General features: G+C 51.2%; 52 protein-coding genes and 1 rRNA gene (1 of these 53 running past the window's edge). 51 read left to right on the top strand and 2 right to left on the bottom strand.

All coding sequences use genetic code 11. The features are described 5' to 3' along the window. The 4 genes from gltA to H1S01_RS10260 form a co-directional block, all read left to right on the top strand. A protein-coding gene (gene gltA, locus H1S01_RS10275; RefSeq protein WP_188040261.1) for an NADPH-dependent glutamate synthase crosses the window boundary here: on the top strand, window positions 1–821 show its 3' portion. 589 nt of this gene lie to the left of the window's left edge; the window shows 821 of its 1,410 coding nt (coding positions 590–1,410); its start codon lies off the left edge, out of view; the stop codon is at window positions 819–821. Between the two features lie 80 nt (window positions 822–901). Then, the gene (xseA, locus tag H1S01_RS10270; protein WP_188040258.1) at window positions 902–2,275 is read left to right on the top strand and encodes an exodeoxyribonuclease VII large subunit; all 1,374 of its coding nucleotides are present in this window, start codon (window positions 902–904) and stop codon (window positions 2,273–2,275) included. After that, complete coding sequence (gene xseB, locus H1S01_RS10265; RefSeq protein ID WP_170291854.1) at window positions 2,245–2,535, top strand: exodeoxyribonuclease VII small subunit; 291 nt, start codon at window positions 2,245–2,247, stop codon at window positions 2,533–2,535. The genes xseA and xseB overlap by 31 nt, the downstream gene beginning before the upstream one ends. Window positions 2,536–2,539: 4 nt before the next feature. After that, window positions 2,540–3,430, top strand: coding sequence for a polyprenyl synthetase family protein (locus H1S01_RS10260; RefSeq protein ID WP_341479078.1), 891 nt, complete (start codon window positions 2,540–2,542; stop codon window positions 3,428–3,430). Window positions 3,431–3,516: 86 nt separating this feature from the next. Here the strand turns inward: H1S01_RS10260 and H1S01_RS10255 are convergent, their stop codons facing one another. Next, the gene (locus H1S01_RS10255; RefSeq protein WP_188040256.1) at window positions 3,517–5,553 is read right to left on the bottom strand and encodes an FHA domain-containing protein; all 2,037 of its coding nucleotides are present in this window, start codon (window positions 5,551–5,553) and stop codon (window positions 3,517–3,519) included. Between the two features lie 214 nt (window positions 5,554–5,767). Between H1S01_RS10255 and dxs the strand changes: the two genes are divergently transcribed. The 17 genes from dxs to spoIIM all read left to right on the top strand — a co-directional run bounded on the left by dxs (window position 5,768) and on the right by spoIIM (window position 24,529). Further along, the gene (gene dxs / locus H1S01_RS10250) at window positions 5,768–7,696 is read left to right on the top strand and encodes a 1-deoxy-D-xylulose-5-phosphate synthase (protein ID WP_188040254.1); all 1,929 of its coding nucleotides are present in this window, start codon (window positions 5,768–5,770) and stop codon (window positions 7,694–7,696) included. Then, window positions 7,697–8,530 (top strand): TlyA family RNA methyltransferase, encoded by an 834-nt coding sequence (locus H1S01_RS10245; protein WP_188040252.1) that lies wholly within the window; start codon window positions 7,697–7,699, stop codon window positions 8,528–8,530. A 25-nt stretch (window positions 8,531–8,555) separates the two neighbouring features. Beyond that, window positions 8,556–9,182, top strand: a complete 627-nt coding sequence (locus H1S01_RS10240) for a hypothetical protein (RefSeq protein ID WP_188040250.1) — start codon at window positions 8,556–8,558, stop codon at window positions 9,180–9,182. 14 nt (window positions 9,183–9,196) lie between these two features. Beyond that, window positions 9,197–10,048 (top strand): NAD(+)/NADH kinase, encoded by an 852-nt coding sequence (locus H1S01_RS10235; RefSeq protein ID WP_188040248.1) that lies wholly within the window; start codon window positions 9,197–9,199, stop codon window positions 10,046–10,048. Window positions 10,049–10,051: 3 nt separating this feature from the next. Next, window positions 10,052–10,756, top strand: coding sequence for an MnmM family RNA methyltransferase (locus tag H1S01_RS10230; protein ID WP_188040246.1), 705 nt, complete (start codon window positions 10,052–10,054; stop codon window positions 10,754–10,756). A 1-nt stretch (window position 10,757) separates the two neighbouring features. Beyond that, window positions 10,758–11,225 (top strand): arginine repressor, encoded by a 468-nt coding sequence (gene argR, locus H1S01_RS10225; RefSeq protein WP_155476422.1) that lies wholly within the window; start codon window positions 10,758–10,760, stop codon window positions 11,223–11,225. Between the two features lie 12 nt (window positions 11,226–11,237). Then, window positions 11,238–12,926, top strand: coding sequence for a DNA repair protein RecN (gene recN / locus H1S01_RS10220; protein WP_188040244.1), 1,689 nt, complete (start codon window positions 11,238–11,240; stop codon window positions 12,924–12,926). Window positions 12,927–13,474: 548 nt separating this feature from the next. Further along, window positions 13,475–14,902: a SpoIVB peptidase gene (gene spoIVB, locus H1S01_RS10215; RefSeq protein WP_188040242.1), complete on the top strand. Its 1,428-nt coding sequence runs from the start codon at window positions 13,475–13,477 to the stop codon at window positions 14,900–14,902. A 175-nt stretch (window positions 14,903–15,077) separates the two neighbouring features. Further along, window positions 15,078–15,869 carry a sporulation transcription factor Spo0A gene (gene spo0A, locus H1S01_RS10210; RefSeq protein ID WP_188040240.1) on the top strand — a complete coding sequence of 264 codons (792 nt, stop codon included), beginning with the start codon at window positions 15,078–15,080 and terminating at the stop codon, window positions 15,867–15,869. Window positions 15,870–16,331: 462 nt separating this feature from the next. Further along, window positions 16,332–18,023, top strand: coding sequence for a methyl-accepting chemotaxis protein (locus H1S01_RS10205; RefSeq protein WP_188040238.1), 1,692 nt, complete (start codon window positions 16,332–16,334; stop codon window positions 18,021–18,023). A 101-nt stretch (window positions 18,024–18,124) separates the two neighbouring features. Beyond that, a complete protein-coding gene (locus tag H1S01_RS10200) occupies window positions 18,125–18,685 on the top strand; it encodes a hypothetical protein (protein WP_188040236.1) in 561 nt (186 codons plus the stop codon). A 132-nt stretch (window positions 18,686–18,817) separates the two neighbouring features. Then, the gene (locus H1S01_RS10195) at window positions 18,818–20,431 is read left to right on the top strand and encodes an HD domain-containing phosphohydrolase (RefSeq protein ID WP_188040234.1); all 1,614 of its coding nucleotides are present in this window, start codon (window positions 18,818–18,820) and stop codon (window positions 20,429–20,431) included. After that, window positions 20,428–21,558: a M20/M25/M40 family metallo-hydrolase gene (locus H1S01_RS10190; protein ID WP_188040232.1), complete on the top strand. Its 1,131-nt coding sequence runs from the start codon at window positions 20,428–20,430 to the stop codon at window positions 21,556–21,558. Before H1S01_RS10195 ends, H1S01_RS10190 begins: the two co-directional genes overlap by 4 nt. A 36-nt stretch (window positions 21,559–21,594) precedes the next feature. Further along, window positions 21,595–22,143: an NUDIX domain-containing protein gene (locus tag H1S01_RS10185; protein ID WP_188040229.1), complete on the top strand. Its 549-nt coding sequence runs from the start codon at window positions 21,595–21,597 to the stop codon at window positions 22,141–22,143. Next, a complete protein-coding gene (locus H1S01_RS10180; protein WP_188040227.1) occupies window positions 22,143–23,351 on the top strand; it encodes an endonuclease Q family protein in 1,209 nt (402 codons plus the stop codon). Before H1S01_RS10185 ends, H1S01_RS10180 begins: the two co-directional genes overlap by 1 nt. Before the next feature lie 102 nt (window positions 23,352–23,453). Continuing rightward, window positions 23,454–23,672, top strand: a complete 219-nt coding sequence (locus H1S01_RS10175; protein WP_188040226.1) for a hypothetical protein — start codon at window positions 23,454–23,456, stop codon at window positions 23,670–23,672. Window positions 23,673–23,908: 236 nt separating this feature from the next. Next, window positions 23,909–24,529 (top strand): stage II sporulation protein M, encoded by a 621-nt coding sequence (spoIIM, locus tag H1S01_RS10170; RefSeq protein WP_243237209.1) that lies wholly within the window; start codon window positions 23,909–23,911, stop codon window positions 24,527–24,529. 122 nt (window positions 24,530–24,651) lie between these two features. Here the strand turns inward: spoIIM and H1S01_RS10165 are convergent, their stop codons facing one another. Further along, window positions 24,652–24,873, bottom strand: coding sequence for a hypothetical protein (locus H1S01_RS10165; RefSeq protein ID WP_188040223.1), 222 nt, complete (start codon window positions 24,871–24,873; stop codon window positions 24,652–24,654). A 145-nt stretch (window positions 24,874–25,018) separates the two neighbouring features. Between H1S01_RS10165 and H1S01_RS10160 the strand changes: the two genes are divergently transcribed. The 30 genes from H1S01_RS10160 to H1S01_RS10015 all read left to right on the top strand — a co-directional run. Beyond that, on the top strand, window positions 25,019–25,252 hold the full coding sequence (locus H1S01_RS10160) for a hypothetical protein (RefSeq protein ID WP_188040222.1): 234 nt from the start codon (window positions 25,019–25,021) through the stop codon (window positions 25,250–25,252). Beyond that, window positions 25,249–26,583 (top strand): FAD-binding protein, encoded by a 1,335-nt coding sequence (locus tag H1S01_RS10155; protein WP_188040221.1) that lies wholly within the window; start codon window positions 25,249–25,251, stop codon window positions 26,581–26,583. The genes H1S01_RS10160 and H1S01_RS10155 overlap by 4 nt, the downstream gene beginning before the upstream one ends. After that, window positions 26,580–27,308: an SDR family NAD(P)-dependent oxidoreductase gene (locus H1S01_RS10150; RefSeq protein WP_188040220.1), complete on the top strand. Its 729-nt coding sequence runs from the start codon at window positions 26,580–26,582 to the stop codon at window positions 27,306–27,308. Before H1S01_RS10155 ends, H1S01_RS10150 begins: the two co-directional genes overlap by 4 nt. Window positions 27,309–27,438: 130 nt before the next feature. Further along, window positions 27,439–28,422 carry a site-specific tyrosine recombinase XerD gene (gene xerD, locus H1S01_RS10145; RefSeq protein WP_243237196.1) on the top strand — a complete coding sequence of 328 codons (984 nt, stop codon included), beginning with the start codon at window positions 27,439–27,441 and terminating at the stop codon, window positions 28,420–28,422. A gap of 15 nt (window positions 28,423–28,437) precedes the next feature. Further along, window positions 28,438–29,601 (top strand): phosphopentomutase, encoded by a 1,164-nt coding sequence (locus H1S01_RS10140; protein WP_188040219.1) that lies wholly within the window; start codon window positions 28,438–28,440, stop codon window positions 29,599–29,601. Window positions 29,602–29,615: 14 nt separating this feature from the next. Continuing rightward, window positions 29,616–30,956 carry a pyrimidine-nucleoside phosphorylase gene (locus tag H1S01_RS10135; RefSeq protein WP_188040217.1) on the top strand — a complete coding sequence of 447 codons (1,341 nt, stop codon included), beginning with the start codon at window positions 29,616–29,618 and terminating at the stop codon, window positions 30,954–30,956. After that, window positions 30,953–31,441 carry a pyridoxamine 5'-phosphate oxidase family protein gene (locus H1S01_RS10130; protein ID WP_188040215.1) on the top strand — a complete coding sequence of 163 codons (489 nt, stop codon included), beginning with the start codon at window positions 30,953–30,955 and terminating at the stop codon, window positions 31,439–31,441. Before H1S01_RS10135 ends, H1S01_RS10130 begins: the two co-directional genes overlap by 4 nt. 178 nt (window positions 31,442–31,619) lie before the next feature. Continuing rightward, on the top strand, window positions 31,620–32,765 hold the full coding sequence (locus H1S01_RS10125) for a D-alanyl-D-alanine carboxypeptidase family protein (RefSeq protein ID WP_423751925.1): 1,146 nt from the start codon (window positions 31,620–31,622) through the stop codon (window positions 32,763–32,765). Between the two features lie 208 nt (window positions 32,766–32,973). Beyond that, window positions 32,974–33,327, top strand: a complete 354-nt coding sequence (gene spoIIAA, locus H1S01_RS10120; protein ID WP_188040211.1) for an anti-sigma F factor antagonist — start codon at window positions 32,974–32,976, stop codon at window positions 33,325–33,327. After that, window positions 33,324–33,764, top strand: a complete 441-nt coding sequence (gene spoIIAB / locus H1S01_RS10115) for an anti-sigma F factor (RefSeq protein WP_188040209.1) — start codon at window positions 33,324–33,326, stop codon at window positions 33,762–33,764. Before spoIIAA ends, spoIIAB begins: the two co-directional genes overlap by 4 nt. Before the next feature lie 10 nt (window positions 33,765–33,774). Further along, window positions 33,775–34,584 (top strand): RNA polymerase sporulation sigma factor SigF, encoded by an 810-nt coding sequence (gene sigF, locus H1S01_RS10110; RefSeq protein ID WP_188040207.1) that lies wholly within the window; start codon window positions 33,775–33,777, stop codon window positions 34,582–34,584. Between the two features lie 472 nt (window positions 34,585–35,056). Then, window positions 35,057–35,635 carry a stage V sporulation protein SpoVABEA gene (gene spoVAEA, locus H1S01_RS10105; protein ID WP_188040205.1) on the top strand — a complete coding sequence of 193 codons (579 nt, stop codon included), beginning with the start codon at window positions 35,057–35,059 and terminating at the stop codon, window positions 35,633–35,635. A 10-nt stretch (window positions 35,636–35,645) separates the two neighbouring features. Further along, complete coding sequence (locus H1S01_RS10100; protein ID WP_188040203.1) at window positions 35,646–37,442, top strand: spore germination protein; 1,797 nt, start codon at window positions 35,646–35,648, stop codon at window positions 37,440–37,442. Further along, window positions 37,439–38,533 carry an acyl-CoA dehydratase activase-related protein gene (locus H1S01_RS10095; protein ID WP_341479077.1) on the top strand — a complete coding sequence of 365 codons (1,095 nt, stop codon included), beginning with the start codon at window positions 37,439–37,441 and terminating at the stop codon, window positions 38,531–38,533. Before H1S01_RS10100 ends, H1S01_RS10095 begins: the two co-directional genes overlap by 4 nt. 49 nt (window positions 38,534–38,582) lie before the next feature. Beyond that, window positions 38,583–39,686, top strand: a complete 1,104-nt coding sequence (locus tag H1S01_RS10090; protein ID WP_188040201.1) for a CoA protein activase — start codon at window positions 38,583–38,585, stop codon at window positions 39,684–39,686. A gap of 84 nt (window positions 39,687–39,770) precedes the next feature. Next, window positions 39,771–40,790: an acyl-CoA dehydratase activase gene (locus H1S01_RS10085; protein ID WP_188040199.1), complete on the top strand. Its 1,020-nt coding sequence runs from the start codon at window positions 39,771–39,773 to the stop codon at window positions 40,788–40,790. Window positions 40,791–40,945: 155 nt separating this feature from the next. Continuing rightward, the gene (locus H1S01_RS10080) at window positions 40,946–41,965 is read left to right on the top strand and encodes a CotS family spore coat protein (RefSeq protein ID WP_188040197.1); all 1,020 of its coding nucleotides are present in this window, start codon (window positions 40,946–40,948) and stop codon (window positions 41,963–41,965) included. Between the two features lie 43 nt (window positions 41,966–42,008). Next, the gene (locus H1S01_RS10075; RefSeq protein ID WP_243237206.1) at window positions 42,009–43,628 is read left to right on the top strand and encodes a phosphotransferase; all 1,620 of its coding nucleotides are present in this window, start codon (window positions 42,009–42,011) and stop codon (window positions 43,626–43,628) included. Window positions 43,629–43,764: 136 nt separating this feature from the next. Beyond that, the gene (locus tag H1S01_RS10070; RefSeq protein WP_188040194.1) at window positions 43,765–44,169 is read left to right on the top strand and encodes a winged helix-turn-helix domain-containing protein; all 405 of its coding nucleotides are present in this window, start codon (window positions 43,765–43,767) and stop codon (window positions 44,167–44,169) included. Window positions 44,170–44,266: 97 nt separating this feature from the next. Then, complete coding sequence (locus tag H1S01_RS10065; protein WP_188040413.1) at window positions 44,267–44,965, top strand: ABC transporter permease; 699 nt, start codon at window positions 44,267–44,269, stop codon at window positions 44,963–44,965. Continuing rightward, window positions 44,965–45,819, top strand: a complete 855-nt coding sequence (locus H1S01_RS10060; protein WP_188040193.1) for an ABC transporter ATP-binding protein — start codon at window positions 44,965–44,967, stop codon at window positions 45,817–45,819. The genes H1S01_RS10065 and H1S01_RS10060 overlap by 1 nt, the downstream gene beginning before the upstream one ends. Before the next feature lie 149 nt (window positions 45,820–45,968). Continuing rightward, complete coding sequence (locus tag H1S01_RS10055; protein WP_188040412.1) at window positions 45,969–46,826, top strand: ABC transporter substrate-binding protein; 858 nt, start codon at window positions 45,969–45,971, stop codon at window positions 46,824–46,826. Window positions 46,827–47,039: 213 nt separating this feature from the next. Further along, a complete protein-coding gene (locus tag H1S01_RS10050) occupies window positions 47,040–48,050 on the top strand; it encodes a CotS family spore coat protein (RefSeq protein ID WP_188040192.1) in 1,011 nt (336 codons plus the stop codon). 138 nt (window positions 48,051–48,188) lie between these two features. Next, window positions 48,189–49,304: a glycosyltransferase gene (locus tag H1S01_RS22320; RefSeq protein WP_188040191.1), complete on the top strand. Its 1,116-nt coding sequence runs from the start codon at window positions 48,189–48,191 to the stop codon at window positions 49,302–49,304. Between the two features lie 49 nt (window positions 49,305–49,353). Then, window positions 49,354–52,833, top strand: a complete 3,480-nt coding sequence (locus H1S01_RS10040) for a LysM peptidoglycan-binding domain-containing protein (RefSeq protein ID WP_188040190.1) — start codon at window positions 49,354–49,356, stop codon at window positions 52,831–52,833. A gap of 21 nt (window positions 52,834–52,854) precedes the next feature. Next, window positions 52,855–53,859, top strand: a complete 1,005-nt coding sequence (locus H1S01_RS10035) for a MerR family transcriptional regulator (protein ID WP_188040189.1) — start codon at window positions 52,855–52,857, stop codon at window positions 53,857–53,859. 61 nt (window positions 53,860–53,920) lie between these two features. Continuing rightward, a complete protein-coding gene (locus H1S01_RS10030; protein WP_188040188.1) occupies window positions 53,921–54,700 on the top strand; it encodes a threonine/serine exporter family protein in 780 nt (259 codons plus the stop codon). A 2-nt stretch (window positions 54,701–54,702) separates the two neighbouring features. After that, complete coding sequence (locus tag H1S01_RS10025) at window positions 54,703–55,155, top strand: threonine/serine exporter family protein (RefSeq protein ID WP_188040187.1); 453 nt, start codon at window positions 54,703–54,705, stop codon at window positions 55,153–55,155. Between the two features lie 164 nt (window positions 55,156–55,319). Next, complete coding sequence (locus H1S01_RS10020; protein ID WP_188040184.1) at window positions 55,320–56,813, top strand: acetyl-CoA hydrolase/transferase family protein; 1,494 nt, start codon at window positions 55,320–55,322, stop codon at window positions 56,811–56,813. Between the two features lie 516 nt (window positions 56,814–57,329). Further along, window positions 57,330–57,671 (top strand): 16S ribosomal RNA (locus H1S01_RS10015); the annotation flags it as partial.

Below are 57,671 nucleotides of genomic sequence, written 5' to 3'. Positions count from 1 at the left end.
AGATCGATAACCTGCGTAAGCTCGGTGTAGAGATGCAGTTTAACTCCGTCGTAGGAAAAGCGACCAATGTCCATGAACTGTTAGCGAACGGTTATGAAGCTGTTTTCTTGGGCACAGGCGCCGGTTTGCCCAATTTCATGGGTATTCCTGGGGAAAATTTGTGTGGTGTCTTTTCGGCCAATGAATTTTTGACCCGGACGAACCTGATGAAGGGCTACTGTTTCCCGGAATACCAGACGCCTGTCAAGGTGGGTCGCAAGGTTGCCGTACTTGGTGCCGGCAACGTGGCCATGGATGCCGCGAGGACAGCCTTGCGACTTGGCGCAGAGGAAGTTCACATCATCTATCGTCGCTCGGAGAAAGAGATGCCCGCCCGGGCCGAAGAGATTGAACATGCCCATGAAGAAGGAGTTCAGTTTCAACTGCTCACGAGCCCTGTGGAGATCATCGGTGATGAGAACGGCTGGGTGAAAGCGATGAAGTGTGTTCGCTTTGAATTGGGTGAACCGGACGCCTCGGGCCGCCGCTCCCCCGTGGCGATTCCTGGCTCGGAATACATCATGGATATCGATACAGTCATTGTCTCGATCGGTACCGGCCCCAACCCCTTGGCAACGAAGTCTGTCCCTGATCTGGAACTGAACCGCAAAGGAAATATCGTAGCTGATGAAGATGGTCGTACATCGATTCCCGGTGTGTTCGCCGGCGGCGATATCGTCACGGGTGCAGCAACGGTCATCTTGGCCATGGGAGCCGGTAAAAAGTCAGCTCGGGCTATCGACGAATACGTGATGGCAAAAACGGCGGAAAAGGCAATCTAATATCCACTACAGTCAAAGCGGTACCGGAGGGAATGGTGAGTTCTCGTTACGGGCCGCTTTGCGATACAAGGGGGCCGGCAATGGATAAAATCTGGTCCGTAACTCAACTCAATCAATATATCCAAGGACTCTTAGAGAATGCACCCTTGTTGTCGGCCGTATGGATACAAGGGGAAATCTCTAACTATAAGCATCACACGTCTGGACATATGTACTTTACTCTAAAAGATAAGGAAAGTACGGTCCGGGCGGTGATGTTTCGCGGCAAAAACCGCTTTCTCTCCTTCCGCCCGGAAAACGGATTGAATGTGATCATCCGCGGCCAGGTGTCTGTATATGCACGAGACGGCAACTATCAAATCTATGTCGATGAGATGGAGCCGGCCGGGCTGGGAGGCATCTTCCTCGCTCTGGAGCAAACGAAACGGCGCTTGGAGGCCGATGGGCTTTTTGCACGAGATCGCAAACGTCCCCTTCCCCCTTTGCCTCGCAAAGTGGGCATCGTGACAGCTCCGACAGGTGCGGCTATCCGCGATCTTTTCTCAGTCATTCAACGGCGCTTCCCGGCGATGAATATCCTCTTCTCTCCTGCCATTGTGCAAGGAGAGGAGGCGGTCCCCAGCCTCCTCCGGGCACTGCAGAGACTCGAAGGACAACCGGATGTGGATGTGGTCATCATCGGCCGGGGCGGCGGCTCTCGTGAAGATCTCTGGGCCTTCAACGATGAAGCTCTCTGCCGCGCGATCGCTGCGTTTCCCGTTCCGGTTATCTCGGCGGTAGGCCATGAGTCTGATGTTTCACTCAGCGATCTAGTGGCCGATGTCCGCGCTGCTACGCCCTCGGCCGCTGCTGAACTGGCGGTACCGCTCTATGCCGCCTTGCAAGACAGAGTCAATGAATTAACGATACAACTGCAACGGTCGATGATCGCACGGCTGGAGCGAGCCCGGCGAAATGTGGCTTCGCTGGAAAACCGGCCTTCCTTGTCCCAGCCGCTTCACCGTCTCCGTGTTCCTCGCCAGCGAGTCGATCAGTTCGAGGAGCGATTGCGCAGAGTCCTATCGCCGGCTCGGCTATCGATGATGCGCGGCCGCGTCACAGACCTAGAGAAGCGGCTCCGTACGATGGGAGCGCCTCAGCGGCTGCTGCCGCGGCGGCAGCGCCTGGAAGAACTGCAACGTCAACTGGTGATGATCGCCCAAAAGGGACTTCAGGAAAAACGGAAAGAGTTGGCTTTGCAAGCGAGCCTCATGGACGCGCTTAGCCCGCTCGCTGTCTTGGATCGCGGCTTTTCCCTCTGCATGGATCAAGATGGACGAGTCGTCCGTGACGCGAAAGAGATCGCGCCGGGAGACACTGTGGATATCGTCTTACATCGCGGCGAGCTGGCCTGCCGCGTGGAAGAAAGAAGGGAGAATCGTCGGTGGCAAATCAAAAGGGAAAGCCTGGACTAGCTTACGAAGCAGCGATTGCTCGCTTGGAAGAAGTGGTGCGGGCCTTGGAAACGGGCGAAGTCCCCTTGGATGATTCCTTAAAACTGTTTCAGGAAGGCATTGGCCTGGTCCGTCACTGTCACCTTCAGTTGGATGCCTATGAGGCAAAAGTACAAAAGCTCATAGAGTCACCGAAGGGTGTAACGATCATCGAAGAACCGGCTCAGCCGTCTGCCGAAACCACCGTCGCAGGCCTATTCGTATTGGAGGAGGGGGAATAAAGCTGTGAATCTCAAAGCCGAAATGAAGCTGATGATTCAACAGGTAGACGAGGCGCTCGGACGTTACCTTCCATCGGAAGAGACGTACCCAGCTGTCATCCATAAAGCGATGCGCTACAGCATTTTCGCGGGCGGTAAACGCCTTCGCCCGATCCTGGTACTGGCCGGTTGCCGAGCCGTCGGCGGCGATGAAGAAAAGGTGCTGTCGGCCGCTTGCGCCTTAGAGATGATCCACACCTACTCGTTGATCCACGATGACCTACCGGCTATGGATGATGACGACCTGCGGCGGGGTATGCCGACGAATCACAAAGTCTTCGGAGAAGCTACCGCTGTCCTGGCTGGCGATGCCTTGTTGACAAGAGCTTTCGGTCTCGTCGCGGAGGAAGCCCTCCGGGAAGGCCATGAGCCGGCCCGGGTCCTGCAAGTGATCGCCGAACTCGCGGAAGCCTCCGGAACGATGGGCATGATTGGCGGACAAGTTGTCGATATGGAGTCGGAAAACCGGCAGATCGATTTATCGACCATGGAGTACATACATCGTCACAAAACAGGGGCTCTGATCCGTTCATCCCTGCGCATCGGCGCCATCTTAGGCGGCGGCACTGATGAAGAGATTCGTGCCTTATCGGAATACGGCGATTATCTGGGACTCGCCTTTCAGATCACCGACGACTTGCTCGACATCCAAGGAGATCAAGAGAAGATCGGCAAACCGGTAGGTAGCGACGAAAAGAACAACAAAGCAACCTACCCCTCTCTCCTCGGTATTGAAAAAGCCCAGGAAGAGGCCTGCCGGGTCGTTCAAGCGGCCCAAGAGAGCCTCCAGATGTTTGAAGAAAAAGCGGACATATTGCGCGAGCTGGCCAAGTTTTTACTGGTGCGAGAAAATTAGAATTAAAAAAAGCCCTATGAAGCATGCGAATGCTTCATAGGGCTTTTTCCATTTGATCAAGGTCTTTTGAAGATTATTGCGCCTGTTTATTCTTCATCAGTCAAACGAAGCACAAACCCATTTTGCTTCCCGAGGAACACCTTATCGCCATCCTTTAAGGGGAGAGACCCGACAAGTTTCTCTCCATCAGGGGAGTTGATAAAGGTTCCGTTGGTCGACATTTTATCGGTGACGATGATCGAATTGTGATCGAAAGGATCGGGACCGATAAAGAGATGCTGCTTGGAGATGACCGGGTCTTTTAAGGCGATCTGGCAGGCAGAGGGATCTCGTCCAATCAAGAGACCTTTTTTAGGGATGACGTATTTACGTCCGGTTAACATGCCCGAAAAAAATTCGATGACCGGGATGACAGCATTCTGTTGCTTTATCGATGCAGCAGGGGAGGGGATTTTCTCTGGTCCTTTCCCGTTAGAGTCATCAGTGGCAGCCGAATCTGTGAACGCCCTTGAATCGCTCCTATCAACGGAAGCATCCAAAATGGATCCAGAAACGCTTCTATCCATACCAATAGATGGTAATTCTGAAGCGGAATCGACCATATTATTATCTATAGGCGATTCATTGGTGGGAGAGTTTTTTTCTTCTTTCGAAATTAAGAATGAAATGGGTGATGAAGAAGCCTTCTTTTCTGAAGTCGATGAAGTGATATCTTCAGAATTGCTGGGAACGGTTCCTTTAGTGGAAGATTGCTTCCGTCGGCCTTTTTTGTACCTGATCCAGAGATAGGCACCCCCAGCGGCAACTATGAGCAGGGTGATCACACTATGCAGGATGAAGTCAGGCCAATAGATCCGGTCTTCACCGTTTTCCAGGCGAGCTTTCGCATCGGCTAACAAGGCTTTTGCCGGGCCGTGGTGGGGAAACATATCGAGGACATCATCGAGAATGGAAATGGCTTTTGACGTATACCCTTGGTTATACATGGAGAGGGCTTTGGCATAGACCGACGTGGTGTCAGAGGCCTTGTTCGATTGACCTGCTTTCTGCAGGGCCTCCAGCACAGCCTGGCTGTTGACCATGGGGTACAAGCCGGTCCCTTTAGCCGTTTTCCCAGCTAATCCGACGATACGACCATCACCGGTGACGACAGGTCCGCTGGCAGCGGCAGGCGCCAATGTCGCTTCGATATCCAGCAAAGAACCATAGGCTTCTTTTCCTTTTCCTGTCTTCGACGAGACGATGGTGCCGGGATTTTCAGCGACTTCTGTAACTGTTCCTGGTGTCAATAAGGCCGTTGGATCGGCATTGCCCGGGAAGCCGATAACTGTGGCCGCTTTGGACGAGTCCGATTCGCCGGCGGGACTCAGCAACATGGACGGCATTTTCTCGGCTTGAATTTTTACGACTGCCACTTCTTGGAGTGCGTCAAACTCTCGGTTGCTCGGGTAAGATGTTACCGGAACGGGCTGTTCCACTTCGGTAGGTTCTTCTGCAGGAGTAGGAACAGGAGAAACACCCTCATCTTGCCGGGGTTCAACGCCTTCTTCTTTCACTGTTTTTGCGGTAGAAGCCTTTGGACGATAGGAAACTACTGGTGCGTTGTTGAGGACAACTTCCTGCGGCGGGCTTCCTGCCCAAAGCAGTTGAAAATCATACTTTTGTCCATCTGACAAGAGCACCTGCTGGTACGTTTTGACTTCCTCCATCAGGGTCGTATTCTGGGCGATACCCAATCGTTCTGACTCGGAAAGGCGGCGTCCCACTTGCTTTTGCACTTCATCGAAAAAACGGTCCGCGAGAGCTTGCCGGATGCTGGTCTGATCCTTTTTCAGCAGATCGACGATGCGCGATGAAGTGATGATCACTCCGTCTGGATTGACGACTAAGCCGGAAGCAACCCCGCCGACGGCGACAGGCCAGGCTCGGTCAGAGAAGCGGAAAGTGGCTGTGGCTCCCGCTTGGACTTCAACAACAGCCGGCTTAGTGACATCGACGACGGAAACGTCGGAGGGGAACGATTCCCCTGCGTGAGCAATCTCTGGGTACCCCATTTGACATAAAAGGACAAATGCCAACATGATACCCATGATTTGCCGGAATAACCTTGACGACGTATGCAATTTATACTAACCTCCTGTCCCAAACGGTCACTCGTTTCGACACGAACTGCCCGATATCCTCCACTGACGGACTGGAAAAACGTTCAACATTCTTTGAAGGGCAGAATTTTTCATGATATAATCATGGACAGGTATGATGAAACGGGTGACGGTCATTCACAGTAGGGATGGCGTCCAAAAGGACAAAAAGTTCGGAGAGAAGGTGGCCGTTAACATGCCCCAGATTCTTAGCCAAATTCACAAACCTGCTGACTTACACAAGCTGACCTCAGCGGAGTTAGAGCAGTTATCCAAAGAAATTCGCGAGGTTATTATCGAGACCACATCGAACAACGGGGGTCATCTGGCACCAAACCTGGGTGTCGTCGAATTGACGCTGGCCCTACATCTGGTCTTTAAGACGCCAAAGGATAAAATCGTCTGGGACGTGGGACACCAATCCTATGTACACAAGCTCTTAACAGGTCGCTACAAGGAATTTTCCACTCTCCGACGGCACCGGGGCCTTGCTGGCTTTCCAAAGCGCTCTGAGAGCAAACACGATGTTTTTAATACGGGACACAGTTCTACATCGATCTCGGCCGCGCTGGGGTTTGCCTGCGCGCGCGATCTCCAAAAAGAAGACAGTTCTGTGATCGCTGTCATCGGCGATGGTGCGTTGACCGGCGGGATGGCCCTTGAAGCATTAAACCATGCCGGACATGTGCAGACCGATCTGATCGTGGTTCTTAATGATAACGAAAAATCGATCGCCGATAACGTCGGTGCCATGTCTACATACCTGACACGCATCCGCACCGATCCGAGATATTTCCGCAACAAAGAAGAGATGGAAGATGTGTTAAAACGCATTCCTTCCATCGGGCCTCACGTCCTAAAGGTGCTCGAAAAGATGAAAGACGGCCTGAAGAACTTGATGGTGCCTGGTGTGCTTTTCGAAGAACTAGGTTACTCCTATCTAGGGCCGATTGACGGTCATAACCTGCAGGAACTGCGAGCCGTCTTGGCTAATGCCCGCCGGCTGAAAGGTCCTGTGCTTGTTCATGTGTTGACGAAAAAAGGGAAAGGATACGGGCCGGCCGAATCCAATCCGAGCCTCTTTCACGGGGTGGGCCCCTTTGACCGGGCTACCGGCAAAGTGCACAAGAGTGAGGGTCCCCCGAGCTATACGCAAGTCTTCAGTGAGACACTGCTGAGATTGGCCCGGCAGGATGAACGCATCTTGGCCATCACTGCCGCCATGCCTGATGGTACCGGCGTAGGTGCTTTTGCCCGGAATTTCCCTTCCCGTTTTATCGATGTTGGGATCGCCGAACAGCACGCCGTGACCATGTCATCGGCGATGGCGCTGCAGGGATTTAAGCCTGTCGTCGCCATTTACTCTACCTTTTTACAACGTGCTTATGATCAGGTCTTCCACGATGCTTGCTTGCACAAGGCACCAGTCGTCTTTGCGATCGATCGCGGCGGTATGGTGGGCGATGACGGTGAAACCCATCATGGTGTATTCGATATGTCCTATTTACGGCATATTCCCGAATTGGTACACATGTCTCCGAAAGACGAAAACGAGCTTCAGCACATGCTCTACACGGCCGTCGAATATAATGGACCCATCGCCATCCGCTATCCCCGGGGCGCTGGTGTCGGCGTCTCCCTGGACAAGGAACTGACCCTCCTGCCCATCGGGAAAGGAGAAGTGCTTCGTCAGGGCACCGATGTGGCCATCATTGCCATCGGCAACATGGTCAGAATTGCTGAAGAGGCGGCGAACCAACTGGAGGAGCAGGGCATCCGTGCTGCCGTAGTGAACGCCCGTTTTGTCAAACCCTTGGATGAAGAGCTGATTCTCAAGCTAGCCCGAGATATCGGGAAGATCATCACCATAGAAGAGCACATTCTGGCCGGTGGATTCGGCAGCGCCATTTTAGAACTCTTCGAAGCCAAGAATGTCGATTGCAAAGTTAAGCGGATCGGCATACCTGACGAATTCGTTCAACATGGTTCGATTTCGATTCTCCGGGAAACCTATGGACTGACAGTGGACAACCTGGCTCGTACGGCTCGAGAGATGCTGGATGGTGCCTCCTTGAGCCGAAAAAGAGGACCTATGAAAATCGTTTTCCCTGGAGAATTACGATAGATGGCAGAAAAAAAGCGGCTCGATACACTGCTCGTGGACAAGGGCCTCATGCCGACGCGGGAAAAAGCCCGCGCAGCCGTCCTGGCCGGTCTGATCCAAGTGGATGGACGGCGGGTTGATAAGGCAGGCACCATGCTCCCGGAAGGCGTACCGATTACAGTTACAGGCGACGCTTGTCCTTACGTGAGTCGTGGCGGATTCAAACTAGCCAAAGCGATCGAGTCTTTTCAACTCGATCTTAGGGGATACACCGTTCTCGATGTGGGTGCCTCTACAGGAGGCTTCACGGATGTAGCCTTGAAAAACGGCGCTGCTAAGGTGATCGCCGTCGACGTGGGCTACGGACAACTGGCCTGGTCCCTGCGCAACGACCCCCGGGTTCGCTGTCTCGAACGGACGAACATTCGTTATTTGACGGCAGAACAGTTGGGAGAAAAAGCCCAGGCTGCGACGATAGATGTGGCCTTCATTTCGCTTGAAAAGGTACTGCCGGCCGTTGCCGAATTGATAGAGGAACCCGGGTATGTGATGGCCTTGATCAAGCCCCAGTTTGAAGCCGGCAAAGAGAAGGTCGGTAAAAAAGGGGTAGTTCGGGACCCAAAGGTGCACCAGGAAGTGATTGAACGGCTCGTCGAATGGACGCGAGAACGGCAATGGTCTATATTAGGCCTTGACTTCTCACCGATTACAGGACCTGAAGGCAACATCGAATACCTGCTTTTGTTGCAAAAGCCGGGAATCGAACCGGAGAGACCGATCCTCTTTTCCGATCACCTCAAAACTACCGAGGAAATCGCCGATATTGTAAACAAAGCCCATGAAGCGGTGCGATAAGGAACAATAAGTACAAATTTCGGTTTTGGCTGCCACTGAAAAAGAGGGGACAAAACCGCCAGAAAATGGACCCGACGGGGTCCTTTCTTTTTCGTGGTTTCTTGTCGATTCGGAGATTTCAGCAGGACAAGATCCGGTCGGTGTAGAAAATGAACAGTTACCGGTGATATCCCTTTTGATGATGGAGGTTGCCGTGCCGGAAACGTTACATATGGATTTGCCACAGCTTGCGATGCTGCTGTTCATCGCCTTAATCGCAGGTGCGATCGTCTTCTCCTTCCTGCGACGACTCTACGTCCAGTGGATCACCTATTGGCGAATGCGAGCCGGCCGAGTAGGGGAACAGCAAGCGGCCAAGCTATTAAAACAAGAAGGTTATTCTGTGATCAAAGCTCAACCAGCGGGGCGGATGACTATGCGTGTCGACGGCCGACCGGTGGAGATCTCTGTTCGTGCCGACTATCTCGTCACAGGAAAAGGCAAAACCTTTATTGCAGAGGTTAAGACAGGCGACCGAGCACCCCGGCCCACCCATGGAGACACGCGTCGACAACTCCTCGAATACTCTTTGGTGTATCAGGTAGACGGAGTACTGCTCGTCGATATGGCGGCGAAAAAGATCCACCGAATCGAGTTCGAATATGCTTCGTAAAGGAGGCTGAGCCTGTGCCTACCGTAGGAGTGGTCCTGAACGACGAAAAACCGCAAGCCCAAGAAGTAGCCGCAGAAATGGCCGCATGGTTGTCTGACAGGAACATAGCTATGGGAATTCCCTTGACGAAGGTGACCGAACTGGTGCAGTCCCCTTCCGAAGAACTGCGTTCCCGTTTACGTCAGCTCGACTGGGTCGTGGTCCTAGGGGGAGATGGAACACTTCTCAATACGGCACGCCTGGTGGCCCATTACGGCATACCCGTCTTGGGTGTCAACTTGGGACGTCTCGGCTTTTTGACAGAAATCGAGATTGGCGATCTCTTTCCTGCCTTGCAGCGCTTGATTGCCGGCGATTACCGGATTGAAGAGCGAATGATGCTAGAAGCTGTGTTAGTTCATCAAGACAAGTTCAGTGATCCCGTCTACGCCCTGAACGATGTCGTCATCACCAAAGGGGATCACCCGCGCATGATCCAGTTGGAAGCGACCGTCGGGAACGAAGTCGTGGGCAACTATGCTGCCGATGGACTCATCGTGGCTTCGCCGACGGGATCGACAGCCTATAACCTCTCCGCAGGGGGACCGATCGTTTCGCCGGAAATACATGCCATGATTTTGACGCCCATCTGTCCCCATGCGATGGACGCTCGCCCGCTCGTCGTTCCGCAAGATGAAACGATTCGACTAACCGTGACCAACGCCCATGGTCATGCCGTGGTGACCGTGGACGGTCAGCCCGGATTGCCTATGCTATGCGGAGATCAGGTGCTCGTCAAAAAAGCGCCCGTCACTTGCCGGCTCATCCGTCTGGCCGACCGGAGCTTCTTTCGAATATTACGTGAAAAAATGAGGCAGGGGAGGTAAACTGTGAACTCCCTCACATCAGCCGTGACTTGGTCCCGGCGTTTCTTAACAGAGATAGTCCAACCTGGCGACTTTGTCATCGACGGAACAGCCGGAAACGGACAGGATACATTATTTCTCGCGGAACAGGTTTTACCGGGGGGGAAAGTTTGGGCCTTTGATATCCAGCAAAAGGCGATTGACGCCACAGCCGCCCGGCTGAAGCAGTCCGGCTACGAGGCAGCCCTCTGGTTAACCAGCTCGGAAAGCGATGATGCAGAACTACATCCCCTAAACCAACTGGCACAAGCCATGGAACCTACGGCAGAGCATGGGGGCCTTTCATCGTCGGATATTTGCCTGTTTCGATGCGATCACAGCCGGCTGGCTGCCTTGCTCAAAGCGAAGGAGCATCCTCCCCTAAAAGGTGCCATCTTTAATCTAGGCTACCTTCCTGGAGGCGATCACGCAGTGGTGACGCAAGCGGAGACAACGGTGGCTGCGCTAGAGGCTCTCGCAGAGGAATTGGCTTTTGGGGGAAGAATCGTCGTTGTAGTCTATGTAGGCCATGAAGGAGCCGAAGGGGAGGCTGCCGCCGTCGGCAGTTGGTGGAGAAACTTGTCTCCGAAAGCTTGGGATACCGTCTCTATCCAATACCCGAACCGGACCGGACGACCGCCTTATGTGCTGGTCGCGGAAAAAAAGCCACTCAAAGGCGGGTGTCGCTAACTTGAAGAGTAAACGTCATCGAGCTATCCTTGACGTCATCAACAGTGAGATCATCAGCACGCAGGAAGAATTAGCCCAACGGCTGCGTGATCGAGGGATAGAAGTTACCCAGGCGACCGTTTCTCGAGACATCAAAGAACTGGGACTGTTCAAAGTCCCTGTCAGTAAAGATGAATCTCGTTACGCGGCCCCGGGAGAATCGGCCCCTCATCCTGTTCCCGATCGTTTGCGACGTCTGCTTCGAGATACGGTGACCCATGTCGATTACAGCCTTAACATCGTCGTCGTCCGTACCCTTCCCGGTCATGCCCATGCTGTTGCGGCTGCGATCGATCACAGTCAGTGGACCGAAATCATCGGCACCGTAGCCGGTGACGACACCATCTTCATCGTCGTCAAACCAGTAGAAGCTGTGGAAGGACTCGTCGATAAAATTACAGGCTGGCTCAATGAAGAAGAGGAGCGGTAAGGGGGGAAGCTTATGCTGGAAAGACTTCGAGTGGAAAACTTCGCGCTCATTGAGGAAGCGGAGTTAGAACTGTCTCCCGGGATGAACCTGCTGACCGGGGAGACCGGTGCCGGAAAATCCTTGATCATCGATGCTGTCGGTTTGCTCATCGGTGGACGTTCGATGCCTGATGTGGTTCGCAGCGGTGCTGAGAAAGCTCGGATCGAAGGACTTTTCCGGATCGATGAGAGGGAGAGCGATCTTTGCCGGGAAGTGGCGGAACTCGGCGTCGATGTGGACGATGACGAAAGCCTCTTATTGACGCGGGAAATCACCAAAACAGGCAAGAGCGTCTGCCGAATCAACGGACGCAGTGTGCCCTTATCGCTCTTTCGAGAAGTGGGAGGACGCCTTGTGGACCTGCAGGGGCAGCATGAGCAGCAATCCCTGATGAACCCGCGCAAACACCGGCTTCTGTTGGATCGGCTGTCCGGCGTCGATGGGGAAAAAATTCTCCGTGCCGTCGAAGGGGCCTACCGAGCCTTGGAAGAGGTCGAGGAGGAACTGAAACGGCTTCAAAAAGATGAGCGGGATCGCATCCAGCGCCAGGACATGCTCGCCTTCCAAGTCGAAGAGATCGACTCGGCAGCCCTTGTGGACGGTGAAGAGGATGAGTTGGAGCAGGAGCGAAAGCGGCTGCAAAACATGGAAAAACTGATGGCTCAGGCCAACGGCGCTTATGAGTCTCTTTTCGGGGGACAGGGAGCCGGAGTCTTGGACTTGCTCGATAAAGCCCGAACAGCCATCGAAGAAGCGGCTGCCTTCGATAAGGCTTTAGCCGAATTGTCGCAAAATCTGGAAGCCGCCTATTATCAGGTGGAAGATGTGGCGCAGCGGATGCGAGACTACCGGGAGGATTTGGAGTTTCAACCGGGACGGCTCGAAGAAGTGGACGACCGCCTCGATCTTTTGCGCCGGATGAAGCGAAAATATGGTGGTTCTATCGTAGAAATCCTGGCTTATCTGGAACAAGCCCGGCAGGAATTAAAAGAGTTGGAGAACCGGGACGAGCGGATGGCCGCGTTGATGGCTTTACGGGAACAGCGGCAGAAGAAATATGCCGAGGAGGCCCAAAAGCTATCGTCCTTACGTCAAAAGATGGCCAAGCAGTTGGAAAAGTCCATCGATAAGGAACTGGCCTTCCTTGGCATGAACCGAGCAAAATTAGAGGTGCGCTTAGATCCTCGCACAGAACCCTCTGCTGCAGGCGCTGAAGACGTGGAGTTTTTGTTTACGCCAAACCCTGGCGAACCGCCCAAGCCATTAGCGAAGATTGCTTCCGGCGGCGAAATGGGACGTATACTCTTAGCCTTCAAGACTCTTCTGGCTAAAGTGGAAGGGATACCTTCCCTAATTTTCGACGAAATCGATGCCGGTATCGGTGGACAAGCTCTGCAGGCTGTGGCCCAAAAGATGGCTCAAGTGGCGGAAGATGTGCAGGTCATCTGCGTGACCCATGCGCCCCAACTGGCAGCCTATGCGGACAACCATTTCTTGATTCAAAAGGTTCTACGAGGTCAGCGAACCATCACCAAAATCGTCAATCTTGACGAAAGCGCTCGCGTCAAAGAATTGGCCCGCATGCTCGGCGGTGACGGAGCGAGCCAACTTACCCACAGCCATGCCGAGGAAATGTTTGCCCGGGCGAAGAAAAGCTCGTAAACCGGAAGAGGCAATCTAGAGATGGTGACTTTTCCCTGAACAATTACGTTATTAATGATACATAGCGGGTTCATCAGGGTGTGACGCCCCGCTCGCTTAAGGCTACATGGCTGTCCGCTCTGTTGCTCCGCGAGCGCAGCAAATCTCTGGATTTTTCTGCATGTAAACCGTGGCGCGCTTTTCCGCTTCACAACTTTCGCTCACGACGCCACTCCGCCCAAAAGGCTTACTTTGTCATTACAACCGGGATTTGTCTTTAACTGATTAATCCTGTTATTAATAAGGCAAGTTTTCCACCGAGTGGTTCTGATTCTTAAATGATGGTTTTGGAAAGATGGCTGGATTATCGTTTAGAAATTCCCAGTATAAAAAGCGACCCTGCATGAAATAGCGGGGTCGCTTTATTCATTGGCTGCCCTATTGGCTCGACTGGCAGGGCTTTTCGGGATAACCACGGGTTAGCGGGATATGGCGCCTCGCTCGGGAAAAGCTAGAGACGCCCCGTTAAATGACCGTTCCCGAGCTAAGCTTGACCAAGGAGGTGGCGAATGTCTACAGAACGTGTAAAACACGTCCTGGGAATATTGTTGGCTCTGCTGTTGGTTACGGGCAGCCTGACCGATGAAGCCTTAAGCCTCTGGTTCTCGCCTTCTCAATTGCGGACGACCGTAGGAGAAGATATCCCGATTCAACGGATGTTTTCCCAAAATGTCTTGCGCCATGTGACCATGGATGTTCAGCGATCGGCCGTTCCTAACATTCATCCCTCCTCACAAGCACTTTCCGATGAAGCGGTGAACCAATTTACCGCCGTATCACCTGCGAATGCCACAGAGGAACCAGGAAGGCTGAATCTGACCTTGCGGTTTCTTGGTCTTATCCCATTGAAAAACATCGTAGTCGATGTCCTCCCGCCGATGCAGCTTCTTCCCGGAGGTCACTCCATCGGAGTCATGCTTCACTCGCAAGGGGTCATCGTGGTCGGGCAGGCGCCCATCATCGATGAACAGGGACAGAAGCATTACCCCGGAAAAGATGCTGGGATTCAAGTGGGCGATACCATCTTTAAGGTAAGCGGACAAGCGGTGAAAAGTGATGCCGAATTGGCCAGGATAATCGATGAAGCGGGACAGAGCGGAAAAAAGGTGGACATGGAACTGTCTCGAAATGGCCAAATGTACCAAACAACGGTAGAACCCGTACGCTGCGGAGAAACGAAACGACATCGCATCGGCTTATACGTTCGGGACCGGGCATCCGGGGTAGGTACGTTGACCTTCTTTGAACCGCAGTCAAAAACCTATGGAGCGCTAGGACATGTCATCAATGATGCCGATACGAACCAGCGCATCGATGTAGCTGACGGCAAAATCGTCCCCGCTCTAGTCAAATCGATCCAACAGGGAAAACGAGGTTCCCCTGGTGAGAAAGTAGGAACCTTTCAGGAAGACAACCCCGCTTATACGGGCAACATCCAGCACAACACCACGGTGGGCATCTTTGGACGCTTAGAAGGGAGTTTAGAGAACCCGCACTATCCGAATGTACTTCCAATCGCCTTGTCGGCACAAGTCGAAGAAGGACCCGCTGAAATCATCACCGTCGTTGAGGGAGATAAGCTGGAGCGCTTTCAGATCGTCATCGATCGGATTATGCCTCATCGCACCGATGGCAAAGGCCTCGTCATCCGTGTGACCGACCCTCGTCTGCTTAACATTACCGGCGGAATCATCCAGGGTATGAGCGGCAGTCCAATTATCCAAAATGGAAAAATCGTTGGAGCCGTGACTCATGTTTTTATCAATAGCCCGTCTACAGGCTATGGTGTATTGATAGAGAAAATGCTGGAGGAAGCCGGACTCTGGAAAGCCGGGATGCAACAAGTGGGGACTTTGCCCTTTTGGCAAAGTCCTTATTTTTTGTCGGTTCGTCCTTTAAAGTGTATTCAATCGACGGATATAAAATTCTGCGCATAATTGTGGTACATTAACAATTAGAATTAACAAAGAACAGCAAGTGACAGCATTTGTGGAAAAATTTGTCACATCTAAGCGCTTTTTTACGAACGATTTTCCAAGGATTGAAGAAGGATATCCATAGGCCTTGTCGAAAAGCTATGTGCAGTGAAAATGCTGGGAGGCGGAACAGAAAATGTTAAATAACATTCGAGTGATTGTTGCTGATGATAACAAAGAATTCTGTGATATTCTTCGAGACTACATAAGTCAACAAGAAGACATGGAATTAGTCGGAGTAGCGAATAACGGACAAGATGCGATTAAACTGATCCAACAGGAAGAGCCCGATCTGATTATTCTCGATATTATCATGCCCCATTTGGATGGCATCGGCGTTTTGGAGTGTATGATCGGACTGAACCTCCAACATCGCCCGCGGACCATCATCTTAACCGCTTTTGGTCAGGAGTCGATGACCCAGCGGGCCGTTCAATTGGGGGCTGATTATTACATTCTTAAACCCTTTGATTTGGAGATCCTAGGGAACCGCATTCGCCAGCTCGTCACCGGAAGCAGCAACAATACCCCCGTCGTCACTCCGCCTCCTGTGATTGCACCTCCTTCGCGTCCTCGAAACATGGATGTGGAGGTAACCAATATCATCCATCAAATGGGCGTTCCAGCACATATTAAAGGCTATCAGTATTTGCGTGACGCCATTCTCATGGTGATCAGTGAAGTCAGCCTGCTCGGCGCTGTAACAAAAGAGTTATACCCCATGATTGCAACAAAGTATATGACAACTCCCTCTCGGGTGGAGCGGGCGATTCGCCATGCCATAGAGTTAGCCTGGGATCGCGGAAATGTCGAGATGATGTCCAAGTTCTTCGGTTATACGATCAACTTAGAGCGGGGAAAACCCACTAACAGCGAGTTCATCGCGATGGTCGCTGATAAGCTTCGATTGGGTCAGAAAGTGGGCTAATTTCGAAGAACAGATTAGGATTGTTTGGACTTTTCCGTAATTTGTTTTTTGTATTTCTACTGTGTCTGTTTAATTCTTCGGTTTTATATGCTCCGTAATCCTTGTTAGCTCTAAAAAACGTTAAGGCCACAGCAAAGGCCTTTAAAACTTAAACTTTAATATAGATGAAAATACACCCTGCTTTTACAGTTGGGTGTATTTGCTTTTTATAGAACAATCTCTAACATGACAGCGATAAACGGATATAAATAAAATTCTTCCGCGATCCCTATTGCTTCCATTGGAATTCAAAGAAAATAAAGCATGAAATTAGATGATTGATAAGAAGTCTTACTTTGTATTAAGATTTTTTATTTTCTTTGGAAGGAGAACCTTAAACGAATGGCGAATAAAAGCTGTACAAATTATCGATAAAACCTTTGGTGGTGCCAAGAGGGAAGCAGCAGTGAGGGAGGTCGACCTATGGGATTTTACAATCGACTAAAACTGGCGCCTAAATTCATTCTTGGAGTCGTTCCGCTGTTGGTAATCATGGCCGTCGCGATTACCTGGTTGCCCGACTTATTTGTGACCATTGCGGAACAAAACAGGATCCAAGAATCGAAAATGATAGCCGAAAAACAGGCAGATGTACAGACTTTTTTGGCTAAACACGTAACGGGACAACGCCCGGAAGACCCTGTTTTTACCATCAAGTATACTTCAGACAAGTATCGCAACCCGAAAGACGCGCCTGATGCTTGGGAAAAGCAGATGATTGAACGGATTTCAAAGGATATGAACTTGGATCATTATTCCGAAGTGCTCGGTTCCAACGGTTACCGTGTATTGCGTTTTGCAAAGCCCCTCTACATCCAGCAAGCATGTCTTCCCTGTCATGGCGAGCCAAAGGGCCAGTTGGATCCTCTCGGTCATGAAAAAGAAGGCTACAAAGTCGGTGAACTCCGGGGAGCGATCAGTGTAACGGCTCAACTGGAAGGATTGTCGAAAGAGAAAGTGGCCATGATTAACCTATCCGTCACACTCGTTGTGCTCCTGTTGACGGTTATGGTTATATACATGATGGTTCGAAAATATGTCAGCACGCCCCTCGATGGCATTGTCAACGTAGTCAAGGGATTGGCTCAAGGGGATTTGACAACCCGAGTCAGCGAACATAACCAATCCGATGAAATTGGAGAATTGACGCGCTGGTTTAACCAGATGATTGAAGAGCAGTCGAACCTAGTCGGTACGGTTCGCCGGGCTGCCGACGAGTTAGTTCACTCGTCACAACAAGTGGCAGCCACTAGTGATCAGGTATCCATAGCTGCATCGGAAGTCGCCAGCAATATCCAGCATGTCGCCAGGGACGCTTCTATCGGGAACGAATCCATCATGGAAGCCACGAAAGTACTCCACGATTTTTCAAATCTAATTCAAAAGGCTAAAGAGCAGGCCCTGTCAGCAGCCGACAATTCGAAGGTGACAGAGCAAGCGGCTGGAGAAGGCAAAAGAACCATCGCAGAAACGGTCGTACGGATGGAAAAAATCAAAGAAAAAGCGGCCGAAACAGAGGACCATATCTCTACGCTAAGTGAATACTCCCAACAGATCGGTTTAATCACAGACACGATCACCAGCTTAGCCAACCAGACCAACTTACTCGCCCTCAACGCGGCCATTGAAGCGGCACGTGCCGGTGAAGCTGGCCGGGGATTTGCAGTTGTTGCTGAAGAGGTTCGAAAATTAGCGGAGCAATCGAACCAAGGCGCCACCGAGGTAGCCGCATTAGTCCGGAAAATCGCCGAAAGCACAGCCGCCGCCGTCTTGGCCATGCAGCATAGCCGCTCAGAGGTTGAACAGGGCGTAGTGGTTGTCAACAAAGCAGGAGACGTCTTGGAGAAAATTCTTTCCGCCGTCAACAAGACAGTTCGGGATATCGAAGAAATCGGACGGGTGACCGAAGAAGAGGTCCATACTTCTGGTAAAATCCTCGAACTGATTCAAGAAATCGCTCGGATCATGGAAAATACGGCTGCGAACGCCCAGGAAGTAGCTGCCTCGACAGAGCAAACGTCAGCTTCAATGGATACTATCGCTCATAGCGCCGAAGAGTCTAACGCTATGGTGACAGAGTTGAAGAAAACCGTAGACGTCTTTAAGATCCTTTAATCAGGTCCTGCGTATCACCGGGAGTTTAGACTCCCGGTTTGTTTTTTTCCTGCTATAATAAGAACTAGTTTAATAATTGACACTGGTGGGAGTGAAACCCATTGAACAAAGGACTTATCGGGGCAATCTGTACGGTAGCCATCGTCCTCGCCGGTTGCGCTGTCACGTCTAAATCAGCCTCTATTCCACAAGAACCGGTGACGACGACCTCCGAAGTATCAACGTCCTCAAGCCAAGAGGGCCCTGCTGATCCGAAAGATGACAGCAAGGAATCGGTTAGTGCCGATCCGAACCTCCGTATTCAAGACGGATATTGGTTTATGCAGCAAATTGTTGATCAAATCAATGACCGTGTGGAGAAAGATGTCAATCGCTATGGACATTTAGAAACGTCCCAATGGTTTTCTGACGTGATTTTACCGCAAGTCCAATTGCTGAAAGAACAAATGAGCAATGAGCATGATCCGAAAGAGGATAAGGAACTGCGACGAATGGTGGAAGTGCAATTGGACCGATTGGAGTTTTCCATTCGCGATTTCTCATCGGCGTTCGCCCAGAAGAGCGACGACGGGTATGCGGAAGCCATGGAGAACTTCCAAAAGATCAAGGAAAATCAAAGCAAGATCGGACAAAAACTCGCTACGATCCAGAACAGACGATAATGGCGAAAAGATAATCTGATGGTCCCTAAAAGGAAAAATCGTCTCTAACGGCGAAGGTCATTGTTAGAACGAGCGCTGCCGCGGTTAAAATCCACACCACGTGGTGACCGTAAGAGGCAGGAGGAAAAATATATGAACTTCTTCAATCCAGGATACCAAGTTTTCGCGTTATTTCGAACCATTGCAGTTATTGCTATGGTGATTTGGAGTTGTTTTCAACCAGACGTCGTCATCCCCCAATCCTTAACCGGTGGAATTACTTTTTTGATCCTCTATAGTGCATGCTTAACGTTACTGCTTTTTGCAAAAAGACACCTAGTGAAACAGATCTATCTGTGTGCTTTCGTCCTTGATTTGTGTTTTCTAGCTGAAATCGTCTCCTTGACAGGAGGCGTTCATAGCGAATTTTATCTCGGTTACATACTTATCAATGTCCTGTACAGCACTCATTTTGGCCTGCAAAGAGGTCTGTTTTGGGCGTTCCTATCGTTAATTTTGTATCTGATAATCAACATACCCCTGCCGGAAGGTTTTTATTGGGGCGATTTAGCTTTACGAGGAGTTACACTGCTAGTGACCTCAGCGGCGGCGGGGTATCTGTCGGATACTGTGAAAAAGACGGGGAAAGAATTGGAACGTAAAGCCGGCGAATTATCGGCCTTAACGGAAGTCTTACACACGGTGAACTCAAGCCTCGAACTCCCCCAGGTCTTATCATCGATCGTAGAGTTATCAGCCTCTGTCATGAAGGTGAAGGCTTGTACTGTTCACATTTTCGAAGAGGAGACCGGATTGCTCCGGCCTGTGGCCGAACTCGGTTTCCCCTCACTGCGGGGACAACTGCTCCCTATGGAAAAGTGCTTCATGGGAAAAGCGGTCGACACAAGAAATCCCATCGTATACATAGTGAAATCAGAACTTGATGAATCCTGCGGCGATCTCTTAATCAAAGAAGGATTTTGCTGTGCCCTTTCGGTCCCCCTGATCAGTCGAAGCCGCACCCTGGGTGTATTGACCGTATTCGCCGATGAACCGCACGCATTCTCTGACGACGAAGTTCAGTTGATGGACATCTTGGCCAACCAGGTCGGTAACGCTATCGAAAACGCCACTTTATACAAGCGACAACAAGATCTTCACTTGGCTATCGTGCAGGCTTTTGTTGCGGCCATCGACGCGAAAGACTCTTATACACGAGGCCATTCGGAGTATGTTCACCGCTACGTAACGCGAATGCTTGAGCGTTTAGAGATCTCAGCGGAGAGAGCACAGCAAATCGCCACAGCAGCGATTTTACATGATATCGGAAAGATTGGCATCAACAGCAACATCTTGCAGAAACCGGGTGCGCTGACAGAAGAAGAATACGCAGAAATCAAAATGCATGTGACCATCGGTGAGCAAATTATTTCTCAAGTAGCCCATTTCCGTGAGTTGGCTCCGGTTGTCGGTGCCCACCACGAGTGGTATAACGGAAAGGGTTACCCCGAAGGGCTGAAAGGGGAGGAAATTCCTTTAGGCGCGCGGATCATCGCTGTGGCCGACTGTTTTGAAGCGATGACAGCGAACCGGGTGTACCGAAAAGCGTTGCCCAAAGAAGTGGCTATCGCCGAAATCATCCGTTGTAGCGGTGTACAGTTTGATCCGCAAATCGTAAAAATCTTTGTCCAGTTGTATGAAGAAGGACTGCTTGACGAGATGAGCATACAGACCCTAACCGAAAAAAGGGAGGATGCGGGAGCTTGATCGATCGACAAAGAATCATTGAAGAATTCATCGAATTATGTACGATCTCTTCGCCCGGTGGTGGCGAACGTCAGATCGCTGATCGGTTGACAGCGACACTGACACAGATGGGCTTTCAAGTCGAAGAAGACGACGCCGGTACGAAAATCCCCGGTAATGCCGGCAACCTCTATGGCCGCCTTGAGGGGAATGGTTCCGATGGAGCGGTATTTTTCAGCGCCCACATGGATACAGTCGTCCCTTGTGATAAGGTAACGCCCGTCGTCCGTAATGGAGCCATCTATTCTGACGGAACGTCCATCTTAGGAGCTGATGACAAAGCCGGCATTGTAGCTATTTTGGAAGCATTGCGGGTATTGCTCGCTACGGGAGAGAAACGGCCGACCATCGAAGTGATTTTTTCCGTACAGGAAGAAGGAGGCCTTAAAGGGGCTAAAGTCTTTGATATCGGGCGTCTTCAGTCCAAAATGGGCTATGTGCTCGATGCCTCCGGAGAACCAGGCACGATCATCACCAGCGCACCTTTCCAAAACCATGTCGAAGCCGTACTATATGGGCGGACTGCCCATGCTGGTATCTGTCCGGAAGAAGGTGTCAGCGCCATAAAAATTGCTTCTCGTGCTGTTCACCGGATGCGCTTAGGCCGCATCGACAAGGAGACGACCGCGAATATCGGAACGATCAACGGCGGTTCAGCGACAAATATTGTTCCAGAGCGGGTCGTCATCACCGGTGAGGCCCGTAGTTTGCGGGAAGAGAAGTTGGAAGAACAGACGAGACATATGGTGGAGTGCTTCCAACAGGCAGCGAAGGACTTGGGAGGAGGGGCCGAAGTCACGGTGAACCAGGTATACCCCGGCTTTATCTTGACGGAAAAAGACCCTGTCGTCGCTCTAGCGGTAAAAGCAGCCCAAAATCTTGGCTTTACACCGCAACTGGTGCCCATAGGAGGAGGATCTGACGCGAATATCTATAACGGTGCCGGTCTACCTACGGCGAATCTGGCAATAGCCATGGAAAAAGTCCATACCAAAGAAGAATTCATCACGATAGATGACCTGGAACGAAACAGCCGCTATGTTATTGAGATTATTCGACAGTTCGCGAAGAAACCTTCCCTTTCGTAGGTAAGGTTTCGAAAAGAGATCCCGAAAGGAGAACGAATGGAACACCTAAAGGAAAAGACCTTGGAAAGTGAACAGATTTACCAAGGTAAGTTTATCAGTGTCCGTAAAGACCGGGTCACACTGCCCGACGGTACGTCCTCTTACCGAGAAATCGTGGAGCATCCTGGTGCTGCTGCCATCGTCCCGCTAACGTCGCGCAACGAGGTGATTCTGGTACGACAGTGGCGCTATTCTATCGAAAAGGTTTCCATTGAAATCCCTGCGGGAAAACTCAGTCCCGACGAAGAACCTCTCGATTGTGCTCAACGAGAACTCGCTGAAGAGACTGGTTTTGCCGCGAGAAAATGGCAGCACCTGCTCAGCTTCTACGCGAGTCCTGGCTTTTGTAACGAAGAAATGCATCTCTACATCGCCCGTGAACTGGTCATTGCCGACGCAAAGCCCGATGATGACGAGTTTGTCGAACCGCTGGTCGTTCCTTTGGAAGCGGCCTTGGAAATGATTGAGACTGGTGAGATCACCGATGCTAAGTCAATAATCGGCTTGTTGGAAGCCGCTCGCATATTGCAACGGGAAGAGGATTAATGGGAACATATTTTGGAGATTTTCATGTACACTTGGGTCGCTCCGACGCGGGGCGGCCCATTAAAATTACAGCAGCCAAAAACCTCACCTTGGAAGCTGCACTCTGGGAAGGTAAGCATCATAAAGGAATAGATCTGCTAGGAGTCATCGATGCAGCTTGTCTGCCCGTGATCACCGATTTGGAGCGGCTCATCGAGCGAGGAGAACTGGAGGAACTCTCCGGCGGCGGTTTTCGCTACCAGAAGGAGATGACCTTTCTCGCCGGTGCGGAAGTGGAAACCGAGGAAAAAGGCGGTCCAGCCCATTTTCTTGCCTACCTCCCCACGTTAGAAAGCTTGAAAGCCTTCTCCCAGAGCTTATGCGATTGGGTGACCAATCCCAACTTAAGTTCTCAGCACTGTCGCTGCCGTGCTTCTGTTGTATTGAAACGGGTTATTGAACTGGAGGGGGTCTTTGTACCGGCCCACGCTTTTACTCCTCATAAAGGGCTTTTGGGTCAAGGTGTGGACGACTTGGCAGAAGCTTTTACCGAAGGGGAACTGGAGCACATATGGGCGTTGGAATTGGGCCTTTCTTCTGATACGACGCTGGCCGATCGCATTCCCGGACTCAATGGCTTTACCTACCTATCCAACTCCGATGCTCACTCATTGCCGAAAATCGCCCGTGAATACAATGCGCTGGAACTCGACTCCCCCACCTTTTCTGAATGGGTCAAAGCATTGCGCCGGCAAGAAGGACGTCATGTCATCGCCAACTATGGACTTGATCCCCGGCTAGGCAAGTACCACCGTAGTGCCTGTCCTCGTTGTGAGACCATCACTACGGAAGAGCCGCCCCATTTTGGTCCCTGCTCACACTGCGGCGCTCAAGTGCTTACGCCAGGGGTTCTTGATCGCATCGAATGGTTGTTTCTTCATGGCAACCGGTCTGCACGAAACAGGTCAACTGCCTCAGAAACTGTTGAGCGGCCGCCTTACGTTCATCAGGTTCCGCTGGAATTTCTCCCGGGGATTGGACCGAAGGCACGGCAAAAACTCCTAGCGGCTTTCGGCACGGAAATGAACCTGCTTCACCGGGTAAACGATGAGGAGATCTTACGGTTGGTGGGGCCGAAAATAGCGGCGCCCCTTTTGGCACAGCGTCACGGAGAACTGACGTGGACCGATGGCGGCGGTGGTCGTTACGGAAGGGTTCAGATGAAATAAGCGACCTCCCAGCGAGGTCGCTTAAGTTATTTATATATCATGGAAGGGAATGGCACCCCTCCGTCGAACCATTCAGACGAGAGAAACAGAGGAGGCGCTAAAATGGCGTGGTTTCGATTGGAAGATGTACAGCGGGCCGTCTATTCCCTCGGAGTCATGACAAAAATGAACGGTTATCTTCCTGATTACGTCGTCGACAACTACCTGAATGTCATTGACGAGTCTGATTCTTCATTAGCAAAAGTTTTTTACCAGCTTCTTGCTCAAGAGTCCCCTGTCGCCTATGAATGTTTTATAAACTACAAAAAACAAACGGCATAAAAAAATCCCCCAAACAGGTTTGTTTGGGGGGAAGCGTAGGAAGTGCTTCCAGTTCCATAGGGAGTAACTTAATGGTAGCACGGTCGTTGTAAAAGTGCAAGCGAAAACTATCTTTTTTTGCTCCCGCCGATAGGCAGAAATCGGCCTAAAGCAACCAAATTTTGTAATGGAGCCTTTTCTTTTGCATATGCATAAGTATCCAGTTCTAAGGGAAGGAAGGCTGTTTCGTGGTGCTTATGCTGCAAGGAGGATACATGTCGGCGGGACGCCGGCACTTACATAGCCACTGGGCCTTGTATATTGTCGTCATCGCCATTATCGCAGTCGGTATTGCTTCAGGCGCCATAGCCTCAAAAATATTGCCGCCAGGACAGGCCGAGCAGTTGCAAACCCGTGTGATCAGCGCCTTTCAAAGCGCCAGGAATGGTGTCGACTATTCCTCACTCCTTTCACTTGCGGTGACACAAAACCTGAAAGCGATCGGTCTCATCCTTTTTTTGGGGTTAACCGTGTTGGGGCTGCCTTTCATCGCGGCATTGCTTTTTTTCCGTGGCTTTGTACTCGGTTTTGCCGTGGGCTTTCTGATCCTAACTCGGCCAACGGATGGTATTTTTGTAGTGTTACTCACCCTGGTTCCATCCAGCTTGGTCTTCCTTCCGGCGCTGATCTTCGCCGGTGTCATGGCCCTGGCCTTCACCTTATGGTTGGTGAAAGGGCGTCAGCGCAGCCCCGTCTCCTTAAGCCAAGCTTTGCTCCTCTATGCCGGCGCTGGTGCCGGTGTGATGGTGCTTGCAACGGCGGCAGGGCTGATTGACGCGTATGTCACGCCAGGGTTGTTGCGCATTTTTTATGGTTGAAGGGTTCGGGATAAACAGGTTACAAACCATCCGTTTTATAGCTGCTTACGACGATATCTTAAAAAAGAAACCACCGGTAAGGAAGAAAAATTCCCTATCGGTGGTTTTTTGTATTCACGATTTTATTCTCCAGGGTAGATTTCATAAGAAGGGCGAATGCTGCCGTATAGGCCGGTCCCACCGGATTGCATATTCGGGGCCCCATAGTCAGGGAGCGTATTGGCTACACTCTGTGAAAATTGATTCCCTGTTGTATGGACAGGAGTAGCGTTGACAGGAGTGGCGTTAAGCGCATTTGTATTTGCCAAGGAGCGGGCGACGATATAATTACGACGACGAGCCATCAAAAATTCCTCCTTTCGACATTGATCGGACTTAGTTTGACCAAGAGAAAAAAGATCTAAGCAAAAAATATTTGGAAAAATATAGAATTATATTCTAGCTTGGTTTCTGTTTACATAAAATTTTATTAGTCGGGAGGGATGAGACTTGCTCTTTGTGATGATTACCAAAGTTCAGCGTCGGCTCCGGACATTTGTACGGGTGCTGGTAGTGCTGCTCGTCCTGGCACTTTTGATCCCATCTTTGTTTACCATCAACGAGCGCTATGCAGCCGTACCGAAAGAAGAACGGCCCACGGGACAGCCGTTACGGGTCGAAGAACCTCAACTTCTAGATCAGTTTGTAATCAAATGGAAGGAGTGGACGGAGAAGAAACCATGACAACCGATTCTTTCCAATGGGCCCGGCCCGATACGAGGGCCGAAATCGGTCGATTGCTGCAGGAGGGCGACGGGTCCCTCCTCGGCAGAGGGACAAGCCTTCACAACGGAGAAGTTCGGCAGAACAGCAAGGGTACACTGGTCCTTATGGATCGGATGAATCGATTTTTGAACTTTAATAAGGTGACCGGTACGCTCCGTTGTGAGGCCGGTGTGACCATCAAAGAAATTATGGACATCTTTCTACCGCAAGGCTGGTTTCTGCCCGTCACTACAGATACAAAACAGGCGACCCTGGGCGGTATGGTCGCTGCCGATACGTACGGGAATAACCACCACAAGAGCGGATGTCTCTCCGAACATGTAACGGGACTTGAAATTATGGTCGCCTCTGGAGAAGTCGTTTATTGTTCCCGTGAGGAAAATGCCGATCTCTTCAGTGCTACCATCGGCGGCATGGGGTTGACAGGGATTATCCTCACGATCGATCTAGGACTTCGAAAGGTTCCCACGGCCCAGATGAGCGTCAATTATGAAAGAGCACGCGATTTAGATCAGCTTTTGGGCCGTCTGCTGCAGGCTGATGAAAGTGATGAATACGTGACAGCTTGGATTGATTGTTCGGCCGGTGGCAGTGACTTGGGCCGAGGGATTGTAATCCAGGCTAGTCACGCCGTGGTAGAGCAGCTTCCGCCAGAAATGAAAAACACTCCCTTGAATCTGGAAGCAGAGAAATCCACTTGCTTTCCCTGTGTCCTGCCTGAATTCCTTTGGCACAGAAAAAGCGTTAAACTGGTAAACAGTCTTTATTATACGGTTTCTATGTTCCGAAGAAATCCGAATCGCCTCGTCGATTGTAATCGTTTTTTCTATGGCCTCGATCGTTTTGGCTATAGAGAGCGCTTTTACGGTAAAGCCGGTTTTGTACAATACGAATGTGTCATTCCCCATGAGCGGGTCCGTAATGCCCTCGTAAAACTGTTGGAGAAGCTCGGCCGTCTGGAAAGAGTATCCCCCTTAGCCAAGCTGAACATCTGTGGACCCTGCCAGTCAGCTGGGCTATTGTCTTTTCCCATGACTGGTTTGGCATTGACCGTCGATATCCCCGTCCGACCAGGGTTGCTCGTTGTGTTAGACGAACTCGACCAATGGGTCCTTCAAAACGGTGGACGGACGTCCCTCATCCATGATAATCGATTGAGTGTCGAGTTATTTCAGGAGATGTATCCAGAGGTGCACCCGTGGAAAAGCATAAAACACAAGTATGACCCCGATAATCGCTTTATGTCCCACCTAGGTCGGCGGCTGCAGCTTACGGGGGTGGAGCAATGAGAAAAAAAATATTGATTTTAGGTGCCCAATCACCGATTGCCCGGGCTACTGCAGCAGAGTTCGCCCGGCAGGGGGCGAGTTTGTATCTCGCCGATACGAACAGCGAGGAGATTTCTCGTATCGCTTCAGACCTTTGGATTCGCATGAATGCATTTGTTCGCTACGGTTCTTTCGACGCTTCCGAATATGAAGAGCATCCTGCTTTTTTTGCCAGTGTAGTCGAAGAAATGGACGGGATCGACGGGGTTGTCGTGGCCCTGGACGAAAGAGGTTCTCATAACGAAGCAGTCGAACGCTTTTTGGAGGCCAAACGGATCATCGAAATTAACTATCTGGGCATCGTTTCGGTCCTAACGGCGGCAGCCAACTATCTATCTGAGGAACGGAAGGGGTTTATCATCGGCGTCACCTCAGGAGCAGGTGATCGAACTAACCTCGGTAATTACTTGTACGGGTCTGCGAAAAATGCCTTTGCTCATTTCTTGGACGGGCTTAGAAAACGATTAAGGAACAGGGACGTCCGAGTGATCACCGTCAAGTTGAAGACAGACATTGCCGAAGAGGCCCAATTGAAGATCCAGATTACACCGCAAGGAATCGGCAAAACGATCGCACTCAGCCTTTTTAGAAAGCCGGACATCATCGTTCTCCCCAGCTTTTGGCCTTTCTTTATGGCTATCGTGCAGCGGATTTTGGAGAAGATGTGGGAGTATATCAAGCGGTAAACCCTTATGTAGAATGAAATCATCACAGAAGATCAAACCCGGGAAACATGGGCCTCTGCAGATAAAAAAGGGCTGCACAATCGACGAAGTGCGGCCTTTTCTTTTGTCCACAAAAACGATGTTGGAAGGAATGCCCCTGGATCAGGTCGAACATCTTTCGACAAGGAGGCTGAAGGCCCTGCAGCATGTAGAAATATTTCTTACCCACTTGGCCGTGGAGCGAGGCTTGTCGGCCAATACCATTGAGGCTTATCGTCGTGATCTGGACGACTTGTCTGCTTTTTTGCGAGCGCAGGGAAGTAAAGATGCCGATGAAATCAACCGTAACGATCTGGTGGCCTATCTCTACCACATCCACCAGCGAGGGTTGTCCCCGGCTACCCGGGCTCGCCGCTTGGCCGCGATCAAAGGTTTCTTTGCCTTCCTGCTGGAAGAGGGCCTCCAACGGGAAGATCCGACTGAACTCATCGACAGTCCTCGGTTACAACGCCCCTTGCCAGATGTGCTCAACGTGGAGGAAGTCATCGCCTTGCTCGAAACGCCCCCCCGTACCACCGTCGGTTTACGGGATAAGGCGATGCTGGAGACGATGTACGCCTGCGGACTGCGGGTCAGTGAACTGGTCGGACTAACGACGGACCAAGTGCGTCTGGACTTCGGATTCGTCCAGGTCATCGGTAAAGGCTCTAAAGAGCGCATCGTCCCCCTAGGCAGTCACGCCCGGCAAGCCATCGAGGAATACCTGGAAAAAAGCCGTGGTAAGCTACTAGGACAAGTAGGGGAAAAACACCTCTTTGTAAATCAGCGAGGAAAAGCACTGACACGGCAAGGCTTTTGGAAGATCTTAAAATCCTATGTCGATCAAGCAGGTATCTTGAAGGAAGTGACGCCACACACCCTGCGACACTCCTTTGCGACACACTTGCTGACAAACGGAGCCGATTTGCGAGCAGTTCAGGAAATGTTGGGACATGCCGACATATCGACGACGCAAATTTACACCCATCTTACGACTGGACGTATCCGGGAGGTCTACGATCGCAGTCATCCTCGAGCCCGCATGCATAAGCGGGAAGAAGGGGCTCCCGTCGATTCCCGATGTAATGAAAAGTAGAAGAAGGGGTTCTATATGCGCAACAAACGAGTTATTCTCATCGTGTTAGACAGCGTGGGCATTGGAGAGCTGCCTGATGCGGGTCGTTATGGTGATGAAGGGAGTAATACATTAGGAAACATCGCCCAGGCTGTCGGAGGGCTGAAGCTTCCTCACTTAGGACGTCTAGGCCTCGGACGTATTACGCCCATCGAAGGAGTGTCTCCAGCGGCCAGTCCAACGGGAGCCTTTGGGAAAATGGCGGAACGGGCTCCCGGGAAGGACACGACGACAGGACACTGGGAATTAGCCGGGGTCACCCTGGAAAAACCGTTTCCCACCTATCCAGAGGGCTTTCCTCAAGTGGTGATCGATGCCTTTGAGCAAGCCATCGGAAGAAAATGCTTAGGCAATGTAGCTGCATCGGGAACAGAGATCATCGAACGACTTGGATCCGAACATATGCACACAGGCTATCCCATCGTCTACACATCGGCCGATTCAGTCTTTCAAATCGCAGCTCATGAAGAAGTCATTCCTTTGGAAGAACTCTACCGTTACTGCCAGATCGCCCGGGATATCCTCACCGGCGATCATGCGGTCGGACGAGTGATCGCTCGGCCCTTTGTAGGCGGTCCGGGAAGCTTTACCCGGACGACAAACCGTCACGATTACTCCTTGAAACCACCGGGCCGCCTGATCTTCGATGTCGTCAAAGAGGCTGGCCAGGATGTAGCTGCGGTGGGAAAAATCTATGATATTTACGCTGGACAGGGAATCACGAAGCGTGTGACGACCAAGTCCAACATGGAAGGGATCGACCAAACCTTGTCCTTTATGAGAGATGTGGACAGGGGGATGATCGTGACGAATCTGGTCGACTTTGATATGCTCTACGGTCACCGGAACGATACGGAGAGATATGCCCGGGCCCTGGAAGATTTCGATCAGCGGCTCCCGGAGATTCACGATGCTTTACAAGAGGGGGATCTGTTGATTCTGACTGCGGATCACGGCTGTGATCCGACGACCCCCTCGACGGATCACTCGCGAGAATACGTGCCTGTGATTCTGGCTGGCTCTGCCGTTCCGGCAGGCACCGATCTGGGCGTGCGCAATACCTTTGCCGATGTGGGAGAAACGGCCCTCGCTTGGCTAGACTTGCCGAGCTTAGGTGTCGGTGAATCGATGCTGAAATAGAGTGGGGGAAGCTCATGCGGGCTTATGATATCATCGCCAAAAAGCGGGACGGGCAGGCGCTGACAGGAGAAGAAATCCGTACGTTTATCCATGGCTACGCCCGAGGTGATATTCCCGACTACCAGGCTGCAGCCTGGTCTATGGCCGTCTATCTAAAGGGGATGAACGTCCAAGAAACGGCGGCTCTCACCGAAGCGATGGTCACATCGGGAGACCAGATGAACTTGTCGCCGATTGACGGTGTAAAGGTCGATAAGCACAGCACCGGCGGTGTCGGTGATACGACCACCTTGATCCTGGCACCGCTCCTGTCAGCGATGGCAATTCCCGTGGCTAAAATGTCTGGACGTGGGCTCGGCCATACGGGAGGAACCTTAGATAAACTAGAGAGTATTCCGTGCATGAAGGTGGACTTGTCAACGGATGAATTCATCGGGCAGGTACAACGCATCGGCATCGCCGTAGCCGGGCAGACAGCGAACCTGGTCCCGGCTGATAAAAAGCTCTACGCTTTACGGGATGTGACGGCGACGGTCGAATCGATACCGCTCATTGCTTCCAGTGTCATGAGTAAAAAACTGGCCTCGGGCGCCGATGCCATCCTGCTTGATGTCAAAGTCGGCCGAGCCGCTTTTATGAAGACAAAAGAAGAGGCCTTAAAACTGGCTCAGGCGATGGTGGATATCGGCAGTCGATTAGGCCGTCGCACGATGGCCTTGCTTACATCGATGGAACAGCCCTTAGGCAACGCGGTCGGCAATGCCCTGGAGGTCGCCGAAGCCGTAGCCATTCTGGCCAATCAAAGCGACTGCGGCTTTGGACCCGTTTCAGCGGATTTAAAAAAGGTCACCCTGGAACTGGCCGCCCGCCTCGCCTGGATGGCTGGAAAGGCTAGTAGCGTTGAGGAAGCGATGGTTCTCGCTGAGGAGAAACTGAGTTCCGGCGAAGCGCTGGCGCGGTTCCGTCTGTTTGTAGAGGCGCAAGGCGGTGACGGACGAGTCGTCGAAAACCCGGAGGAAATCTTACCGCGCAGCACCTATCGAGAGCCGGTACGAGCCAAAAAAGCGGGTATCGTCACGTCCTTGGACGGGTTGATCATCGGCCAAGCGGCAGCAGGGCTCGGAGCCGGGCGAAGTAAAAAAGAGGATGCCATCGATCCTGCCGTCGGTGTCGTCATCCATAAGCGTATCGGTGATCCGGTAGAGCCTGGTGATGTGCTGGCCGAGATTTTTGCCAACGGTCGAGGTCGTGACGAAGTAAGGCAACTGGTATATAGCGCCTATACCATTTCCGAGGGAAGTGCTCAGGCGCCCACACTCCCGCTCATCCTTGGTGAGGTTCGGCCCGAGCAGTGAACGAACAAGAAATAACTCATCGCTACCTTGCCGAGTCCATCATCAGTCAACATAACGCCATGACTTTGGGGATTGTCGACGGAGACGGATTTCCCTGGTTGGCACCGGTATACTACGTCCATAAGGATTTTCATTTTTACTTTTTCTCCGATCCGGCCTCCCGGCATGCTTCTGTCCTCGCGCTCACCGAGGGATATCCCTCGGTGAGCGCAAGTGCCGCCATATACAACGAGCCTGACGAATACGGTCACATCCAGGGTTTGCAGATGAAAGGGCACCTTGAGCGAGTTACCGGCAGGGGTGACCGTGCTCGAGTGATGACTGCTTTTGGATTGCGATTTTCTTTTTTCGCCCGGTTTCTTCAGGAACCAAGGCTGCTCAAAAGCCTTCAGAAAAACGAAATCTATCAGTTTACTGCGCGAGAAGTGTGGATCACCGATAACAGCCGCCTCGGATACGGTCATCGAATTTGTTTCCACCCCTGATGGAACGGTTCCAAATACCAAAAAGATGAAAAAGCCCTACTGACCGGAAGCGGAACGAACGAATCGACTGCCAGAATGACCCTATCCCCCAAAGGAAATACTGATACTGACCAGCAGACGGAAACAGATAGAGGGGGAATAGGCATTGCATCGATGTTGGAAACGGCTTCCGGTCTTTGTGGCCTTCCTTGTTCTCTTTAATGTACTTCCCGTTGGAGCCTGGGCGGCTCCCGCACCAACGCCGGCTGCTCCGCTGCAAACGGAGGCCGATTCGGCCGTCCTCATGGATCCGACGACAGGTACGGTACTCTTTGAGAAGAATCCCCATAAACGGGTCGCTCCGGCCAGTGTGACCAAACTGATGACCATGTTGATCGCTGTAGAAGCTTTGGAACAGGGGCGAATCAGCTTAGAAGATAAGGTGGTCACCAGCCAACGAGCTTACGAAATGGGAGGTTCCCAGATCTACCTGGAACCGGGCGAAGAGATGTCCATGAAGGACCTGCTTACTTCCATCGCCGTCCAGTCGGCCAATGACGCTTGTGTGGCTGTGGCCGAACATTTGAGCGGTTCTTATGAGGCCTTTGTCGAAGAGATGAACAAAAAGGCCGAATCCCTGGGTTTGCAAAACACCCATTTCGCGAACCCTCACGGACTGCCGGCCGAAAACCACTACACCTCGGCTTACGACATGGCTGTCGTCGCTCGGGAAGCCTTGAAATACCCAAAAGTGCGTGAGTTTTTCTCCATCAAACACTATAAAATTCGTCCTGACAGCTCCAAACCCATGCTGTTAGACAACCACAACAAGCTCCTCTGGTGGTATCCCGGAACAGACGGTTTTAAGACTGGCTGGACGAGTGAGGCCAAGTATTGTCTCGTGTCGACGGTCGAACGAGAGGGCCTGCGATTCGTAGCCGCCGTTTTTGGAGTACCGGAAATACGGGGACACTTCAAAGAAACGATGAAGCTGTACAACTACGGTTTTGCTCGCTATACCTATAAATCGGTGGCCAAAGCAGGTGAAATTCTCGGCAACGTTCCGGTGGGTAAAGGAGAGAAAGAAACTGTCTCTGCTATACCACAGGGAATACCTGGAATTTTAGTGGAACGAGGGAAAGAAAAAGGTATCGAATCACGGATTGAACTGCAACCTTATGTGGACGCACCGGTCAGTGCAGGTCAGAAGATCGGCGAACTGGTCATCCTCCAAAGCGGCAACGAAATCCGCAGGGTTGATCTCGTCGCGAAAGAAGAGGTCGCTCAAGGGAAATTCTCAACGATGCTCACCAAGATGATGCAGAAAATGTATGGATTCCAATAAGCTAGCAAGCCGCTTATGGTAACAGTACACTTCGTAGTTATTCAAGGGATATATCCGTCAACTGTAAAATATCGTCATTGCAGGTACGGCCTATGCCGTACCTATAATTTTATTCCTCATACCACCTAGAGGAAGGAATTCCCAAATCGTCGTCGAAGGGAATGATATATAAGGTAATCTTTGGGCATAAAAAGGACGGTGACCCTAGGTGGATTTAGATGCCAGTTTGTCCGGTGAGACTTTGGTCGTTCGCCTCTATGGTGAACTGGACCTGAGGGTAAGCGATAACTTGCGGCCTCGCCTGGATAAAGAGTTGGACAGGCAGCGAGTAAAACACCTCCTATTCAATTTGCGGGGAGTCGACTTTATCGATAGTTCCGGCATCGGCTTTATCTTGGGAAGGTACAAAAAGGTAAAGGCGCAAGGCGGAACGGTGGCCTTAGCCGGACCGAATCGATCTGTTCATCGCATTTTGGATTTGTCCGGTATGTACAAAGTGATGAGCGGCTTTGCCAATGAGTCGGAGGCCTTAAAGGCTTTGGAAGGAGGGAAGCAGGGTTGAAACATAAAAATACGGTCAAGCTGGAGTTTCCCAGTATCCCCGATAATGTGGCTCTCGCCCGGGTTGTCGTCGGCACGATGTTGGCGAACATGGACTTTACCCTCACCGATGTGGACGATGTAAAAGTCGCAGTATCGGAAGCAGTCTCCAATGCGGTCCTCCACGGCTATCAAAATCGATCCAATGGCTTGGTTTATCTGACGATCACAGCAGAACCGCAAGGACTGGAGATCATCGTCGAGGACTACGGTCGAGGAATTCAAGATGTGGAGAAGGCCATGGAACCGGCTTTTTCGACACTTCCGGAACGAATGGGCATGGGTTTTGTCTTTATGAAGTCATTTATGGATAAACTGGAAGTAGACTCTCAAGTGGGCCGCGGAACGCGGGTGCGGATGTTTAAAGCATCCCTACAAGCGATGCGTGCCGTCCAGTAAGGGGACCACCATGAATCAACGGCTTTCAGAGATGAACCTTCCTCGATTTCCTCTGTTAGGTGAGGCGGAGACGACTTGCCTGCTTAAACTTGCCCAGAATGGAGACAGCGAAGCACGGGAGCGCTTAATCCAGTGTAACCTACGCCTCGTCTTTAACCTGGTCCAGCGTTTCCAACATCGAGGTTATGAATTGGAAGATCTCTTTCAAATCGGCACGATCGGTCTCATCAAGGCCATCGACAAGTTTGATTTATCCTATAACGTACGCTTCAGCACCTATGCCGTACCGATGATCATCGGTGAAATCCGGCGCTTTCTGCGGGATGACAGCCCGATCAAGGTCAGCCGATCCTACAAGGAAGTGGCCCAGCGGGTTCATCGGATCCGCCAAGAGTTGAACGGCACACTAGGGCGGGAACCTACAGTGCCCGAAATCGCCTTGGCCATGAATATCCCTGTGGAAGACGTGATCGAGGCGTTAGAAGCGGTGCAGGCTCCCACTTCGATCCACGAAACATTGTATCAAGATGACGGCGATCCCATTTTTCTTCTCGACCAACTCGCTTCTAATAATGCCGAAGAGACCAACTGGTTCGATCATTTGGCCCTTAAAGATGTCCTCTCTCGCTTATCACCGCGGGAGCGGGAGATCTTGCAGATGCGTTTCTTTGAAGACAAGACCCAGACTGAAGTGGCAAACCTCATCGGTTTATCCCAAGTCCAGATCTCACGGATTGAGCGTGCCGCCTTAAAGAAGATTCGCGACATGTTAGACTATCCCGATGATGTGGCTCCCCCGGGCGACGGTAGCGGAGGATAAAAAACATAAAGGGAGAATAGCTGCAACCTAAATAGGTTAGCTTAAAGATAGCGGAAACGTAGCAGTTCGAATTCGACTTCCCCGGCATACTCCCGAAATGGTGATGCATATGATTCGCCCCAAAAAACGCACATGGGTCCTGGGAATCATAATGTTCCTTGTGCTTTTCGGTCTAGGGATATGGTGGTTATGGCAGAGAAATAAGCCTCCCAAGGAGTCTTTATTGGTAAAAACGGCTCAAACGGTTCGATATGCACACACTTATCCTTTATTCCCCATTAAAACAAAGCCTTCTTAGCGATGGTTAGCTAAAAAATGAGCGAATCACTCGATGGAAAATAAGCAGAGACTGCCCAAGTTCGAAAAGACGAGGGTGGTCTTTCTTTTTGGTATAAAAGCCTAGTAAATCATTCAATAATACAAGAAGGAGCGGGCGGTCTCGGCAGCAGTCTGTAATGATAAGGAGCGAAGGATGGGAAAAACCAAGAAACGACGGGTCATCGTGATCACCGATGGCGACCGTGTAGCCAAGAAAGCCATCGAGATTGCCACCCGGAACATTGGCGGTCGGTGCATTTCCCTCTCAGCAGGCAATCCCACACCGTTAAGCGGAAAAATAATTGCCAAAAAAATCTTATCCACACCTCATGATCCTGTGGTAGTGATGGTTGATGACCGTGGTGTCGTCGGTATGGGTGCAGGAGAACAAGCTTTACAGGAACTGGCAGAGGATCCTCGGATTCAGGTGATCGGTGCCGTTGCTGTCGCCTCCAACACGATCGGTGCAGAAGGCGTCGAAGTTCATGCCTCCATCGACCGTCATGGTCGAGTTTGGCCTGGACCCGTCGACAAAAACGGCTATCCAGAACCGGAAGGTCACCGCTATCTCGAAGGAGACACTGTGGAGACTTTAAGCAATCTATCCGTTCCGGTCATCGTCGGCACGGGTGATATCGGAAAAATGCAAGGCGCCGACCATGTGCGTTTTGGTGCGCCGATAACGACAAAAGCCCTCCGGGAAATCCTGCGCAGGGCGGAATCCATGGAATAGGAGTTACAGCATGGATGAGAGAGACAGAGCCCAAGGAGCCGGCGCTTCCCACAAAGTAAAAGAACCGGAGTTTTCTGAAGCCAAGATTAGCGATGACTTACAGACGAATCTGATGCAAATCGATTCGGAACTGGGTGTAAATGTGGGCTTTGATGTAGGCTGTCGAAAGATGGATCTTGCCGGCCGGAAGGCGGCTTTATACTACGTCAATGGTTTTACAAAAGATCTCGATATGCTCCAGATCATGCGCAGTCTGGATGATTTCGAAAAAGACGCTAAAGAAAAAGAGCAATTCATTATTGACCGTCTCGTAGACCGTTACCTTTTTTATTTACAGGTGACGAAAGAGTCTAAGGTTCGCCAAATTTACTATCACATCCTATCTGGGCGGATCGCTATTCTTTTTGACGGCGAAAAAGAAGCAGTAATTGTCGAAGCCCGCCAAATGCCAGCCAGACAGCCTGAGGAACCAGATATTGAGCGGGTCGTCCGAGGCAGTCGTGATGGCTTTACAGAGACTATCGTTACGAATACAGCTTTGATACGCCGCCGGATCCGAGATCCCCGACTCCGTTTTAAATTGACTCAAGTGGGCCGTCGTTCGCAGACAGACGTTTGTATCGCTTATATTGAGGATATTGCTGACCCCCATCTGATTGATGAGATCATGGAACGCGTCAACAGCATTGATATTGACGGACTACCAATGGCTGAAAAAACACTGGAAGAGTTCATCACAGGAAACGATTGGAACCCCTATCCCCGTGTGCGTTATACGGAAAGACCGGACGTGGCAGCCCAACACCTTCTCGAAGGGCACGTGCTCGTCATGTGTGATACGTCGCCATCCGTCATGATCGCGCCGGTAACGGTTTTTCATCACCTCGAACATGCTGAGGAGTACCGTCAAAATCCCCCGGTTGGGATCTATTTGCGGATCGTTCGTTACGCGGCGATTTTCGCGTCTCTATTCGTGTTACCCCTATGGGTTCTCGTCACCTTAAATCCGACATTGTTACCGCCGGGGCTGGCCTTCATCGGGCCTAAGAAAATGGGAAATGTTCCGATTCTCGCCCAAGTGCTTATCGCTGAATTCGGCTTAGATATGCTGCGGATGGCAGCGATCCACACACCGACGCCGCTCGCCACAGCTCTCGGTCTAATTGCGGCTTTCATGATCGGTGAGGTCGCCATCAATGTAGGACTTTTCAACCCCGAAATCATCTTGTATTTGGCTGTGGCAGCTGTAGGATCCTTCGCCACCCCCTCTTATGAGTTAGGGCAGGCCAATCGACTCGTTCGTCTATTTCTCATTCTGATGACGGCTGCCTTTAGCTGGATTGGATTGCTGATCGGTATCTTGGCTTTTCTGGTCCTGGTCATCCGGACAAGGTCTTTTGGTAAACCTTACTTCTGGCCCTTAGCACCGATCAACGCCAAGATGATCCCTGTGGCACTGTTACGTGCACCTGTACCGGCAAAGCGTCTTCGTCCGCAGATTCTTGATCCCATTGACTATGATCGTCTGCCCGATGCTTACGCGGGCGCCGCTGGCGGTACAGCGCAAGGCACCCCTCAGACCCGAAAAAACCAACAGGGCAAAGGCCAAAAACCGAGTAAGACGGAACGGGAAAAAGTCAATAAGGTAAAAAAAAATGATTCTAAAGTCATCCCGATGATAGGAGCCTCGAAAAAAGAGGCTCCAAATCAGGATAATGAACAAAGCTTAGGCTCTCCTCGTTGGCGCCACCATAGACGAGGGCTCTGGACTTGGTTCAAGACAAAAATGGGAGGCAAAAAACGGTGAAAATCACCTCGGTTCTCACCTTAAGTCCGACCAAAGTGGAAGCGGAGCGCCCACCGATTATCGGAATCCCTCGTGCCCTGGGTTACTACGAATACTTGCCACTATGGCGAGCTTTTTTTGAAGGCCTTGGATGCAGCGTTGTTTTATCAGCAGTAACGAACAAAGTTATCTTGGATCAAGGAGTGAAGGCCTCTGTCGACGAGGCCTGCTTACCTGTAAAACTGTACTACGGTCACGTGAAGGCTCTTTCCGGGAAAGCAGACTATGTCTTCGTGCCCCGCATGATCAGCGTCCAATCGAAGACCTACTTATGCCCGAAATTTCTCGGCATTCCCGATATGCTGCGAGGTGCCGCTGCCTTTGACTCAACCTACCCCCAGATGCTGGTGGCGAACGTGAACAGTCGGCTTTCGGGCGGCGGCTGGGATAAGGCTTTAACGGAAGCGGCTGAAGAACTTGGTTTTTCCCGCTTGCGGATTCGAGAGGCCCAGAAAATTGCCTGGAAAGCCCAAAAGGATTTTGAGCATCGTTTGATACAGGGGGAATACCCGCCATCAGCCCTAGCGATCTGGGAAAAAAGTGGACGGGCTCTTGAACCGGGGGGGGTTCTGCCGAGGAGCACCAAGCGACGGGAATCAATTCCTTCTGGAGGCCCCCACATCGCTGTTATGGGCCATTCGTATCAGTTATTCGATTCCTTTACCAGCATGAATCTACTAGGCCGGTTGAAGGCAAAAGGTGTTCGGGTGATTACCCCGCTGGCGATGGATGATGAAAAGTGCCGCCAGGCGACCCGCATTCTCCCCAAACGGCTCTTTTGGTCCTTCGGTCAGAAATTGCTTGGAAGTTCCCTTCATCTCATGAACGAACCGATCGACGGCCTCATCTACGTGGCCGCCTTCGGTTGCGGTCCAGACAGCATGATCGGAGAGATGGTGGAACGTCATGCTCGCCGTCTTGGTCAAGTCCCCTATCTACTGCTGACCATCGATGAACACACCGGTGAAGCCGGCGTGGTAACCAGAATCGAAGCTTTCCTAGACTTGATTATGCGGCAGAAGGAAGGACATTTGCTGTCGGCCAAAGCGTAATTGGGAAAGAAATATCCGGAATAAAAGAAATAACTGTTGAGGCGACCATATGAAAGTCACCTTCCCCCACATGGGCAATATGTCCATCGTCATTAAAGCCCTATTAAAAGAGCTGAATATCGAATTCATCCCGCCGCCGCCCATCACAAAGCGAACGCTCTCTTTGGGGGTACAGCATGCCCCCGAGTCGGCCTGTTTGCCCTTAAAGATTAATATCGGCAATTTTTTAGAAGCTGCCGAGAAGGGAGCCGACACGGTGCTCATGGCCGGTGGGATCGGACCTTGCCGCTTTGGCTATTACAATCAGGTCCAGCGGGAAATTCTCAACGACCTCGGGGTCAACTTGAATATGATCGTTCTGGAGCCGCCCGATAACCATATCGGTGAACTCCTTAAACGTCTCCGCACCCTCACCGGGTCGAACTCCTGGTGGCGAGTGGTAAAAGCCATTCGTTTCGCCTTTGCCAAGTGCGAAGCCCTCGATGACCTGGAGCGAGCGGCTTCGCGCATACGTTGCCGGGAGCTGCAGCGGGGTGATGTGGACCGGGTCTACGCCCAGGGATGTCAAGCGATCGACCAAGCTACCACTCCCAAGGAAATCGTGCAGTGCCGCGATGAGTATTTGACAAAAATGCGTTCGCTGCCTCTGGATCATCTAAAACGTCCGATTCGTATCGGCATCGTCGGCGAGATCTATACACTGCTTGAACCGAGCTCTAACGGCTTTATGGAGAAGAACTTGGGCCGCCTCGGTGCCGAAGTGAGCCGGTCTATCTATCTGAGTGAATGGGTAAACGAACATCTGCTTAAAGGGCTGTTGCCGGTCAAGGGGCACAAGCTTACCCGTAAGAGAGCTCAGCCTTACTTGAACTGTATGGTGGGCGGCCATGGTCAGGAATCGATCGGTGCGACTATCGAATATGCCCAGCAAGGCTATGATGGTGTCATCCAGGTAGGTCCGTTGACCTGTATGCCTGAGATTGTCGCTCAGTCTATCATGCCGAACGTAGAAAAAGATTTTCACATCCCTGTTTTAACCATCTACGTAGACGAACAGACTGGCGAAGCGGGACTGATGACTCGCCTCGAAGCTTTTGTAGACATGCTTGAACGGCGTAAACGGATTCAGGTCGAATCGGGGTTGCAGGGATAGCTTCTGGATCTACAAACACTGTTTACGCTTAGCAATCTACATCTTCTTTGTTAGTTTGAGATTTCGTATGAAGGAGAACGTTCCATGGTAAAAGACCTCTTATACCTCGGGGTAGACGTAGGTTCCGTTTCGACCAACCTGGTCTTAATCGACAAATGGGGCGATGTCAAAGAGGCCCTTTACCTGCGGACACAGGGACGTCCACTAGAGACGATTCAGCGCGGCTTAGCCAACCTGGCAGAGCGCTATGAAGACCACCAGATCGGCGGTGTCGGTACAACTGGCTCTGCTCGTACCCTTGCCTCGGTCGTCCTCGGAGCTGATGTAGTAAAAAATGAGATTACAGCCCATGCCGTCGCCGCAAGCCGTCTCGTTCCAGGGGTGCGGACGATCTTGGAGATCGGCGGACAGGACTCAAAACTCATACTATTAAAAGACGGTGTCGTATCGGACTTCTCCATGAACACGGTCTGTGCAGCCGGGACGGGATCTTTCTTAGACCAACAAGCTGCAAGGCTGCAAATATCGATTGAAGAATTTGGTGAACTCGCTGTCAAGTCGAACCATGCCGTACGCATCGCCGGACGATGCTCCGTCTTTGCCGAATCAGATATGATTCATAAGCAGCAGATGGGCCACTCTCTCTCGGATATCGTCGCCGGTCTCTGTGAGGCGCTGGTGCGAAACTTCTTAAATAACTTGGGGAAAGGCAAAAAATTAGAGGCTCCGATGGTGTTCCAAGGCGGTGTTGCGGCCAATGTTGGCATGCGCCAGGCCTTCGAAAAAGCATTAGGCCATGAAATATTCATCCCAGAGCACCACAAGGTGATGGGCGCAGTCGGCTCGGCACTACTGGCTCAGGAAACGGTCAACCATGCCGGCGGATTCACCCAGTTTAAAGGATTCTCTATGGCTGAAGAGCAGATCGTCGCTAACTCTTGGGAATGCGGCGACTGCCCAAACCTGTGCGAAGTTATCGAAATACAGGAAGCCGGTCAACTGTTGGCCCGTTGGGGAGACCGCTGTGGTAAATGGGAAAATGCCCTTGCAGTGGCTCGAAGTGAAACAGTGCCGGAGGCACAGGTACAGACGGCAGGACAGTGAACCTAGAAAACGAACCTTTTTCATTAAGCTAGACAAAAGGCACAAAAACCGCTCATGCACCCTTAGAGTGCCGGGCGGTTTTTTGTCACCCTTTCAAGGGTTTCACATAATATACAGCATCCCTGCTCCGGCAGTCCGGAAAGGAGAGAGATGCGATGGAAAAGGAACAGGAAAGCCGTACACTTTCCCAATGGGAGCTAGATGTGCTCCAGGAATACCCCTACCAAATCGTAGGGGCGGAGCAGCGGGGAAACACGTGGCGATTGGACACAGATCGCGGTGTCAAGGCGTTGTACCGGTATGAGGCAAAAGCAGGACAGGTGTCACAGACGCATGCCCTGTTAGAGCACCTGGCAGCCCGGGGATTTCGGCGTACCAACAGGTTCATCCGTACCCGTGATGGCTGGCCCTATGTGTATCGAGGGACATACACGTACGTCCTAACCGATTGGGTAACAGGCAGGCCCGCTGACTTCCGCCAAGAATCGGATTTACAACGGGCGACTCAGAGTTTAGCGGAAGTTCACCGTTTAGGGGCGGGAAGCCCAATCAACAGCGGTCCATCGTCTTCCCAAGAAAACGAGTGGAATCGGAAGCTGGCCGAGCGCAAAGAATCGTTACAGTGGTATCGCCGTTTAGCTAAAGCCAAAAAGCACTCCAACGAATTTGAGGCACTCTTTTTAGAACGGGCCGACGAATACGAGAGGAAAGCTGCTCAGGCGCTCCAGCAATTGTCCGATGGAGGTATTGAACGAATCGCCGGTGAGGTGCGATCAACGGGCATTGTCTGCCACCGGAACTGGCGGGAAGAAAACTTGCGTTTTAACGGTGAACACCGGTTGGACGTTATCGGTTGGGACGCTTGTGGGTCCGATCTACCTGTAGTGGAGTTAAGTCAACTTATCCGACGAGCGATGGCAACCCGGAAATCCTGGGAGGTCGATCTAGGTCGGGAAATACTGAACGGATATGAAGAGATTTCTCCTCTCGGTGGAAAAGAGAAAAAGATTCTCCTCGGACTGCTCGCCTTTCCCCAGCATTTTTGGGGTACTGTCGCCGACTATTTTCGTGGCCGTCGAGACGTAGAGGAGATGACGGTCCGGCTCCGCGAAGGCATCAGTGAAGAAGAGCAACGGGAGACCTTCCTAGAAGAATTTCGACGATTCGTACCGTAAGGATCAACGAAGTAAATAGGAGTGGAGGTGATAGACTGTGTTGATGCAAAGCCGTTATGTCGGCGTCGATCCACGATTCCGGCAGCCCCGGAAAAAAAACCGCTCACGACCAATAGAGAGACAGGAGCGAAGAAAGCGCCCGGAACGGCGTGATATAATCGAGCGGTCCCGTCAGGTAGAACCGGGCATTCCCAATGTCGATGAGGCGGCTTTTGAACGATTGCTAAAAGAACCGGTTCTCGATCGAACCATCCCGGGCTGTGAACCCTTATCACTTGAACTTGAAACCACGGCCAACGCAGAGGGAACTTTGGCGGAAGCAAACCATGAAAACCAATACGAGATAAACCAACAGGATGAAACGGAAGGGTTCAAAGGCGCTGAAACCGATCACATTGAGGGATGCTCGCCCCTAACGGAAACGATAGAGGTCGAGAATCCCCTGATGGCTGAAGAAATACCGCTAGTTTCCTCGCCTTTACCAGAAACACCACCATTAGAAGATTTGGTCATCCCCTTATTTCCGGAGCCGCTTGAAGATGTAGAGACAGATCGTTCGGCGAACCAACGCGTAGCTAACTTTAAGGCGCCGGTGACGGTGATGGAAGATCTGGAACGGCTTTCCGATCGAGAAGCGATCGAGCAGGTGCTTCTGGAACATGATATGAAGATGCAGAACGTCCTGCGCCAAGGGGAACGACGGCTCATCGAGACCGATCTAGGATCCTTTGTTGTGGAAACGGTCCACGGTCCTCATGCTTTTCGCCAGGTCCAAAATGTCATCCACGCGTTGCGGCATCTTCAGGAAAACGGTTTTTCCCATTGCCCAAATCCGCTCTTTTCCAAGTACGGTGAAACGGTCATTCCCTGGGGGGATCAAGCGTATTACATCTACCCCAAGATTCTCGGCCGTGCGGTGAAGTTGGAAAGTACCCGTGATTTCCGGGAAGCTGGACGTACATTAGGCTTGCTTCATCGCAGTGGACGGGGATTTCAATGCCTTTACCCCAGCTTAAGAGAAGAAGAGTCCATCTTACTGCGGTATCGGCAGGGAAAAGAAGCAGCGGAAAAATGGCTAGAAAAAGTTCGAAGTCAGCGTTTCTTCTCTGATGCCGATCGTCTGCTTATGGATGATACGCCTAAACTAACCGAGCGGGCAGAAAAAGCCTTTGCCTGGATGGAAGAGGCCTATCAGGCAAGACGTAAGCAGGTTGATGAGGAGGGTGCTTTTTGTCATGGTCGGTACGGGACGGAGGCACTCCTTAAAAACCATCAGGGCTACTGGGTCGAACAATTCAACGATTGTCGCAGTGATGTCCCCGTACTGGATTTAGCGGAATTGGTCGCTTCAGTGTCCCGCAGGTCTCGCGATGGTTGGAAAGACGCCGTGAATATCATCGAAGGCTATGAATGGGTCGAGAAGTTGAGACAGTCCGATTGGATGATTCTTCTAGGCCATTTGCTGTTCCCCGTTGGCCTATGGGAATACATGGAGCAGAGACAACAGGCACCATCGAAGACGATCGAGATCATCCCCGATCGCAAACTACAGGATCAGGGGTATCGCCGGGCTCGCCGAGCCCTGGAGATGTGCAACCGGACCTATGTTGCCGCCTATCGCCTGGCGGCACAAAGCGAAATCGAACTTCCGTGCAGAGGATGAGAAGACTTATTTGATAAAGACCGAGTGCGATTTATAGAAAACGCCGCCTTAGCTGGGCTGTCTCTGGGCAGGAAATTTCTTTACCGAGACAGAATAAAGAGGTACGAAATTTCCCGAACGATGGGAGTCGACGGTCATGGACGAAAGGGACCTGAAGACAACAGCGCCAGTTCAGGTAAAGGCGAAACTGTGGATTGAAGTCGACGGCAATGTTCTGTTCAGTCAAGGGCGGATGCGTCTTTTGGAAGCGATTGATGAAACCGGTTCCATCAGTCAGGCGGCGACCAAGATGGGTATGTCCTACCGGGCTGCCTGGGGAAAAGTGACGACTACTGAGCAACGGCTGGGCCTGAACTTGGTGGAACGTTTCCCAGGTCATAAAGAACAGGGAGCGGCGTTGACCGAAAAAGGACGCCAACTTCTACAGCGCTTCCAGGCCTTTAACGACGAAGTATTGCAGTCCATCGACGAATTGTTTGCAAAGCATGTGCAGGGACTGGTCGGGGAGATTCCCTTGATAACGATGGAGGACGAAGATTAAATCGTCCTCCATTTCACATGTTGAGAGAGGATTTTTTTCAGAGCTCGACGAATATTCAGATATGCTCCGACAAGCAGAGGTGGAAGGCAGTGAGTTTGTGGAGTTAATTCTCTCCGGCATCTGGCAAGCGCTTCATTTATTATTACAGGGGGATCCAGAAGTCTGGGCTGTCACTTGGCTCACCTTAAAAGTATCGGGGATCGCCACACTGATCAGTGTCCTTATGGGAGTTCCTCTTGGAATCTTTTTGGCTCTGTCCCGGTTCCCCGGAAAATCCCTCTTAGTCAGCCTAGTCAACACCGGTATGGGTCTGCCGCCGGTGGTCGTAGGGCTTTTCGTAACGATCCTTCTTTGGCGAAGCGGTCCATTGGGGATCTTCGGCCTTCTATACACACCAGCGGCGATGATCTTGGCCCAAGCCGTCATCGCATCGCCGATCATCACTGCTTTGACTTTTGCGGCCGTCGAGCAATTGGATCCCAACTTGCGCTACCAACTATTATCCCTGGGAGCCACTCGACTCCAAGTTGTCTGGCGGCTCGTCTTAGAAGCACGTCTGTCTATCTTGGCAGCGGTAATCGCTGGATTCGGCGGTGTCATCTCCGAAGTCGGAGCCTCGATGATGGTTGGCGGAAACGTAAAAGGGCAGACCCGGGTGTTAACAACGGCGACGGTGATGGAAGTGTCCAAGGGAAACCTTGATGTGGCCATCGCTTTAAGCATCATTTTGCTGACCCTCGCCTATGGGGTGACCTTGATCCTTACATTGATCCAGCAAGGGAGACGAACGGGATAATGGATTCGATCTGCGCTTCCTTGGAAAACGTCGAATTGATCAAAAACCGCCGTCAGATTCTCCAGATCGATACACTAGAGTTTCCCAGTGGAAAAATCACTGCCCTAGTCGGTCCCAACGGGGCCGGCAAGAGTACCCTTCTGAGGGTTCTCCATGGACTCGAACAGCCGGACGGCGGGACCGTTTTCTTTCGTGGACAAGCTGTGAGCGGAAGGGACCTAATGGCCATCCGCCGGCGAATGGCGATGGTCTTTCAGAGCCCCTGCCTCTTTCAAACGACCGTCTATGAGAATATTGCTGCCGGCTTGCGGTTTCGCAAGTTCCCGAAGAGAGAGATGGATCCTATCGTCCGCCACTGGGCTCAGCGCTTTGGTGTAGATCACCTGCTTGAACGACAAGCCCGCCAACTCTCCGGCGGCGAGGGACAGCGGGTCGCTTTAGCCCGGGCATTGGCCTGTAAGCCGGAACTTTTAATGCTGGACGAACCGTTCGCCTCCCTCGATCCCCCTACACGGGACGCCTTATGCCGAGACTTGCGAAAAGTCATCAAAGCGGAAGGGATCACAGCGGTGATCGTTACGCACATGATGGAAGAAGTTTTTTTACTAGCCGACCGAGCAGTGATGCTTTCGCAAGGTCGAGTTCTGCAAGCGGGAGCGCCGGAGGAACTCTTGGACAACCCCGCCAACGATGAGGTAGCCCAGTTTTTCGGAGGAAGGCCGGTCATCGTCGGCCGCGTCCTGTCGCGAGGTGACGGGAAAGTAGAAGTGATGACCTCGAACGGGCGGTATCAACTGCCTGCCCCAGACAGCGGTGAGGGAACCTATATCCTTTGCTTGCGAGGCGAAGAATAAAGGGCTTTCGTTTACGTATACGGTAAGGGAGGAGGGAGCTAGATATAGGCTGAACCTTGAATCTGATTCTCGATGATGAAACAAAAGTTATTATTAGGGAGGTAATCGTCTTGTATCGAAAAATATCGCGACTCAAAGTTTTTGCTGCGATGCTAGTTGCCCTATCGCTCTTGCTGGCGGCCTGTGATTCCGCCCCAACAGCTCAAACTAGCGCCCAGACAACTGCTGCTGTGCCTGCTCATCCCGATATCATCTTGGCGACCACCACCAGTACAATGGACAGCGGATTGTTGGATGTGCTCATCCCTGCCTTCGAAAAGAAGAGCGGCTATAAGGTAAAGCCCGTCTCCGTCGGAACCGGACAAGCTCTTGCCATGGGGGAAAAGGGAGAAGCCGATGTCCTGCTTGTCCATGCACCTGATGCGGAACTGAAAGTCGTCGAGAAGGGAGCCGCCATCAATCGCCGTCTGGTCATGCACAACGATTTCATCGTCGTCGGTCCCCCCAAAGACCCCGCCGGGATTAAAACGGTCAAGACCAGTGTCGACGCTATGAAAAAGATTGCCGAGTTGAAGCAAGTCTTCGTATCCCGTGGCGACGATTCCGGTACCGACAAGATGGAGAAAAGCTTTTGGAAAAAAGCGAATATCCAACCAACTGGCAGTTGGTACCAAGAAACTGGTGCCGGCATGGGCCAAACCTTAAACGTAGCTTCCGAGAAAAAGGGTTACACCTTAACTGACCGGGCCACCTTCTTAGCCCAAAAGAAAAACATCAACTTAGATATCGTTTTAGAGAAAGAGCCAGCTTTATTGAACATCTACCACGTAATGGAAGTGAATCCGGAGAAGTTCCCCAAAGTAAACAAAGACGGCGCAAAAGCTTTTGCTGACTTCATCGTCTCTCCGGAAGGACAGGCGATCATCAAAGACTTTGGTGTCAGCAAATACGGGCAACCCCTCTTCGTACCGGATGCCGACAAAAACGAAAATGATCTCGGAAAGTAGTACGATTAAATAGTAGACTCTGAGGAACAAAAGCCCCTCGCACTCCTTATGGACGAGTGAGGGGTTTTTCCTTTTGTCATAGAGATTGTTCTTACGGCGTAGTATCTCAGCAAGGTAAGCATGACATCATTGTGCCTTTAACCGTAGAGGAGAAGAATCCATGGGAAAAGTAACTCAACGTATTGTATTGAAGTCAGGCTTGAGGTGGTCCCGGTGAGCGCCGCTGAAGCAGTCGGCGAACTGGATCCTCGTATTTTGCTGGCCTTCGATCTGAGACCTCGCCGCATTGAACCGATGCGTGGTGCATTTCGGGTGGAAGACAGTAGGGGCATCTGGGTGTTAAAACGGTTTCCCCATTGTGCCGAAGATCTCCAATTCATTTATAAGGTGCAGCAACATCTGGTGGCGTCGGGATATCGCCGATTTTCTCCAATCTGCTTGACACCACAGGGCGCCTTAAGTTTGGAGTTTGAACAATACCAGTGGATACTGACCGCTTGGATGGAAGGACGAGAATGTGACTATGACCGCTGGAAGGATCTCGGAGCAACAGCTGGTGCTGTTGCTGAACTGCACCGGATGAGTCGCGGCTTTTTCGCACCGGAATATGGGAACCGGAGTTTATGGGGCCGGTGGCCGGATATCTTCGATATCAAAATCAAGCAGTTGGAAGAATGCCGGTTGGCCTCCCGAAGAAAAGCGGAACAGGGGGAGTTTGACCGGCTCTTTCTCGACCATCTGGATGGGGTCTTAGAAGAAGCCAAGGAGGCTAACCGAATTCTTGAATTTTCCCCTTACCATAAGTTGATGGAACGGGAAGCTCTTGTAGGCGGTTTTTGCCATCATGACCTGGCTCACCACAATGTGATCATCAACGAAATGGGAGATCCCTGCTTTATTGATTTTGATCATTCCATACAGGACACCCGCTTGCATGATCTAGCCAGTTTGATCATCCGGGCTTTAAAACGAGATCGCTGGTCCATCGACAGAGCCTATAAGATCTTGGAGGCTTACAGTATCGTTTACCCTTTGTCAGACGATCACGTAAAGGTGATGTACTGCCTGTTGGCCTTCCCGAACGACTTCTGGCAGTATGCTTTTTCCTACTACTTTGAGAATTTGCGACAGCCTGCCGAGTACCACTCGAAGCGATTGAAGCGTTTTTGCAGCCAGCAAAAATACCGCCGCCGTTTTTTGCGAGAGTTTGGCGGTTCGCTCTAGGGCATAGGTACAAGTTTTGTCGCGTATCTTCTTAGCGATACGAAAAAAGGGTTATCGCAGGAACACTTTCATCAGGCAGTGCGTAATATATCAAGTCCCTAATGGCAAAAAGCCGGCGGGCAGTCGGGGAGGTGGATTGTGAAGATAGGAATCGACGCCCGTGCGGCGATTTGGTACCGGGGGACAGGGATAGGTACGTACACATACCAACTGTGCAGGCATCTGTACGATGTCTGTAAGCAGGAAGAATTACGTTTTTTCTGGCCGGGTGATGAGTTTCGAAACCTCCATATCACCCAAGATGATGTCTTTCGCCAAGTGGAACAAAACAAAGATCGTTTCTGGGAGGAAATACACATCCCACAGGTGATTCAAAAAGAAAACATCGATCTCTATCACGTTCCCCAAAACGGCATCGGCTTGCCCTACCCGAAAGAATGCCCCTTGGTGGCAACAATTCACGACTTGATTCCCTATATTTACCCGGAAACGGTGGGAAAGGGCTATCTCAAGATTTTTTTAGAAGAGATGCCCCGGATCCTGGAGGTGGTAGACCATGTGATCGCTCCGTCTCATTGCACAGCACGGGACTTGGAGCAGATCGCCGGGGTGCCTCGAAGCAAAATTACCGTCATTTACGAGGCGGCCGAACCGATCTATCAACCGATGGATCGGGAGCAGGCGCGCCTGTTTATGAAGGAGCGTTTCAGTGTAGATAAACCTTATATACTCTATGTGGGCGGTTTCTCTCCACGCAAGAACATACGTTTGCTGATCCATGCTTTTCATCAAGTCCGGCCCTATCTGCCGGAGGAGTACTGCCTGATCATACCGGGCAAACAGTCCAAAGAGTATAACGATTTGGAGTCTATGGTGGCTGCACTGCGACTGCAAGAACATATCCGCTTTCTGGGGTTCGTCAATGTCGATGAACTTCCATGGATCTATAACGGGGCGAGTGTCTTTGTGTATCCCTCCCTCTATGAGGGATTTGGATTGCCGCCGATCGAGGCCATGGCCTGCGGCACGCCGACGCTGGTATCTAACGTATCCTCTCTCCCTGAGGTGGCCGGCGATGGGGCGCTACTGTTCTCGCCGATTCGGACGGAGCAGTTGAGCGAACTGATCTATGCTGTTTTAACCGACCCTGAACTAGCCGCTGAACTAGGTCGGAAAGGATTGCAGCGCGCGAGATGCTTCAGTTGGCGTCGGGCGGCCCTCACGACCCGAGATGTTTTCTTGCGCTTGAGATAGATTGGACAATGCGGGCAATGCCCAAAAATGTTCACAGGGAGGGAAAAAGATGGTTAATCAGTGGGTAGAACGACGAGAAGAGGGAGACCTAGTAGGTCTGAACAGCCTCGATTTGCATATCGTCACCTTTGATCTGGGAAAAGTGGACCGCGAGCAGCAGCGTGTAGGGTCGGCAGAGGCGGAAGTACACCTGCTCGAAGTGCTGCAAGCCGATAATCATGAATTACACCTAAACGTGCAAGTACAAGTTAATGCCATTTTGGAACCAGAGCGTGCTCGGACGGCAGGCCAGGATGAGACAAACGCTGAAAGTCAGGATCAGATTGCATCTGCCTTATCCCTGTTAGATCAAGAGATTCCGCCAGGGCCCGATATACAGCATCAGGAACAACTGCTGATGATCCCGATTCCCTTCGACAGAATAGAACAAAAAGATGCGATCACTGCTCGCGAGATCGAAGCTTTATCAGTGTTACATGTTCATCCTCATTGGGTCGATGAAGAACTGAAGATCGATGTGGCTCTTGCAGCAGGGGTACCACAGGAGCTGGACTCCGATTATAGGACGAACGATTATGAGGAAAGAGACATCCGCCTTACAGGAGAGGGTTTTCCGAGTCAAGGAGAAGTGATTGCTTTTGCTTGGCGGGCCGAAAAAACGGAACTGGACGGGTTTGTAGAGCTGCGAGGGCAGACCATTGTTGATATTGGGGACGAGAGTCCATTAGACCTGCTGGAGACGGTCCATATCGTGGAATACGGTGCTGTGCTCCTAGGGGAACCCCAATGGAGGTCAGACGGGGGACAATGGGAACTGGTGGGATCGGCACAGGTTCTGCCCGTTGAGGTCGCACAAAACATAACTATGGATGAGGAATCCGCTCAAAGGGTAGTTGCGCAAGAAGCGGTTAACCAAGGGGCACCTGCTCAAGAGCCAGTTCTCGAAAAGGCGATGAACCAAGAGGCAGTGCAACAAGACTCGCCTCGGCAAGAGGAAGTTGTACAAGAAGCAATTTATCAAAGTGAAGATATACAGGTGGTTGCCGGGTCAGAGGCAGACATAGAAGAGGCAGTCGCACAAGTGGCGGCCGCCCAGGAGGGTGCTGCTCAAGAGCTAACTGTACAAGAATGCATTCAAGACGAAGCTGTTCAAGATGAAGTGTTGCAAGACAAAGTGTTACAAGACGAAGTCAGGGAGAAGCTTTCCACTCATGAGTTAAATGATCAAGAAACCGCATGTAGCGAACCTTTTCCGGCGTCGCCCTATGCAGATGCATTCTTGTCCCCACAAAGTAGTTTTGGCTCGAACCCTACTGCTTTTGATGAGGTAGCAGCAACAGGAAATGTAAACGATTTCCCCATCACAGTTCCCGTCATGACAGGTGAGGTTCCGATACTCAACCAATCTGTGGAAGAATTTGAGCCGACTTGGTCCGAATATCCCTCGCCAGTTCAACGTATCGAATCTGCCGAATATCCGGCTCCTCCAGTTTTAGGTGAAGAAGCAGAATACCCACCGGCAAAAGGATTGGAACTTCAATTTAACGAAGAGGGTGCTGCTGCCGACGAACTACAGGCCAGCTTATACGAACAAGCAGCGTCCCTTTATGAACCACCGGGGCTCTTTTATCCACAACCCGTTGTCTTAACAGACTCGGCAAGTCCTCTAGGAAATAAAATAAATGCTTATGAAGAACAGGCGACTTCCTTCGAGCAGCAGGTATCTGCTGCAGAAGAACAGTCCCCTGGATCTGAAGAACAAGCGGCTCTCTTAGAAGAACAACCGGATGTCCTGGAAGAACAGACCACATCTGCCGGCTCTGGTAAACCGGTGACAGCTTACGAAGAAGCGGTTCTTCCCGAGCTATCCATTACGACGTCTGATGGGGAGAATTATATCGGATACCCCGGTTATCCGAACCCTTTGTTTTATCCAGAAATGCGGGTGATGCCTCCTGCTCCGGAAGCTATCGATTATCCTGCTGTCTTCAAAAATTCTATCGAAGAGATTAGTACCCCATCATCGGCGGAGCCTAGAGAAAGCGATGAACATTTCTCCCTTATGCAGTATGAAAATCAAGACGACGGCTCTTCCCGAGAAATTCATGATCAAGAGATCACAGAAATTCTCGAACAATCATCCCAGGCTTGGCCCCCGGTGGAATCGCAATGGTCACCTGCAGGTCAGATGTGGCCGATTGTAGAACATCCCTGGCGACCCGTCGTTCAACTTTGGCCGCCGGAAGAGGGAGAATGGATCCGAGCAAATCAACCGTGGTCGACGACTCTGACGGAAGTTGCCGCCTCTATTCAGCCGGAAATCGCTGGTGATATTCCCGCTAGTCAATCACCTCATTATCAAGCGTCCATTGATGTTGAATCCATAGCAAGAGATTCTATAGCCGAGGAATCCGTTGCTGAGAAATCCGTTGCTGAGGGATCCACCGCTGAAGCATCCACCGTTGAAGAGTTTAAAGCTGATGAAGCTCTTATTGAAAGATCTGTTGCCGAAGAATCTAATGATACAAAACATACAGATACAGAATCTACTGATAGGGAATCTTCCGATGTAGAGTCCAGTGCAGAAATATCTAGCCACGAAGTAACTACAAATGAAGTAACCCCTGATGTGGCATGCACGAATGAAGTCCCCGTTAATGAATCTTTCCTCAATGAACTTCCCACTAAAGAGGCGTCGACAAAAGATGTCATCATGGAAGACGCAGCCGCCATAACCGTTGCAAAAGACGAAATTCGTCGTGCCCAGGAAGAAATGATTATTACCGACGATGAAGCCATACTCTCCCATGACAAACCTATTCCCGTTGATATTGCTCCGGTTTTAAATGAGATCCAAACCGCGGAAGAAGAATTGGCTGCCACAGAAGCCGCACTCGTTGAGGAATTTTTGATATATGATCATGGTGATGGGAGAAATGATATTACATCATCGGTCGTTACGAAATCCTCCTTCGGTCGAGAACGCCCCCTCATAAACATAGAAGGCCGTCGTAGTACGAAGAATGAAACTCGAACCCGACTTGAAGATTTAGTTCCCCCGACCCCATCTAAAGAAAGTTCGTTCCCCCGACGCATCCCTTCACCTCGGACGTCCCGTCTAGAGCCGATGCCGGCACCGTCACCCCGCACTGGTCGTCGTTTGGCCCAAACCGCTTCGACTCCGGCAGCGAAAACAGAGTTCATTGAATCACCTCAGATTGTTGAGACCAAACCCGCAGAAGTTCGCCGGTTTCCCCGTCCCTCTGCACCAGAGAAAAGTAGAAATCTCGATGTAGCGGGGGGCATTGGAGCTGCCAGTCCTAGAGCAAACGTTGGAGAGCAAGAAAAACAAAAGGGCAAACGACCCGAGAAAAAGTGGAAATTTATCGTGATTCAACCTGGTGACACGATCAGCAGTATCGCCCGGCGAAACCGTGTTTCGGAAGAATCTATCCGTACTTTGAACAAACTTGGCCCAAACGATCCGATTGAAGCTGGCCAGTCCATCATGGTTCCCCGAAACGCGTAAGAGGTAGGCAGATGTAAACGAATGGACAAATGGTACACCGTCGACGATATTGTCGGCCGGATGAAGGTCTCCAAGGAGCGAGTGCTTACATGGATCCTTGCCGGGATGCTGTCGGCGACTGACCTCGAAGGAAAAGGGGATTACCGCATCAGACAGCAAGACTTCGATCTATTCTTGGCACGGCAAAAAAATAGGACCTATCAAGCACTAGAGAAGGTGAGGGCCCGCGTTGAGGAAGAGACGATCGTTCTCGGTGATTTGTACGACTGGTTGCAACAGGAGAACGGTTCCCTCTCCTCTCTATATAAACAGATGGATGACTGCTTGCTGCAGGTGGTCGAACAATTCAAGAGCCAGTGGGACAGCGCTCGGCAATCCGGGGAACATATCCGCGCTCGGGCTTTTCAAGATGCCTTAACCGAAGTTTATCAACGCTGGGAAAGGCCTAAACAGATTTACCAGCAGTGGCTGATCAATCAAGAAAAGCGCTGGCAGCTTTTTATCGCTCAATTAGGTCCCCTATTGGAATCTAACGCGGGTCTGGTGACTCCCTCCGATCCTTTTTTGGCCATCCATATGTCTGAATTAAATGCCAACAACAGCACACCGGACATCCTGATGGAAACAAAGAAAAGAAACCGTGACTTTTATCAGGCCTTATATCTATGGGCAAAACGGGAAAATACTGCTCTTCGGGAGCATTACGAACGGATGGAGCGCTGCATCAGCCGGATCGTAGAGGCCTTACAGAATTCGGCCAAGAAAGCCAGCAAAAACATGGAGTTTGAACGAGGCCAATCTTTTCAAGACGCCGCCAACATCGCCTATTATCAGTGGGAACAGTCCCGTTCCGTCTACAACCAATGGCTGTTGGGCTTTCATGAGCGCTGGCAAACATGTCAATCTACGGTGAAACTAAACCTGGCCAAATTCCGCCAAGAGATGGGTCGTGCGACGGAAGATCAAGAACCACCCGATCCAAGCTATGAGCAGGAACCTTTTGATAACGGGCCGGATCTCGTATGAACGGGTATCCGGCCTTGGCATTTGATTGTCAGAAAGAGTACAATATACTCGGAGGGAGAAGATGGAACGTTATGACGTGTTGCGCCTCGCCATGACAGCCGGTGAGATCATGCTGGTCAATGGAGGGGAAACATATCGGGTTGAGGACACGATTCGACGGATCTGTCAGGCTGGCCGATTGACGGGAGAAGAAGCCTTCGTAACCCCGACGGGCATTTTTTTAACCGTTGACGACATCAAAGGCGAACCGCCTCTATCGATGGTTCGGCGAATTCCCGTTCGCACTATCGATCTGAATAAAATCGCACGGGTCAACGATTTTTCCCGGCGCTTTGCCCAAGGGCGTATGACTGTCCAAGAGGGGATGGAGGAACTCGCCGAGATCCGCAAAGAAGTAACCTATAACGAACGATGGACCTTGGCTGCGTCGGCTGTGGGCGCGGCCGCATCGACGATGCTCCTCGGCGGTGGAGTGCAGGATTTAGCATTAGGAGCCCTAGTGGGTTTCTCGACGATGGCTTTCTTGCATCGGCTGACCATGTTGCAAACAACCCACTTCCTGAAGGAGTTTGTTGGCGGAGCTTTCGCCGCAATACTGTCGCTCGTTTTAGTTAAATTCATCGGTATCTTTGGTGGACAAGTTGTCTTTTTTCAGCCGGATAAAATCATTTTAGGAACCTTATACTTGCTCGTGCCTGGTGTAACCTTGACGAATGCCATCCGAGACCTGATTTCGGGAGATCTCGTGGCCGGTGTGGTTCGAGGGATCGATGCCCTATTAGTGGCTGGTGCTCTTGCTGGTGGCAGTGGATTTGTGCTCGCCTTTTGGGGAGGGAGTTAACCATGGCCATTACAGGAGATCTGATCTATTCCTTCATCGTGACCGTTGCTTTTGGTCTACTTCAGCAAATCCCACCTAAAACACTGCTTTCGGCCGGGCTCATCGGTGTGGCCGGACGAGCCATCTTTTTAATCTGCAGTTATCACGGCCAAGCTCCGACGATGGCCTCCTTTCTCGGGGCTGTCGTCATCGCCGTACTTGCAGAAATTATGGCACGTTGGCAGAAGGTACCTGTCAGTGTCTATGTGGTCGCAAGCTTTATTCCCCTCGTTCCGGGGCTGACTACCTATGAAGCGATGGGCGACTTTCTTCGCGGTGAGTACACACAAGGAATCGCGAAATCGACACAGGCTGGATTAATCGCCATCGCGATAGCAGCCGGCTTGGCAGTTGTCTCTTCTATTGCTCGCTATCACAAGGCCGTGGCGAATCGAAAACATAAAAAAACACCTTAAGACATCGAATGAGAATCGATGTCTTTTCGCATTTATTTGACTTTTTACGTTGCAATCGAAAAGTGTTGAATTTCACAAACTCCTATGCTAGAGTTAAATCGAACTTGTGGTCTGATCATTAAACCGATGACTGTATCATTATTCTTACTGGGGGGTTTGGAGTAATGCTTTCACAACGATTGCGCAACGATTCACTTAAAGAATTAATCATGTCGGCGGAAGAGGCATCAAGATTTATTGAGGATGGAATGACCGTCGGTTTTAGCGGCTTTACACCGGCTGGGGACGTCAAGGTTGTACCTTTTGCGCTGGTTGAACGGGTAAAAAAAGAGGGACAACCCTTTAAAATTAATCTTTTTACCGGTGCCTCCATCAGTTCGAAAGTGGACAGCTTGCTTTCTGATGCGGGTATTATCAACTTACGTCTCCCTTATCAGTCAGACAAAGGCATGCGTAAACACCTCAATTCCGGTGAAGTTAACTATATTGACCAGCACTTGTCCCACACAGCGGAGTTTTTGCGCTCCGGTGCCCTTCCCGCTGTCGATGTAGCGATTGTTGAAGCCGTAGCGATTACAGAAGAGGGTTTTATTGTCCCCGGTTGCGGCGTCGGTAACGCACCGATCTTTATTCAACAGGCAGAAACAGTCATCGTCGAGCTCAACCTGGCTCAACCGCTAGGCTTAGAAGGTCTTCACGACATCTATATCCCCAATCCCCATGGATCCCGTGAGCCGATTCCCCTCACGCAACCGGGTGATCGTATCGGTACGACGGTGATTCCTGTCGAGCCCGGTAAGATTAAAGCCATTGTGGTCACTAACGAACCTGATGTGAACGCAGCCATGACACCTCCTGACGAAGAAACGGCGACGATGGCCAATCACTTGATTAACTTCCTTCGTGATGAAGTGGCTGCCGGGCGTCTCGGTCCCAGCTTAGCTCCCTTGCAATCTGGTGTCGGTTCCGTAGCTAACGCCGTTTTCTATGGCTTCCTAGATTCGGAGTTCTCCGATCTGCAAGTCTACTCGGAAGTGCTTCAAGATGCCGTATTCGATCTGCTCGATGCCGGTAAAATCAAGATGGCTTCCGGTTGTTCCCTGACTATCTCCCCGGCTAAACATGATGAAGTGCTGGAAAACCTGGACAAATACCGCGATCGACTAGTCCTGCGGCCCCAAGAACTTTCCAACAATCCGGAAATTGCTCGCCGCTTAGGTCTAATCGCCATCAATACAGCCATTGAAGTCGATATCTATGGGAACGTAAACTCCACCCATATCATGGGTACCCAGATGATGAACGGTATCGGCGGTTCCGGCGACTTTGCCCGTAACGCCCGACTGACCTTCTTCTGCACCATGTCCACAGCCAAAGGCGGCAAGATTTCTAGTATCGTACCGATGGTTTCTCACGTAGACCATACTGAACACGACGTAGACGTAATCGTCACTGAACAAGGCTTTGCCGACCTTCGCGGCCTCAGCCCCCGGGAACGGGCCAAACGGATTATCGAAAACTGTGCCCACCCGGACTACAAACCCATGCTCATGGAGTATTATGAAGAGGCTCTCCAAAAAGGCGGTCATACGCCGCACAATCTGGAAAAAGCCCTCTCCTGGCATGTTAAGTTTGTTAAAGAAGGTTCCATGAAGTAAATCGGTGACATAAGTCTTTCTGGAAACGCCTTAAATAAAGTAACTGGCCGAGTAGGGAATTAACCCTATTCGGCTTTTTATCATTTAAACAACTCATTTCAGACGTATATTTCCAGTTGAAATACACAAGGTGAGATGATATACTAAATTTCCTGTCGAAGACGGGCGTTTTATTCGGGAATAGTTCACAAACGGATAGTATTGTTTGTGGTCTGTCAATTAGGTTGGAGTCAAAAGACGGATAAGGTAAAACAAATAATTGCCTAAATATACCGGTTGATATAACGAGTAAAGCGTGATATCATAAACATCTGCTCGGTAAACGGGTAGGAGAAGCTTTGGTCCTTGAAAATCAAACAGTTGTTAAAGCAAAAGCGTGCGAAACCAAAGTCAATTTAACCCGCGCAAGCGGGAAGGATGGACAACTTCTTACGAGTGGATGACTTCTGTCACAAGAAGCCTTGACTTGATAAGAAAACTTTATCAATAAGAGCTTGACTCAAGCTTATCTACATTTTTGTGGAGAGTTTGATCCTGGCTCAGGACGAACGCTGGCGGCATGCCTAACACATGCAAGTCGAACGGAGAGCTGAAGTTTCGATGGAAGCTCTTAGTGGCGGACGGGTGAGTAACGCGTGGATAACCTGCCTGAGAGTGGGGGATAACAGCCCGAAAGGGCTGCTAATACCGCATAACGTTCCTGGAGGACATCCTCTGGGAACCAAAGGAGCAATCCGCTCTTGGATGGGTCCGCGTCCGATTAGCTCGTTGGTGAGGTAATAGCTCACCAAGGCGACGATCGGTAGCCGGCCTGAGAGGGTGAACGGCCACACTGGGACTGAGACACGGCCCAGACTC

It is taken from the genome of Heliobacterium chlorum (assembly GCF_014502795.1).
In the GTDB taxonomy this organism is placed as follows: domain Bacteria; phylum Bacillota; class Desulfitobacteriia; order Heliobacteriales; family Heliobacteriaceae; genus Heliobacterium; species Heliobacterium chlorum.
This window is presented reverse-complemented; position numbering and strand designations above follow the sequence as displayed.

What these genes read in the sequence shown, in the direction of transcription:
- xseA (WP_188040258.1), top strand. Translation starts at nt 902, where the DNA reads ATGGATAAAATCTGGTCCGTAACTCAACTCAATCAATATATCCAAGGA.
- dxs (WP_188040254.1), top strand. Translation starts at nt 5,768, where the DNA reads ATGCCCCAGATTCTTAGCCAAATTCACAAACCTGCTGACTTACACAAG.
- H1S01_RS10245 (WP_188040252.1), top strand. Translation starts at nt 7,697, where the DNA reads ATGGCAGAAAAAAAGCGGCTCGATACACTGCTCGTGGACAAGGGCCTC.
- recN (WP_188040244.1), top strand. Translation starts at nt 11,238, where the DNA reads ATGCTGGAAAGACTTCGAGTGGAAAACTTCGCGCTCATTGAGGAAGCG.
- spoIVB (WP_188040242.1), top strand. Translation starts at nt 13,475, where the DNA reads ATGTCTACAGAACGTGTAAAACACGTCCTGGGAATATTGTTGGCTCTG.
- spo0A (WP_188040240.1), top strand. Translation starts at nt 15,078, where the DNA reads ATGTTAAATAACATTCGAGTGATTGTTGCTGATGATAACAAAGAATTC.
- H1S01_RS10205 (WP_188040238.1), top strand. Translation starts at nt 16,332, where the DNA reads ATGGGATTTTACAATCGACTAAAACTGGCGCCTAAATTCATTCTTGGA.
- H1S01_RS10195 (WP_188040234.1), top strand. Translation starts at nt 18,818, where the DNA reads ATGAACTTCTTCAATCCAGGATACCAAGTTTTCGCGTTATTTCGAACC.
- H1S01_RS10185 (WP_188040229.1), top strand. Translation starts at nt 21,595, where the DNA reads ATGGAACACCTAAAGGAAAAGACCTTGGAAAGTGAACAGATTTACCAA.
- H1S01_RS10180 (WP_188040227.1), top strand. Translation starts at nt 22,143, where the DNA reads ATGGGAACATATTTTGGAGATTTTCATGTACACTTGGGTCGCTCCGAC.
- H1S01_RS10175 (WP_188040226.1), top strand. Translation starts at nt 23,454, where the DNA reads ATGGCGTGGTTTCGATTGGAAGATGTACAGCGGGCCGTCTATTCCCTC.
- spoIIM (WP_243237209.1), top strand. Translation starts at nt 23,909, where the DNA reads ATGCTGCAAGGAGGATACATGTCGGCGGGACGCCGGCACTTACATAGC.
- H1S01_RS10165 (WP_188040223.1), bottom strand. Translation starts at nt 24,873, where the DNA reads ATGGCTCGTCGTCGTAATTATATCGTCGCCCGCTCCTTGGCAAATACA.
- H1S01_RS10155 (WP_188040221.1), top strand. Translation starts at nt 25,249, where the DNA reads ATGACAACCGATTCTTTCCAATGGGCCCGGCCCGATACGAGGGCCGAA.
- H1S01_RS10150 (WP_188040220.1), top strand. Translation starts at nt 26,580, where the DNA reads ATGAGAAAAAAAATATTGATTTTAGGTGCCCAATCACCGATTGCCCGG.
- xerD (WP_243237196.1), top strand. Translation starts at nt 27,439, where the DNA reads ATGCCCCTGGATCAGGTCGAACATCTTTCGACAAGGAGGCTGAAGGCC.
- H1S01_RS10140 (WP_188040219.1), top strand. Translation starts at nt 28,438, where the DNA reads ATGCGCAACAAACGAGTTATTCTCATCGTGTTAGACAGCGTGGGCATT.
- H1S01_RS10135 (WP_188040217.1), top strand. Translation starts at nt 29,616, where the DNA reads ATGCGGGCTTATGATATCATCGCCAAAAAGCGGGACGGGCAGGCGCTG.
- sigF (WP_188040207.1), top strand. Translation starts at nt 33,775, where the DNA reads ATGAATCAACGGCTTTCAGAGATGAACCTTCCTCGATTTCCTCTGTTA.
- spoVAEA (WP_188040205.1), top strand. Translation starts at nt 35,057, where the DNA reads ATGGGAAAAACCAAGAAACGACGGGTCATCGTGATCACCGATGGCGAC.
- H1S01_RS10100 (WP_188040203.1), top strand. Translation starts at nt 35,646, where the DNA reads ATGGATGAGAGAGACAGAGCCCAAGGAGCCGGCGCTTCCCACAAAGTA.
- H1S01_RS10090 (WP_188040201.1), top strand. Translation starts at nt 38,583, where the DNA reads ATGAAAGTCACCTTCCCCCACATGGGCAATATGTCCATCGTCATTAAA.
- H1S01_RS10085 (WP_188040199.1), top strand. Translation starts at nt 39,771, where the DNA reads ATGGTAAAAGACCTCTTATACCTCGGGGTAGACGTAGGTTCCGTTTCG.
- H1S01_RS10080 (WP_188040197.1), top strand. Translation starts at nt 40,946, where the DNA reads ATGGAAAAGGAACAGGAAAGCCGTACACTTTCCCAATGGGAGCTAGAT.
- H1S01_RS10075 (WP_243237206.1), top strand. Translation starts at nt 42,009, where the DNA reads ATGCAAAGCCGTTATGTCGGCGTCGATCCACGATTCCGGCAGCCCCGG.
- H1S01_RS10070 (WP_188040194.1), top strand. Translation starts at nt 43,765, where the DNA reads ATGGACGAAAGGGACCTGAAGACAACAGCGCCAGTTCAGGTAAAGGCG.
- H1S01_RS10060 (WP_188040193.1), top strand. Translation starts at nt 44,965, where the DNA reads ATGGATTCGATCTGCGCTTCCTTGGAAAACGTCGAATTGATCAAAAAC.
- H1S01_RS10055 (WP_188040412.1), top strand. Translation starts at nt 45,969, where the DNA reads ATGCTAGTTGCCCTATCGCTCTTGCTGGCGGCCTGTGATTCCGCCCCA.
- H1S01_RS10040 (WP_188040190.1), top strand. Translation starts at nt 49,354, where the DNA reads ATGGTTAATCAGTGGGTAGAACGACGAGAAGAGGGAGACCTAGTAGGT.
- H1S01_RS10035 (WP_188040189.1), top strand. Translation starts at nt 52,855, where the DNA reads ATGGACAAATGGTACACCGTCGACGATATTGTCGGCCGGATGAAGGTC.
- H1S01_RS10030 (WP_188040188.1), top strand. Translation starts at nt 53,921, where the DNA reads ATGGAACGTTATGACGTGTTGCGCCTCGCCATGACAGCCGGTGAGATC.
- H1S01_RS10025 (WP_188040187.1), top strand. Translation starts at nt 54,703, where the DNA reads ATGGCCATTACAGGAGATCTGATCTATTCCTTCATCGTGACCGTTGCT.
- H1S01_RS10020 (WP_188040184.1), top strand. Translation starts at nt 55,320, where the DNA reads ATGCTTTCACAACGATTGCGCAACGATTCACTTAAAGAATTAATCATG.